This window comes from Candidatus Borrelia fainii, assembly GCF_027925085.1.
In the GTDB taxonomy this organism is placed as follows: domain Bacteria; phylum Spirochaetota; class Spirochaetia; order Borreliales; family Borreliaceae; genus Borrelia; species Borrelia turicatae.
Window position 1 is genome coordinate 1 of record NZ_AP027073.1, and the last position, 42,063, is coordinate 42,063.

Genomic DNA, 42,063 nt, shown 5'->3' on the forward strand with positions numbered 1-42,063 from the left:
TATTTAATTGTTAATAGTATAAAATATAATATTATTACATCCTTCCCCATTTCATACAATACAAACAAGTAAAAACCATTTTTTATTCTTTAATAACATGTTACAATTTTTTACACACACAATGAAAAATTTAATACTTATATCACTACACTTGTTTATAATACATGCCCATGCATGGGGTGAAAAATTTAATACTTATATCACTACACTTGTTTATAATACATGCCCATGCATGGGGTGAAAAATTTAATACTTATATCACTACACTTGTTTATAATACATGCCCATGCATGGGGTGAAAAATTTAATACTTATATCACTACACTTGTTTATAATACATGCCCATGCATGGGGTGAAAAATTTAATACTTATATCACTACACTTGTTTATAATACATGCCCATGCATGGGGTGAAAAATTTAATAATGAAAATATAAAACCACTACAAATAGGCATTATTCAACACAATTATATAAATTTAACTCCTTATAATCAGCATTACAAATATTACGCTTTCATTGGAATAACCATGACTTATAATGAATGGATTGATTTCAATATCATCCCCATTAACTTTTATCCCCAAAATTCAACTTCATTCTCAAATGTCTATTTTACTCTATCTATTTCTTTTTATATATTGAAATATCAAATACATATATATTCTTTCATTATCAATATCTTAGTAGGTACTCAATTACCTATATCTCTTAGGACTTCTATTATTACTGGTGGAAATAATATCTCTGCTTTTCTTTTCCCGTCATTGCCTTTTGTCTCTCTTAAACTTAATATTCCAATTACTAATTTATTCTCTATCCTCTCTATATTTTCTTCTTCTCTACGTGAGTATTTTTTAGTCGATATAGCTATTAGCTTTCCTATCTAATTATAACAATACTTAGTCATTTTTAATAAACATTTCCTTTATACAAAACTTAAGAATATTTACTCTTCTACATTAAGTTTTTTAAACCCTTCTGGAATAAGCACAATATCAATACCTGAATTTAATGATTTCTTAATCGCATGCTCCAAACTAAAATTATTTACAATTGCCCCCATATCATACGCATCTGTCATGATAATACTAAAGATATTCAAATTATGTCTTATAATATCCACAATATCTTTTGACATACTACTTACATCTGCGGAAATCTTAGGAACAAGTACATGTCCAAGCATAATAAATTTTGCTTTCTTTCCAAAAAGAAATGGTATAAAATTATTTACCATTAAAAAATTTTTACTATAAGGTAATAAGGCCAAATCTTTATGGGTATCTACTTTTGTGCCTCCAAGTCCAGGAAAGTGCTTAACTACAGCAAAAACACCTTCCCTTTGTATCCCATCAATAAATGCCTCTACCATAAGACCAATATTATAAGATGAAGACCCAAAAGTTCTGCTACCTAAGGGGTTATTTGTAGCAAATTTAGCATCTGCTACAGGTGCCATATTTACATTGATACCAAGTCGTCTAAGCTGTTTGCCAAGAATTTCACCAATCTTATATGCAAGCTGAAAATCTCCAGTCTTTCCAACAGATTCCATAGCAGGAAAATTATAAACTCCCAATTTTTTATTCTCACTAGCTCTACTAACCAGTCCTCCTTCTTCATCAACAGCAATCAATATATCAGAACCAAGATGTCTCTTTATCTCTTCAATCAACTCTTTAGTTTGTTGTGCATCCTTAAAATTTTCTCTAAATAAAATAATTCCTACTGGATTTATCTCTCTTATTTCATCAAGTTTTTCTTTACTTAGTGCTTGCACAGCACTAGGATTAGCAACATTTCTAATGCCAATAAAAAAATAACGGCCCCTCAAAATGTTCTTAACATTAACTCTTCCTAAAAATTCATCAATATCTACAAGATCAAATTTATCATTTTCAAAATAATCATAATCTATATCGGGGATGGAGCCTAGTAAAACCAAACTAGAGAATAAAAAGCCAAATAACATAAATCTAAACATCCCACTTACCTCTCTTAAATACCAAATCATATTTATTCTTCAATGCATTATTAAGAGCATTATTTAAATATCTAGCAATATCAAAAATATTTCCCCAAAATTTATCATCCATGTAATTACTCATAATAAGTGTATCAACAAATAATTTTGCGGGCAGAAACCTATCTTCTCTATTAACCTCAAAAATTAATGGATTATCTACTATTTTTATAACTTCCCATGTTATTTGCTCAACTGCGGTATATCTACCAAACTCTTTATCCTGTTCAATAATTCTCATAGGCATATTTGATATTATTCTATCCATATTTTTTATCAAATATTCTAAATTAAAAAGACCTGTAGCACAATTAAACAAAATCCTATCACCTCTACATTCAGCCTTTAAGATAGCTTCTTTAGAAATAACACTACCAATATCAACACATGTTAAATGATTATCATCATCCAAGACTAAAACTCCACCTTTTGTATCTAGTGGAGTTTTAACACTAAATTCAAAACCTGAGGAACTATTAGTTATAGCCATTATGGCAAGAGCACGTAAATTAACAGTAAAACCAATATTATCAACATTACCAATATACACAAATCTTTTTCCAGAATTATAGAGTTTAAAATAAATATCTCTTAGAACTTTAAAATTTTGACCATGACCAGCCGGTAAAGCCAAAAAAGTTCTCTTGCCATTAGCACAATAGCTAAAATATTCATATTGACCATCATCTAATTTATTATAACAATAAACCAAAGGCTGAATCGCTGTCAAAATATCTGCACTTTGCAAACCACAAGAATTTAAATCTCTAATCAAACTATCATCAAAAATATTATCTAAAAAATTAGAAATCAGTTTATAAGTCCTAGAACTTGTCATCTGAAAAATCGAAGGCTTAATACTCTTACCATAAAGCTCATAATATCTCTTAGAGAGCACTAAAAGATGTCGTATTTTTAATGCTAAAAATGAAAATCCATAACTACCATCCCTATTAACATAGGCAGGTGTTATTCCCTTTGGCAAGTGCCCAAAAAACCCCCTAGCTTCAAGTATTTTATCTGCATATAAAGAATACAATTCCTCATTAAAATCTTTATTTTTCAGTATATCAAAATAACTAGTCGCACAACCCCCATTTAAAATACCAAATGAGAGATAAGGATAAAGCAATAATCCAAGTTTTTCTAGATCATCATCAGTAAAAACATAAAAATTACTTTCTGATGAAACCAAAAACCTTGTAAAATCATCAATATATTTTTTCAAATTATATTCAACAAGTTCCTTTTTAAACTTTAATTTAACAGAATTATTAGCAAGACTTAAAATACTGCCATGACTCTCATCGGGAAAATTTTTAACAGATATGCTTAAAGTTTTAAGTTTGTGCATATTAAGCATATCAAGTATTTTTTTAGAAAAAATTTCATCGATTACCTCATACATATCAAAACCTCATTTAAAGACAAGGTAAACAACAATTAACATATTATAAAAAGCGCTATTAAATAATGTCTATTGTAATAGAATATGTTACTATAATCATAATACTACAAATAAAGGCAAATATTAAATTAAAATATACTAATGAAAATGATTAATATTTTACATATCTAAATTAAAATTAAATAAATTAAAAACTAAAGCCTTAGATTTTAATCTAAGGCTTACTTCTCCTTAAGGATTAAGAATAGTCGCCTCATTTTTTATCTTATTAAACTCAGCATCGTAATTAACATTTACAATAGCTGCTCTATAAATATCATCAAGAGAAGACTTACTAAACACCTCTTTTATATGCAATGAGTAAGCAGCACTAAGAGTATCAAATCTATTTTGTAACTGTTGTTTTAAATGTTCATCTTTAACAAACTTTATAGCATCCTCAGCGTCTAATTGTGCTTTAACAGAATTTACATGAACTTTTATTATTTCTTTAACCTTAGTCAAACCCAAGCTACCAAATAAGAAAAAAACTCGTCCATGACTCTCATAAGTCTTGTAACCTTCTACCTTACCAATCAAAGGATTTACCAATATATTTAATATATATATCAATACTGTATTTTCATCAAAAGTAATACTTTTAGATGCAAAAACTTTTAAAACCTTTGTAATAGCTTTAACCTCATCTATAATTTCAATAAATTTAGTAATATAATTATCACCTATAACATTAACATACACATCATTAGGAATCAACTTATTAAATAACCCTTTTAAATGCATAGGATAGTTTTTTTTGTAATTATCTAACTTCTCTAGATAATTATCTTTATTTTCAGTAAAACTAATATTCTTGACAGCTACTAAGGCCTCTTCTTGCTTTTTTTGAACCTCTAAATAAACTGTTATCATTTCCTCAACCTTAGCAATACCTAAGTTATTTAACAAACTAAAAAAATCAGAATCAGTATACGTCCTATAATTTTCACTACTACCAATTTTAGGATGAGTGACTATAGTTCGTATACTTTGCACTGCTGCTTGTTCTTTCCTCAATAGTCTAGACGAATTTAAAAACTCATCAAGACTAAACTTTGGTGTTATTCCAGAATTATTACTATGGCTAGTTCCATGAAAATTACCCTGAAGCTTGTTTAAGGGTTTTAAATTACAACTTACAACCATCAATAACATTAATAATAATAATAATAATGATAATAAAACATTATGATATATTCTTTTCACCATTAAATATCTAGCCAATTTATAAATGAATCATTTATAAATCAAAATATCATCATAGAAATATGATGATCATATTAACATATAATTATATATATATGACAAGAAAAACAATTTATATTAACACTAAGTATTATAACTTGATTAAAACTGTCAATATGATATTTACATATGCTTAGCAATTGAATAAGTACTAATAATACTATAAACTTCAATATCATTCCAATTGTTAAACCTTAAAATTTTACATATTTACTAAAAACAGCAATTTATTATCCCAGTCAATAGCAATAAAAACTCTAATCCCATATAACAAAAAATTATTACAGAAGTTGCAGCTATAATAATAAACTATCAAAAGAAAGATGAACTTGACAAACACTCTCCTCTTCCTCTTAATACTAAAAATACTATAAAACCTTAGCATTCTTAAACATAATCAAATTATATTATTTGTTATTTTCAAAAACATCATGTGTATGGGCTTCTCTTAAAGAAGCAGAGCTTATTTTTACAAATTTAGCGTTTGTCTTTAATTCTAATATTGTTCCCACTCCCAAGTAACCCATTCCAGACATCAGACCTCCCTTTAATTGAAATATAATATCTTTTAATTTTCCAACATAAGGAACCATTCCTTCAATGCCTTCAGGAATCAATTTGCCAGGGAATTCTTTATTTTCAAATTGGAAATATCTTGATTTAGAGCCCCTAGCCATAGCAGAAAGAGACCCCATACCAACATAAACTTTAAATTTTTTTCCATCATAAATTATTTCCTCTGAAGGAGATTCATGAGCACCAGCAAAGAGATTGCCTATCATCACACTATCAGCTCCAGCTGCAATTGCTTTAACTATATCTCCTGAAAATCTAATTCCACCATCCGCTATAATACAAGTATTTGTATGTTTACAAGCTTCAAAAACATCATGAATGGCAGTTAACTGCGGTACTCCAACTCCTGCAACTATTCTTGTTGTACATATGCTCCCTGGACCTATTCCAACCTTCAAACAATCCGCTCCTGCATCAAGTAAATCAAGGGCTGCTTCCTTAGTTACTATATTACCTGCAATAACATCCAAATTTGGGTATTTATTTTTAATTTTCTTTACAAGCTCAATTACTCTCGTAGAATGTCCATGTGCAGAATCAATAGCAATTACATCAACATCCGATTTGACTAATTCTTCAACACGCTCTAAAGTATCAACATCAATAGAAACAGCGGCTCCTACTCTTAGCCTATTTTTCACATCTCTGCATGCATTAGGAAAATACTCTTGATGCTCCACATGATCTATGTCTTTACAGGTCATTAATCCTCTTAAATTGTTTGCCTCATCAACAATAAGTAGCTTTTCTATCTTATGTCTAAATAATATTTCTTTAGCTTCTGTTAACGTTATATCTTCTTTTGCTGTAATTAATTTTTTTGTCATTGCATTTATTATAGGAACATTATTATCCGTAATATATTTAATGTCTCTATTAGTTACTAGACCTAATATTTTACCTGTTTTATCTGTAACAGGCAATGCAGAGATCTTATGTTTTTTAATCAATATCTTAGCTTCCTGTACATTTGCATTCTCATCAATAGTGATAGGATTTTTTATAATTCCGGTCCGGTGATAAACCTTTACTATTTCCACTTCTTTCCTTTGAGCTTCAATGGTGAGATTTTTATGTATAATTCCTATTCCACCTTCTTTAGCCATAGCTATTGCCATTCGGCTTTCTGTAACCGTATCCATGGCTGAGCTTAAAAAAGGTATATTTAAAGATATATTCTTTGTTAACTTTGTCTTTAAATCAACATCACTAGGTAATACAGATGATTTTCTAGGAATTAAAGAAACATCATCAAAAGTCAAAGCCTCTTTTATTACTTTCTCTATCAATCACTTCTCCTTATTTTTATTATTCCCACTCTATTGTTGCTGGGGGCTTAGAAGAAATATCATAACAAACTCTATTTATACCTCTGACTTCATTAGTTATTCTTGAAGAAACTTTTCTTAAAAAATCATAAGGTAATTCAACCCAATTAGCAGTCATAAAGTCTAAAGTATTAACACATCGAATAACAGCTGTATATTCATATGTTCTGTTATCCCCCATCACTCCAACAGATTTTACAGGCAATAAAACTACAAATGCTTGCCTTATCTTATAATATAAATTATTTGCCAAAAGCTCTTCTATTAAAATACTATCAGCTCCCTGAAGAATATTAATTTTTTCTTGAGAGATCTTACCAAGTATTCTTATGGCCAATCCTGGACCTGGGAATGGATGTCTATAAAGAACATTTTCTTCAATCCCTAATTGAATTCCCAATTGGATTACTTCATCCTTAAAAAGCTCTCTTAACGGTTCTAAAAGTTTTAATCTAATTTTTTCTGGAAGGCCCCCTACATTATGATGTGATTTGATATGTAATGAAAAAACATTGTTCACCGATTCAGACTCAATTACATCTGAATAAATCGTTCCTTGTGCCAAAAATTCTACATCTTTGTCTTCTAATGCTACCTTTTCAAAAACCTCTACAAATGTTTTTCCTATGATTTTTCTTTTCTCTTCAGGTTCATCTATATTTTCTAAATTCTTCAAAAATATTGAAGAAGAATCAACATATTTTATGTTTAAATTGTACTGTCTACCAAGTTCTAATATATCCCTAACTTCATTTTTGCGCAACAAACCAGTATCTATAAAAACACAGATTAAATTACTTTTTATTGCATTATTTATTAATAATGCACATACTAAAGAATCTGTTCCACCAGATAGTCCCAAAATTACTTTCTTATCACCTACTTGAAGTCTTATTTTTTCCACAAAATCATCTATGCTATTACTTAAATTCCAGTTCACCTGAGCTTGGCAAATTTTAAAAACAAAATTTTTAAGTATTTGCTTACCAACCTCTAAACAAGTTACCTCTGGATGAAATTGTAATCCATAAATTTTTTGCTCCTCATTAAATACAGAAGCAATACAAGTTTCAGTATAAGCTATTTGTTTGAAATTGCTTGGAACCTTTTCAATATTGTCTCCATGACTCATCATTACTTTTAACTTATTGGAAAGACCAAAAAATAAATTAGATTGATTATCTTCGATAAATAGTTCAGTATTACCAAATTCTTGCTTATCGCATTTAGAAATTACGCCCCCAAACAATTTAATGATTAGCTGCATTCCATAACATATCCCTAAAATCGGTACACCTAAGCTAAAAATATTAATGTCCACAGTAGGAGCTCCGTCAAGATAAACAGAAGCAGGTCCTCCGCTTAAAATTATCCCCACAGGATACATATCCTTAATCTCTTCTGCAGAAATAGAATATGCAATGACTATTGTATAAACACCCATCTCTCTAATTTTTCTCGCAATCAGTTGACTATACTGAGAGCCAAAATCTAATACAACCACCGCACCACTATTCACTATAAATTCCTTAAAAAATTAGTTTTACTCATAAACTTAAAAAAGATAATCTTATCAAACTTATCAAGTTTAACAATCAAACCAACTGATTATGCAATGTACATAATAAGACAAGACAAAATTCATACCTATAATCCTTAAATAAGGATAGGCAAAAACTCATTTGCCTTATCAATCTATTACCCAAATAGACAAGTTAACAAATTCATTAACTATTAATTTGTATAAGATATTTTATACTAACATCCTGTTATAAACAACTTTATGTTAACTAACTTAGAAAGTTAAATTATCATTATTCATAACCATCAAATGACCTAATAATTAGAGTAATTTCAAGATCTCCTGTACCATGTTAGCCGCATTCACTGTTGCCAATTTAAGAAATTCGTTGTATTCAACTTCATTGCCCTCATTATTTACAATATCAGATATAGATCTAACAACTATAAAAGGAACATTAAAGACATGTGCAACATGTCCCAATGCCGCACCCTCCATCTCTACAGCTATAACATCCTCAAAGTTTGCCACAATTTTTGTCAAATAAACTGGATCAACAAATTGATCTCCTGTTAATATTAATCCTGAATATCCATTAACACCTTTAAGCTTTGTTTTAATAGCTTTTAAAGCCTTCTCAAGCAAATTTCTATCACTACTAAATTTCTGAGGTAATTCTGGGACCTGTCCAACTTTATGTCCAAATTTAATCAAATCAAAATCATGATAAGCCACCTCTGAAGATACTATTATATCGCCTACCTTAAGATTACTTACCTTAGGGTTAATAACCCCACCAGCAACACCACAATTAATTACATGGCTTATATTATATTTTGACAAAAGATAACTAGTCCATAGGCTTGTATTTACCTTTCCAATACCCACAACAGCAGAAATAACATTGCGATTAGATATCTTGCCTTTAACGATTTTTTTCTTAAGCCCATAATCCTTCAATACTATCTCTTCTTTACGAGACATAAGCTTATTCAACTCATCAGCTTCAGAATCCATAGCAAACACTACTAAGACACTACTATTTTTATTAGAAATAGCATATCCATTGAAACAAACTAATAAAAAAATTAATAACTTAAACACCAAATATTTATGATTACACATAAGTGCAAAATCCTCCATTGCTTCACAAAAATTGCTAATAACTGTAATACTTAACACTATTTCCTAATTTTTCAATCAAAATCTTACCTTTTTTTTAAAAAATATTAATTTTAACATAAAAATTACACTAAATACAATGAAAATCAACAAAAGAACTACACACCTTATATTCTAGAAAGATATAAACTAAATATATTGGTGTTAAAATTTTTTGAATTTAATATATATTAATATAGCAAATATTTCAGTAACATATTATAAAAAAAGAATTATCTTAAAGGACAACTAATGAATTTATTACTAATTAAAGCAAATTACATCGATATTTTGAATAAAGAAATTTACCCTTCTCATATAACAATAAAAAATGGTACCATTTTCAACATAGAAAGAACTAATGAATCTTTAAAAGACTATGTATTACCAGGATTTATTGATTCTCACATACATATAGAAAGTTCCTTGCTTATTCCATCACATTTTGCTCATTTAGTAGTTCAACATGGAACCGTATCTACAATAAGCGATCCCCATGAAATAGCAAATGTCAATGGTATTGATGGTATTAATTTCATGATAAAAAATTCCAATAAAATTGATTTCAAAATTTTTTTTGGTGCACCCTCTTGTGTTCCATCTTTGCCTTTAGAAATTGAAACTTCCGGTCACGTCTTGGATGATCAAGATGTAGATAAGCTACTGGAAATAGATAATATCTATTATCTAGCTGAGATGATGAATTGTCCTGGTGTACTCAATAGAGATCCCAAAGTAATGAACAAAATTCATTCTGCTTTGAAGCGTAAAAAAGTTGTCGACGGACATGCACCCGGTTTATCACAAGAATCAGTTTTAAAGTACGCATCTGCAGGAATTAGTACCGATCATGAATGCTCAACAATAAAAGATGCACGATATAAGTTATCTTTAGGCATGAAAATCTTAATTAGAGAAGGCAGTGCGGCTAAAAATTTTGAAGCTTTACACCCTCTAATTAGTGAATGTTCAGGAAAATACCTAGATCATTTAATGTTTTGTTGTGATGACGCACATCCTGATATCTTGCTTAACGGGCATATAAACTTAATGGTTGCACGTGCTATAGAATATGGTCATGATTTTTTCGACGTTTTGAAAATAGGTTGTATTAACCCTGTTATGCACTATAAAATCCCAGTTGGATTACTACGAGTTGGGGATCCTGCTGATTTTATTATTACTAAAGATCTAAAAACATTTAAAGTAGACAAAACTTACATAAATGGTAAATTAGTATTTAGTGATGGTAAATCATATATCCCGCTACTAAATGAAAATCCTATCAACAATTTCAATTGCAGCAAAAAATCAATTGAAGACTTTAAATTTTCTACACAAAGTAAAACTATACCAACAATTAATTGCATTAATAATCAAATTATCACTAATAAAACCATGACTGACAGTAATCTATTAGCACCAAACTTTGAATCAAACATCAGTAAAGACATTTTAAAAATAGCAGTAATAAATCGATATAACAATCACAACAAAATATCGATAGGTTTTATAAAAAATTTTGGACTCAAAAATGGAGCTATTGGAAGTACAGTTGCTCATGACTCTCACAATATTATAGTTCTTGGTACTAGTGATAAATATTTATGCAAAGCAGCAAATCTCATTATTGAGAATAAAGGGGGTTTATGTGCTTTAAATAACCAAGATACCTTAATATTAAAATTGCCAATTGCGGGTTTAATGAGCATGAACCCACCCAAGGAAGTTGCTTCAAAATACATTCAACTAAATAATTTTTGTAGGAACGTTTTAGGTTCTAATTTAGATTCTCCCTTAATGACATTATCTTTCATGTCATTAACGGTAATTCCTCACTTAAAAATCAATGACAAAGGACTGTTTGATGTTGACTCTTTTTCATTTTTAAATTTTTAAACTAACCAAACAAAAAACAATACTCTAAAACAAAAAGAAGAGTGTTATGAGAGCTAATAATTGCTACTCCTATAATATCAAGTTACCTAAATTGACAATTAGATCACCCATTTATGGTTAAATTATCTCATAAACAATGTTTACAGCATCACTGCAAACATTATTAAATAATAAAGCATCAAAAGTAACAACAAAAAAACAAGTGGGACTTGAAATTTTTACATCAATCTTTGCAAAATAATTTTATAAATTCAACAAAAATCTATTATTTTCAGTCTCAACAAACATTAAGATATCAATTCCAAAATCGCAGCAACCAACATTCCAACTTTTTTCATTTGTTCTAATAAAGACTTAAATCGTTGATTTATGAAATGATTAAACTCTTCTAACATAAACTCTGTTCCTTTAAAATTTCTATTCATAAAATAAATAATTTCATCCACTCCAGCATTCCACGTCTTCTTTAGAGACAAAATCCATTCAAGATTTGATTTAATATAATCTAAATCTCTAATAGACATAGCCAACAACATATCTCTTTTAAAATTTATAATTTCCATTAAATATTCAAGCTCTGATTGATATTCATAAGATACCACACTAAAAACTAAGTTTAAAATATCAACAACTCCACTAAGATTTATTTTAGCAAAACATCTCCCTAAACCCTCAAACTTACGCTCATCATAATCAAGTGATGCATAAAATCTTCTTCTATACAGTTTGCCGCATACTGAATAAGAAGACCCCAAAACAAATTTATCTTTACTACAGATAATGTAACTAAAAGGTAAACCATAAAAATTATGAGGTTCACTCATGATTTTTAATTCAGAATATTTGATCTTGTCAATTTCTTTAGATATCAAATCAATTATTTCTAATCGCAAATTAAAGATTGTCTCATTTGAAGAAGTTTTTTTCTTCACTTTTACCTTAACAGTATTTTTAACAAGATTACTACTTTTGTTTTTTTTAACTCCAATTCCCTTTGAAACATACTTCCCATATCCATTATCTATATCAGACTTACCTATATCATGTCCCTTAACATCACAAGCTATAAGTATAAACCCTACAATTGACAAGACAAACAAATATTCCTTCATAAAAATTCCCCTTGTCATTAAAATGATGATATTATATCAAATATAAATTAATATCAGCTATTAAATTATACAATATGTTAAATTAGATTTAAATACAGAAAAAAAACCTTAAAAATTGTTCTAATAAAAAAGAGCTAATAAAAAAACTCAGGGATATAAACTAAAAACAAAAACTTACAATCGGCTTTAAACAGTGATATTAACTTAATAATATGCAAATCAAAAATTAACAAAATATATTTACATATTTACTTATATACAAGTCAAAAAGGCAATAAGTATTTGGTCTATTAAAAATAATTTAATTTTTATTCTAGTAATTTTCTATGCTCTTACCCAGAAAAAATTAACGTTAAAACATTAATATGAAAAAATATATCTATCAATATAATAATCAAATCGATGAGATTATAAACCAGTAAACTCAAGAGAAAAGCAATAAAACTATAAACCATTGATATATCTATAAAATTATTAAATTCAATTCCATAAATTATGATCTAGGAATAAAAGACAACAAAGAACAACACTAAAAAATATTTGATCTCAGATATAACAATAGAATAAACAATTTAATGAGAAAATACTAACTTTAAAATAAAAACACAAAATAATAAAAGCATGGTGGGAGCGATTTTTACACTTTCTTTGGTAAATAAACTATGCAATACATTTATAATAACATAAAAAATTATCCCAATTCCTATTCCTGAAGCTATACTATAAGTCAAAGGAATCAAAAACAATATCAAAAAGCTTGGAATAGCTTCTCTCATATTTGAAAAATCTATATTCTTTATTTCTTTACACATAAAAAATCCCACATATATTAAAGCAGCTGAAGTTGCACTAGACGGAACAGCAATAAATAAAGGTGCAAAAAATACTGCCAATAAAAACAAAATACCTGTTACAACTGATGTTAAACCTGTTCTTCCACCCTCAGCTATACCTGTAGAACTCTCGACATAAGTAGTTACAGGAGAGACCCCCATAATTGCTCCAAAAGTGGTAGCAATAGCATCAACTAGTAATATTTTACTAGCATTACGTATCTTACCCGTATTATCAGTCAAATCTCCCTTTGAAGCAACACCTACCAAGGTGCCAACAGTATCAAATAGATCATTAAATAACAAAATAAATACTATAAAAACAAAATTCCAAAAATTTTCACCTAAAATATAAGAAAAGTTTAATTTATTAAATATAGGCGCAATTGATTCATATCTTAAAACACCATCTGGCAATCTAATTCCTATACTCACCGCAGCTTCTCTATCAACAAGCGCATAGCACCATGCCATTAAAGTAGTTATACAAATTGATAATAATATACTGCCCCTAACCATTTTAAGTTCAAAAATAAATATGGCAATAATACCTAACAAGGTAAGGAAAACCTTTAAATTTTTAATATTCCCAAGACCAATTAATGTAGCTTCGTTCCTAACAATTATTTCACTATTTACAAAACCAATAAAGGCAATAAATAATCCTATCCCAACAGTAATAGCACATCTTAAATTCACCGGCATAGCATTTACAATGCTCTCACGTGCCCCAGATAAAGATAAAATAATAAAAATAATACCTTCAACAAAAACTGCTCCCAAAGCTACTTCCCAAGGTATATTCATACCTTTAACAACAGAAAATGCAAAAAATGCATTAATTCCCATTCCAGAAGCCAATGCCAAAGGAGTATTAGTAAAAACCCCCATAAAAATAGTAGCAAACCCAGCTGTTAAACATGTCGCTGTTACCAAGGCTCCCAAAGGCATACCTGCACTAGAGAGTATATAAGGATTAACAACTATTATATACGCCATGCTTAAAAATGTTGTAAGCCCAGCTATAATCTCTGTCTTATAATCAAGACTATTATTTTTAATCTGTGACATTAATGTCTCTCTACCTTTACTCAAAAAAATAACTCCTCCTTCCAGACAATTTTTATTGTATAAGAAAACCAAAATTAATACTATGATCACCAATAATTAACACTAATATCATAAAAAACAAACTAAAATAACATCAAAAAAACATGCACAGATTTAAAATTTGTACTAATTAAATGAAATTACATTCCTTTAGAACTCGTATCCTCGTATCATATATATTATGGGCTAACCTTATTATTTTGAAGTGAAATATCTTCACTATCGGGCCGATGTGAAAAAACAATAGTTTTAAGAACTTTACCAAAACTGTTTACAATAAAAAATTTTCCAGTCTTAATAAGCTCCAAGTATACTTTTAAAGAAACATCCTTACCAACACTAAAGAAAGTCTGAATATATTCATCACCAATTCTTTTATAACGCCCAAGTAAAAACGAAGCCACTATGTCATTACCACATTGCAAAAACAGTGGTTCTTTATATCTTAAATTAAATTTGCCAGAAATAGTAAAATAATGCCTTAAAGAAACCTTATTTTCATCAAAAATTAACCTAACATATTTCGAATTTCTACTTAACCCATGAATGTTCTCAAACTCAATAGTTGCACAAGAAAACATTAAGAAAATAAAACAGTAAAAAATAATATACCTATTAGAAAATTTTGTCATAAATTTACTGTAAATTTTTACACAAAAACACAATCTACTATAAAATATTATTTTCAAGGGCATATCTTAAAGTATCTCGGGTACTCTCAAAATCAACATCAATAAATTTAGCGTCATATTCAAAAGTCCCTCTAGTCCACACTTGATAAGAATGATCATCTAAAACAAAAGATAAACTTCTGTATGGCTTAAGAGCCCTTAAGATAAGATCAGCATTACTTTTATCAATATCAACATACAAGAACCTAAAATTCCCAATGCTAACCACCTTAGAAATATTAACATAACCAATATAGTTATCATCTTGAATTAATTTTAAATAACCACTATCAAAATTTAACTTCGAATCCAAAACAACATTCAAAAACACAGAAAAATCATTAGTCAATTTATCCCTCTTTATATAGATTTGACTATTTGGATAAAAATAAAGGAAGTAATTAGCTCTCTCAATTTTGTCAAATTTTTCATCTAAAAAGTCATGTACATTTAAGGTTTTACATGAAAAAAAAAACAAAACAAATAAGAAAAAACTATATCTCATAATTAAATTATATTATACAATACTAGAAGGAGAATGTTTATATTGAATGAAATCCAATAATTTTAGCTCATATATTAAAGCCCCTTATATTTATTCTGATTATATAATCTCAAAATATGCTGTATTACTAATCCCAGTACCAATCATAAAGATTGCAATAGGAGAAGGACTTAAAGTATTTGAAATTTCATTTGAAGACAAATACAAAAATTTTGCCGGATACATCAAACCAAACAAAAAAACTATATATATAAACGAAACAATGAATCTACAAAACAAAAGATTTGCAATAGCACAACAACTCGGCCATTATCTAATGCATAAATATCAAGTTTTTAATCCATCAAAGAGAACAGATACGATTAATACTCAAGATAACCAAATGACAATAGAAGCCAACACATTTGCAACAAACTTATTAATCCCAACTACTACTTTAAAACTAAAAGTATTTCAATACAAATCGATAAAATATCCTCAAAAAGTAATGGCAAAAGAATTTCAAGTATCTGAAAATATAATACACTTTAAGTTAAGCATGCTTAACGAGATTCACAGACTTGAGAAAGAAAACAAGATACAAAAAAAACTAAAAGTTAAGCAAATAGATAGAGCAAGGGCTAAGGAGCTTTTACTGCAAAATGTAGATAATCTAAAAGAATCAATAGCTATAGATTTAGAAAAAAGAGAAAACACAAGAAAAGAAAGCATAAAAAAAATCTTCGAAGAATTAGAATAAATAACTTATTGATTGGAAAAGCTTTTAAGTATGTTTTCCAACTTTCGTTTAGCAAAAATTAAAGCATTCTTATCTTGAATAAACATATCTAAAAAATCTTTTCTAAGTACAATCCAAGATCTATTATCCATATCTATTTTATAATAAGGAAAATTTATTCTTAAAGGAAATTTTTCTTTAATATTATGATCATCTAAATACCTCAAAACCTCGGATTTAAAAGACAAACCTTGAACCACACTATACGCTAAGATAACTTTATATAATCTTTTATTATACAAATAAAGACTCTTAATATATGCAACATTATTATTATAACTAGACTCAGAAATATAAACTGAACCCTTTTGTTCACCTTTCAAAATATCAAAATTACACTTAGAATCATTAAAATTTGTATATTTACTTAGATCAGATTTTGAAATTCTAAGCTCAGGATATATCATCAAAGCTTTTAAAGCTAATAAATCTAAATTATCTTCCTCTCCAGATTCATCCAGTAAAATTGTGGAACAACTTAACAAAAATATAAAAATAAAAAATACACAAGAATTTAAAAATATACGCATACAATCAATCTGATTATACTTTTTCGCAAAAACAAAGTAAATAAAATAGATCTGTTTTGATATAATAATATAAAAATTAACTTAAAGGAACTTAAATGAGTTATTATGCATTAAGCAAAATATTTATGTATCTTGGATATATTATTATAGGTATTACATCCTTTACCATCTTTAACAAAAATTTAAGAGTAAAGATTAAGAGTAAGATAAAAAAGTTTAATTCTCTATATTACCTAACGCTATTTGTCCTTTTTATAACCGCTTCTAACTTGTCTTATTATTTCTCAGAAAAACAATTACTAGAAAATTTCCAAACATTCAAAGAAGATTTCCTTGAAGTACACAAAATTAATGCAACATTTTTACAAATGTATCTCTCAAAATTACAAGAACCAATAAAAATGGAATTAATGTCAAAACTAACACCAATAAACACCATATTTAATGCTAGTTTTGAAAAATATTCAAAAAATATAAACAAACCAGTAGATGATATCGTAAAAAATTATAATGCCTATATTAAAGCAATGAACACAGAAATTAAAGACAGGATTGCAAAATTAGAGGAAAACACTCTACCAATGTATAACAAATACAAACTACCTAACTTAGATAATAAAATATCAGACATAGGCGTTGATAAAGATGGAAATATCATTCCCGTACTTAAAGACTCAAAAGGTCAAATAACAGATTTATTATTTTACGATCAAAACTACAATTTAATTCCATTTAAAGAATATCAAAAACATGAGGTTAAATTTGAGATCATCAAAGATGATAACAATTACTTCAAAGAACTACTAAATGTCTACTATCTTGATTCAAATAATACTCAAGTTAACATTGATTATTATAAAAATAATATTGATACAATTCCCTACTATATAGATTTAAAAGAGAATAAAGATAATTTTCTAAAGAGTATTAAACTTAAAAATGAATATAAAACATACATCGAAAAAAAACGTAAGCTCAAAGCATTAGTAAGCAATGATAATTTAGACGAATTTAAAGTCTTTTTAGAGCAAAATCCAAACGCTTTTTCATTAAACACAATATTCTCCGATGGAAGTCCTCTATTCATTCACGCAGTAAAATCAAAATCCAAGAATATAATAAATTATGCAATGTCAAAAAATTGCAACATCAACTTAACAGATCAGGAAGCCAAAACCGTCCTCCACAATGCCATAATTAGCGGATACAACATAAACTTCATTAAATCTCTTATAGAAAAAGGAGCAAATCCACATATAAGAGACTTAAATAAAAAGTTAGCATCAGATTATGCTTCCAAGAACGGAGAAATCTATAAATATTTAAACACTATTACACAATAAATAACATTGATAACTCTTCAAATATAATAAAAATAATTAATTATTAATTATTATCACTTTAAATATAGTATATATTAATTAATTTAATTAATATATACTATATTTAAAGTGAGCACGAGGAGAATTTATTATGATTACCACTTCAAACAAATTTGCTATTTTGCAAAAAATCGGTAAAGCTTTCATGTTACCAATAGCCCTTCTACCAGCAGCCGGACTTTTGCTAGGAATTGGTGGTGCACTTACCAATGAAACAATGATTCAAGCTTATAGCCTTGAAAATACTTTGGGACAAGGAACCCTTTTAAACATTATTCTATCAGTCATGAGAGATACTGGTGGTGTGGTATTTGAAAATTTACCGCTAATATTCTCATTAGGTATTGCAATTGGTCTTGCAAATGTAGAAAAAGGTTCTGCGGGCATTGCTGGAGGAATTGGATTTTTAATTATGCATAAAGCTATAAACAGTACCCTTTCAATACAAGGAATAACTACCGAAACAGTTAATTCTGCATATTTAATGACAACAGGACTTAATGAAGCACAAGCTGTTGCAAAATCATTTGAATATACAAATGTACTTGGCATGCATACTCTTCAAATAGGAGTACTTGGGGGCATGATCTCAGGGTTCATTGCTGCATATCTTCACAACAAGTACTACGATATTAAGCTACCTCAATTTTTAGCATTCTTTGGGGGAACAAGATTTGTCCCAATAGTTACAACCGTAACAATGTTAATTATTGGTATAATGCTTGTATTTATTTGGCCTCCCATACAAAGCGTAATTGCCATGACAGGTAAAATTGTAGAACAATCTGGTTACTTTGGTTCATTTTTATTTGGCATAATTGAAAGAGCACTAGTTCCAACAGGCCTTCACCACATATTTTATATGCCATTTTGGCAAACACCTTTAGGGGGAACAATGGAAATTAATGGAGAACTAGTCTCAGGTGCACAAAAAATATTTTTTGCACAACTTGCAGATCCAAACTTCTCGGGACACTTTGAAGTTACAAAAGGAACAAGGTTCTGGGTTGGAAAATGGCCAGGACACGCATTTGGACTTCCTGGAGCAGCACTTGCAATGTGGTGGGTAGCAAAACCTGAACGCAAAAAAGAAATGACAGCATTCTTAGGTTCTGTAGCATTCACATCATTCTTAACAGGAATAACAGAACCCATTGAATTTACATTCCTTTTTGCAGCCCCCATTTTATTCTTTGGATTTAACGTCTTTATGTACGGCATGGGGTTTGTATTGATGCATCTTTTAAATGTTGGAGTAGGAGTAACATTTGCGGATGGATTTATTGACTACCTCCTTTACGGAATACTTCAAGGAAATGAAAGAACAAGTTGGATAAACATACTCTACGTTGGAATACCTTATTTCTTTATATATTTTTTTGTCTTTAAATGGGCTATAGTCAAATTTGACTTTAAAACTCCAGGCAGAGAAGACGACGGGGTAACTGCTACAAGGGCAAGCTCAAAAGAAATACTTGATAATTTAAGAGAAATTACAACTAAAACCATCAAAGGCCTTGGGGGAATTGCTAATATCAAATACAACAGTGCCTGCATTACAAAACTTAGAATTGAAGTATATGACATCAATCTTGTTAAAGATAATGCTTACTTTAAATCACTTGGTGCTAAAGGAATTATAAGACAAGATAAAGGATTACAAATTATATTTGGTGTTGTATCAGATAATATCAACACAGAAATAGAAAAAATTATTAAAGAACTACAAACATCTCAACAATGAAAACTTAAAAGGAATGGGTGGGTACCACTCATTCCTTTATAATAATTTTGTCCTTAATTTTATTTACAAGATTGACAAATATTGCTAATATTAATCATATAATATAATTAAAAATGTTAATTATATTAAATTTTAACAACAATTTAAGGGAGGGGATGTTATGTCAATATCACCAGGATCTATATTTACAACACTACAAAAGGTAGGGAAAGCTTTTATGTTACCAATAGCTCTTTTACCAATAGCTGGTCTTTTATTAGGAATTGGTGGAGCACTTACCAACAAAACAATGATTCAAACTTATGGAATTGAAGACATACTTGGAGAGGGAACTTTAACAAGTGCAATACTATCTTTAATGAAATATACAGGTGAAGTAATTTTCGCAAACTTACCTTTAATGTTTGCAGTGGCAATTCCAATTGGATTGGCAAAAGCTGAAAAAGGAACAGCGGCTCTTGCTGGAGTTGTAGGATTCTTAGTTATGCATCAAACTATAAATGGAATTCTATCTCTTCAAGGCATTAATGCTTCAACCGTAAATGTAGAAGCATTAATAGCAATTGGAACACCTGAAGCAGAGGCAATCTCAAAAAGTCAAGAATACACAAATGTACTTGGAATCTTTTCTCTTCAAATGAGCGTAATGGGAGGCATGGTAGCGGGATTTATTGCAGTAATGCTTCATAACAGATTGCATAATATCCAGCTACCAGTATTTTTAGCATTTTTTGGAGGATCAAGATTCATTCCCATCATCACCACGCTCGTAATGTTCACAGTAGGAATAATTTTAACATGCATTTGGCCAGTCATTCAAGGAATGATGATCTCATTTGGAAATATTATAGAACAATCTGGATATTTTGGTTCATTCGCATATGGAGCAATAAAAAGGTCTTTAATACCTTTTGGTCTTCATCACATATTTTATATGCCATTCTGGCAAACATCTTTGGGTGGAACAATGGAAATTAATGGAGAACTAGTCTCAGGTGCACAAAATATTTTCTTCAAACAACTAGCAGCTCCTAATACTGTACATTTTGAAGTTACAAGAGGAACACGATTTTTTAGTGGTGAATTTATAGTAATGATTTTTGGACTACCTGGCGCTGCTCTTGCAATGTATCATACCGCAAAAAATGAGAACAAAAAAAACGCAGCTTCTCTATTATTATCAGCTAGTTTCACATCAATGCTAACAGGAATAACAGAACCTCTTGAATTTGCATTCCTTTTTGCAGCTCCTGCCCTTTACTATCTTGTATATGTTCCTTTATTTGGATTGGCTCACCTATTAGCACATGTTTTCAATATTGGAGTTGGATTAACATTCTCTGGAGGATTTATTGATATGTTCCTATTTGGAATACTGCAAGGTAATAGCAAAACAACTTGGATAATGATTCCTACTATTGGAATATTTTATTTCATTGGATTTTATTACATTTTCAAACTTGTAATTGTAAAATTCAATCTAAAAACACCAGGCCGTGAAGAAGTAGAAGAAGAAGTTACAAAAATAAATCCACAAAAAACAGCAATATCAGAAATTGCCAAAAAAGTACTAGAAGGACTTGGGGGTAGAGACAACATCACATATCTTGACGCATGTGCATCAAGACTAAGAATAAACGTCAATAAAATGGAACTAGTTAAATCCGTCACTTATTTTAAATCCATTGGAGCAAGCGGAATGCTTAAAAAAGGAAATGCTATCCAAATTATATTTGGAGGATTATCTGACAATATAAGAATGGAAATGGATAAAACTTACATCAATTCTTAAGAAAGCTTTAAGAAAATAAACTAACAATAAGAGGGGTTTATTTTAAAAAAGCTCCTCTTATATTTTATAAAAAAGGATAAAAATATGCACAAATACCAATACCTCATTTCTGGTAAAGTACAAGGCGTAGGATTTAGGTTCTTTACAGAACAAATCGCAACTAAAATAGCAGTCAAAGGATTTGTTAAGAACTTAGATGATGGAAAAGTTGAAATAGTAGCTTTTTTCGATAACAAAGAACAAATTAAATTATTTGAAAACAATTTAAAAAAAGGCAACGGTTACTCAAAAATTGAAAACATAGAAAAAAAAATTTTAGACGAAAGATATCCCTTCGATTTTAAGAACTTTTGTTCCTATTACTAACATTTTTATTAATCTTACCCTTAATTACTTTCATTTTACCAATTTTTGCTTTAGTTCCACCCTTATTTGCAAAATTAAGGGACTTTGAATCAGATTGAAAGAAACGTTCAACCCTGAATTTCAAAAAGTCTAATGACTTTTTATCCTTACAAAAAATATTTAGATTGCCATCCGAAAATTTAATGTCAAGACCATAGTTAATTTCTGTCCTTAAAAAATTACAAGAAATAAATTCTCCATTTAATTTACTTCTTTTAAAAAGGAAAAAATATTTCTTACCTCTCTTAGAGTCTCTAAAATCAATTTTTAACCAATCTTGCATCGGTTGAATTGAAACCAAACTATCATAAAGATAGGAAATATAAATCATTCTATTACCATCGACACTTAATGTCTTCTTAAAAAAATAAAGAAATCCTGTATCCATACAATTAACAAATATATTACAAACCAAAATATTTTAAAAAAAACTCTAAATTAGTCAAAATAAATATTAAATATCAAAATAAAATTAACTCTTTTGCCATATAACTAAACATCATATTCAAAAATCAAGGCTAAATACTCACCAAGTTTTGCATAATTATAATTATAACCATATTTTTGCTTGAAAGACTTACGAATTTTAACATTAAGACCCCTTAGCATTTCCAATTTTTCTAAACCATCTTCAATCATCAGCTCTTTAATTATATGCAAAGTTTTGACATAATTTTCATCCATCATACCACACTCTTCTATCAAAGCATTTAATCTTTGCATAGTAACAACAGAATATGTAGTCTTTCTCCTAACATACGTGTATATCCGTCTTTTAATCAATTTAAGCAAATCAATATCAGCACTATCATCTAAGTTTTCCAAGATATAACGATTGTAATGAAAAGCAGTTATTATATCATCATGCTCATGCCCTAAAACCGTGGTTATCCACAAATTGAGCTCCATATTTTTTGGAGCAAATGCAAGGTAAGAAAACCTACTATAAAGCCTTCGACAAAAATAAACTGACTCTTCAGGCTCAAATATATTTTCAAAGATCTTACGAAATAGTCTATTATAACTATAAGCAAGATTTGAAGATATAATTTCTTTTGAAAGTTTTTCTGTCCTCTCCATATATCTTATCTCTTCTATTGAATCAATAATCAATTTAGAATCAGCAAAAGTGGGAAAAACAATTTCATGAATTAAATTATGCTCTTTTTTCTTTGCAATATGCTTCATGAAAATATGTTCACTATCTTCAACATAAAATTTAGATATTTTCATTATTTCAATAGGACGCCGTCCGGTTGCCATTAATACTCCATAAAACTTTAACCTGATATCCCTCTTTTGAGTCAACAAAATATTTATTATCTCAATATAAGTTTTTAAGTTTATCTTAACCGATATCTGCTCTCTTCTATAACTATTAATTTTTGAAATCTTATAATGATGGGAATAATTATTTAACCATTCAGGACTTTTAAACAAACTTAGGAAAGACTCAAAATAAACCTTTTTACCTAAAATATTATTAGAAACCATCAACTCCTCAATTCTACATAAATCTTTTATATCGATATTAGATAGTGCCTTTACTTTTTTAGGAATCCAAAAAAACAAAAGCTTATTTTTTTGTCTTATATCCTCAATCACTGAAAGATTGATATATTCCTTTATTATTTTACGGGTTTTAGAAAAATTCAATATGATTGAAAGATTAGTAAACTTATCCTTCCTTAAGAGAATACTCCTATGTTTCTCAGCAAGAGTACTCAAACTCTTATTTAATTTAGAATATGAAATCTCATATTTCAAATACTTAACATATATTGCTTCCAAGTCTTTTCTAAAAAACTCAAGCTCTTTTTTTATATTAACCTTCAAAGACATACTAAATAAATTATAGCAAGAAAAAATAATAAGAACATCTATTTAAACTACTATCAACTTATAAAACAAAAACAATCTATTCAACATATATTTAAATAAAAGTTATAATAACAAAAAATTACCAATAAAGCTCCTATTATTACATAAATATCTCAATAGCCTTAAAAACATAGTAATAGAGAACAATATATGCCTCTCTTAAAGTAGAATACTTGGAACTTCCCACAAAATACATAAGTTCACTTGTACTTGAATTAATATCATCTTCATGATTTCTAATCTCAAATTCACGGTTAATCTTTTTTATATGCTCTAAACTAAAAGTATAAGTAGAAAATTGGTTATCATCAGCCATATCAAGCCCACTATTCAACACAATTTCTCTCTTAAATATTCTTTTAACTTGAAACTCAAATGAATTGGGAGGAATAGCATTAAAAAAATCAAACTTAAATCCAAAATCAAAAATAAACCCAAATTTATAATCCAATAAACCTGCAACTTTTGAATATAAAATTATCTGCATCTCAATATTTTTCATACCTTTATCCAATATAAAGTAATAAGAGTAACCATTAATATCCTTAACAGAATCAAAATACTCTTTATAATGAACTCGGGTTTTAAATTTATTACCGCCCAAACATTCATAACCTGCAATTTCCAATTTTATTGATTCTTCTAAAGGAAAAAAAAATTTTGATGCAGTATCAAAATTGCAAGAACAAAAGATGAAGATAAAAAGTAAAAAAATTTTATGAATTATTTTCAAAAAACCCTCATGATAAAACCTATCTATTCTTAAAAAAGAATATTTAAATATTTACTTAATAATATATTAAACAATTTACAAACAAAAACAACATTATTTTAATAATATTAAAATAAAACAATATAAAATAAATTTAAGGTATGAATGTATTATCTAAAGACTTTACTTTTCTCCAATATTTAATTAAAATATCACTAGCGTTTTAAATATAAAGATCAAACGATAGGAGTTTAAAATGAGACAAGAAAAGACCAGTAAGATGCCATTTAACAAAGTAGTAGATCGAAGATTAAAGGTGTTTTGGGTAATTCAAAAGTTGCAACATAATTATTTCACAAATAAGAGAAGGTATTCTTTAAGAAATGTTGTAATGATGGTAAATTCAATTTTAGAAAAAAAAGGATTTAAAAAAGTAACAAAAAGGACTATACAAAGCGATATTAAAAACTTTGAAGAAATTGGTCTGTTAAAAATCGACTTTAACCCACTTGGAAAAAACAATGGTAGTTTCACTTACTATATAATCAACAAAACTATTGAAAAAATAGCTAATAAAGCAATAAGCCAAGCTTATTTTACTCAAAATAAAAAAAACACAGATCAAGCAAGAGATAATGCTATTAAAAAAGACAAATTGAAAGAAAAAAATCAACAATTCAAAATTTCACATCAGATATTTTCACATCTTTTAAGTTATATGAAAAGTAAATATAATAAATATAAGAATTCTTCTAATTTGAAAGACATTAAAACTGAAGAGAAAAAGTTAGAGAAAATCATACTAAAAAAGTTTACAGGAATAAAAAATGAAGATCTAAGTGAAATGAAAAACATTGTAAAAACACAAATAAGCTATAAAAACACACTATGGAACCTAAAGGATTTCATGGAAGAACTAAGAGAATACAGTGAAGATGATGCAGTAAGATTCTTTAAAAACATACTCAAGAAAAAGAAAGATAAAATATGGTTTATGTCAAAAAAAAATATAAATACGGATTTTAACACGATTATAGGAGAATTTAAAGACAAAAATAAAACCAAAGCACAAAAATTATGTCAAGATCGAGAAAAAATAAGGAAACCAAAGATGAACTACATAGACAATCCTAATGAAATAGTAAATGCTAGCAAATTGATAACAGAAATTATGAAAACAGGATTACTGGTTTCTAATTAGGGAAATATGAAAAAAGTGGAAAAGGCAACACATGAGTTAAAAGCGAAATTAATGGCGAGAAAGTCAGAACTAGATCAGGAGCATCAGGAGCGTAAAAATTTTTTCAAAAAGATAGAAGAAAAGAACTGTAGGAAAATGTACCACACAAAAATTTTCAGTATGATAAACAATTTCGAAGCAAGACCAAATAAAGGTAAATTTTGGTTATGTTTTAGAAATGTTTTCGATCCTAATAAATATGAAAGTCTTCACTTATTTCATATGAGACAAGGAGACAAATTTATAGGAATTTATTATGGATTTACAAAGCTACCAAAACCATTTATTATAAATTACAAGGAAAATGAAATAAAAAAGACATCCAGAATAATAAAAATTTATTACATTGAATTTAGATTTAAAAAGGGAAGTGTTTTTTGTTATCTGAGAAGTTTACATACACTGTTGAAAGTAAAAAATAAGGAAAGGATGTTTTACAATTCTTTGTTAGATAGAACTTTAAGATTGGAAAGAGAAGTTCACCAATTTTATGGAAAAGAATATCTTGAAGACAAAGGAATATTAAGATGGATAAAAGAAAACCAAAAATAATTACCATAGCTTCAATTAAAGGAGGTGTTGGTAAAAGTACAACTGCTTTGTTTTTTAGTAATATTCTTTCAAGTAAAAAATACAAAACACTATTAATTGATCTAGATCCACAAGCCAGTGGTACGAGTTTTTACATTAATCTTATAAAGAGTCAAAATATAGATATAAAGAAAATTAATATATACAGAGTGTTAAAAAAAGAATTGGATATCGAAAATTCAGTTGTAAAGATTAATGAAAATCTTGATTTTATAGCAAGTCACTTGACCTTAAGTCAGTTTAATGAAGAGAGTATATCTTTGAAGGAAAGTTTACTTAAAATATTTTTAAGTTATATACAACACAGGTATAATTTTATCATTATGGATACAGCTCCGACTTTAGGAAGTTTACTAAATAATAGTTTAATAATAACTGATTATCTTATCATCCCTTTACCAACCGATCAGTGGGCAATTGAGAGTGTAGATTTAATAACTAACAGATTGAGGGATATATTTAGAAGTGAATTACCAACTTTTTATTTAATAACGAACCTGATTGAAAGGCAGACCATAGATAAAGAATTAAAAGAATTTATTGAGAGTGAATATAAGGAAAAATTTTTAGGAAGTGTTCCAAAGCGAGATAATTTAAGAAAAACTATTTTTTACAGAGTTGATTTTAATCCAAATGAAGACTACTACAAAGCTTATAAAGAAATATTAGAAAACTTTTTAAGTAGGATTGATAATTAATAATTGGTTCCAAATGGAACTATTAGTTCCATTTGGAACAGGTTTGATGAGGTATACGATGAATAAGAATAGAAAAATAGAGATAGTTAAAAGAATTGATTTAGAAACGTGTAATTTCAAGTCTTTAAACAAGACAAGAGAAGAGAGATATTTAGAATTAAAAAAGAAGCTTAAGATTTTAATAAAAGAAGAATCCTATAATAAAATAGAAACAGCTAGGGTCTTGAAAGAAATTAATGAAAGTAAGTACTATGCTATTGATGGATATAAAAGTTTCACATCTTTCATCAAGAGCTATAAAATAGCAAAAACTTCCATATATAGATATATTAAGCTAGTTATAGGAATTGATAGTGGTAAAATTGATTATGATTTGATTGTAAATAAAGGTGTAGATTATGCAATTAAAGTTTTGGAAAATAATAATGTCATTAGTGAAAATAATGTCAACCCTTTAAAACCTTTAAGGTTTCAACTAGATGATGAAGAGAGTTTTTATTTTTATAAATCCAACACAAAATTTGCTAGTTTTTTGCTTAAAGAAATATATAAAAATGAGAAAGATTTTTTTAATAAGATGCATGAAAAATATAACAGTCTGAAAGTACAGTAAACCCATTGTGTTTTAATTAGATATTTATGTTGTCTTAGTAAAATATAAAGTTTTTGATAATATTTCTTTAAAATAGCATAAAAACTTTTGAAAAAGACTTTACAAAAAGATAAAATAGTTTATAATTATTCTATAGACTGAGATTTAAAGTCTCACTCTTATTGTTTGATTAGAATAATAGGTTGGCTACAATAGGTAGCCTTTGTCATTTTATCTTAAATACATAGATTTTAAATTGTTTGTATAATTCGTTATTTTGTTTCAGTTTTTATGTAAGATTTTTAATTTTATAATAAACTTATATATCTTGTATGTTAATTGTTTGATTGAAAGAATATTTTTTGGTTTCTTTGTAAGAATGTAAGAATTTGTTCTTAATTTTACATTAATCTTGCTTTGAAGGCCACTTTTTTGTAAGTAAGTTTTATATGAAATTTTACTAATTGATAAGGATAATAAAAGAGCTTTAAAACTAACGTTAGGAGATATATCGTTAATTTTAAAGCTTTGATTATTATTTTTGAGTATTTTATTTGTCAAGATGTCGTTTTTTGGTATACTGCTTTTCAGTTGCGTTTAATTTTAATAAAAAATCCCGAATTTTGGCTTTATTGACTTGCAACGTTTCTAAACCAACTTGGATTTTAATATTTTCTTTGTTATATACATATTCATCTTCATTTAAAACTTTCTCTAGCATAGTCTTGTTTAAGCTGAAAGAGGATGTGTTGACCCATTTTTCAGATGAAGATTTATTATCGTATTCATAGCTTGTTTTACCTTCTATTTTGGTACCATCTGGTAGTGTTAATGGGGTTTGTTTGATTATGCTATGGTTTCTTAATTTAGTATACAAAAATATTTGTGTTGTGTTGTTTTTATGGTCAATTACACCTTTTAATTCTAAGTTTTTATTTAAATATTGATATATTCTTGTTGTCTTGTTAATTTTGTCATATTCTTCGTCCTTCAAGGAAGAACACGCTGTAATTAAAAAAATTAATAAAATTTTTGTTAATTTTAGGTTTTTGAAAGAAGATATCACATTTCCCCCTTTTAATATTATATATGGTATATTGTTTGCTATTTACGGTTTTTGTAAATAGCAATTATTTTTTATATTTTATTGTTTAAATATAATATACTTTAATAAATTTGAAAAACAAGATAATAAATTTTAATTTAAAATTTAATGAAACTTTGATAAGATTGTAACTGTTTTTAACTTATTCCCGGAGGAATCATTTTTTTTGCAATATTATTAAATTTGTCTGTTCATTTATTAATGGTAATATCAATGTTTTGTTTTGAGTTTGATTTGTAAAATCATTTTCTTTGTTTGAAAACATGGTTTTTGTTTTGATGTATTCAGTTTTAATTTAGAGTTTTATGAATGTACTCATTTTTTGATGAACCTATCTGTGTTTTTTTCTTTGGGAAAGGTTTTGAGGAAAAAAAGATAAAATCCTACTTTTTAGTAAGTAATGAAGGGAAAAGTTTCATCGGAAAGTTTTGTATAGATATTTTAATGTTTGGGCTTTGTTTTATTTTAAATCGTAATTTAGTTAGATATTGATAATATTTTTTTTATAAAAAATTGAAAAATCGAATTTTTGAAATAAAATTTTAGGTTAATAAGGAGGCACGTAATAATGAAAAGAATTACTTTAAGTGCGTTATTAATGACTTTATTTTTACTTCTTAGCTGTGGGAGTGGCAGTGCTAATGTTGAGGATCCTAAGAGTAAATTTTTAAATGTGTTTACGTCTTTTGGTGATATGGTAACTAATGCTTTTGGCATTAAGGCAGATACTACGAAAAGTGAGGTAGGGAAGTATTTTGCTGCTATTGAAAAAACTATGATATCAGTAAAAAAGGAGTTGCAAGACGCAGTTGCTAAGAATGAGAATTACTCAAAAGTTAAATCACTTGTTGATACATTGACTGGAAAATTAAAAAAGATCGCAGAAGGGGCTAAGACCGCTGGTGAGGCTATTGGTTCTGATTCTAATGACCCAATTGCTAATGTTGCTGCTCATGATGCTGCTGCAGGTGTTGCTGGTACTGGCGTCAATAACTTAGTAAAGGGCATTAAAGATATTGTAGATGTGGTACTTGATGGAAAGGGAGATGCTGAGGCTGGTGATGATAAAAAGGCTGAAGATGGTTCTACTGCAAGAACAGCTGCTGATGGGGCAGGAAAACTATTTGCTTCTGATAATGCTGGTGCTGCTGATAGTGCAAAGAAGTCCGCAGCTGATGCTGCTAAAGCTGTTGGGGCTGTAACTGGTGCTGATATTTTAAAAGCTATGGTTAAAAATGGCGCTAGTGCAGCTGCTAATGCTGCTAAGGCTAATGCTAAAGATGCTACTATTGCAGGTGCTATTGCTTTAAGAGCTATGGCTAAGGGAGGTAAATTTGCTGGTCCTAGTGCTGCTGATCAAGGAGCTGTTGCTCCTATAGTTAAAGGTGCTGCTGTAAGTGCTGTTACTAAAGCATTAAATACTCTTACCATAGCAATAAGAAATACTATTGATAGTGGTTTAAAGTCAATAAATGATGAACTAGCAAAAGGTACTATTACACCTTAAAGCTCAACTGGTGGACAATAATAGAGAATTATTAATAAAACATACATAACTAAATAAAGTCATTTGAGGGAAACTCTTCTTTTCATAAGAATTGTTTTCCTTTTTTACTATCTGTAGTAATACTTAGGTCTAAATAATATTGGTAACAATCCTTTAACAACAGATTGATGGTACGATTGCATTTGAGTTTTTTGATAAACTAAAAAAAAATAGACTAAATACTTTATTTATACTTAGGGATTCTTTTAAATCACGTTTTACTTACATAACTTCCCTATAACATTTAACATATTATGTTATAATTATATATAAGGGTATTTTTATGGGACTTGCACAACCAGTAATTACTCAACAAATGGTTATAGCTGAACTTAACTAGCGCTGGTATTAATAGAGATATTGCTATTGAGCTTGCTTACATATATTATAAAAATGAGTTGAAATCCGATATTAAAGACCTGGATAATAAAATTGATACTGTTGAGAATAATCTTAATTCCAAAATAGATACTAAATTCAATGAACTTGATAATAAGATTGATGTTAATAAAATGGAACTTAAGACTACATTAAAACTTCATGGTTGGATGTTTGGAACCCTTATTACACTTAATATAGGAATATTTTTAGCATTAATGTCATTATTAGTAAAGTAAATTTATTTAATTAGCCTCTTATTTAATTGACCTTCTGTCAATTATTTCTTTTAGTCATTTTTTTACAAAAATCATTTAAATCATTTAAATTCTTGTTGACAACAATTCATACATACTAGTTGTTTCCATTGTTTTTAGTCTTTGCAAATATTACAGTATCTATGTTCTTAAGCTTTTATTTTGCTTGTCAAAGCTTGTTAACCATCTTGCCCCCTTTAAGTTAATAAGGAGGCACGTAATAATGAAAAGAATTACTTTAAGTGCGTTATTAATGACTTTATTTTTACTTCTTAGCTGTGGGAGTGGCAGTACTAATACTGAGGAGCTTCAGAGTAAATTTTTAAATGTGTTTACGTCTTTTGGTGATATGCTTGGAGGTGTATTAGGGTTTGATACTACTGCTAAGAAGTCTGATGTTGCAGCTTACTTTAAAACCGTTCATGATACTGTACAAGGTACAAAGACATCCCTTGATAAGATTTTATCTGATATGCAATCTGGGAAGTATCCTAATGCTGCTACAGCTGAGAGGGCTGTAAAAGAAGCTATTGAAACTCTTAGTAAGATAATTGATGGTGCTAAGACTGCTAGTGAGGCTATTGGTTCTGAGGGTACTGAGCTACTTGGTAATGTTGCTGCTAATAATGCTGGTGCTGCTGGGACTAACGTCGATAAACTAGTAGAAGGAATTAAAAGTATTGTAGACGTGGTACTTAAAGATAAAGGTAAACATGATGCTGGTACTGAGAAAAAGGCCGATGATCTTGCTGCAAGAACAGCTAATGCTGAGGGTGAAGCAGGTAAGTTATTTGCTTCTGATAATGCTGGTAATAGTGCTGAAAATGCAAAAAAAGCTGCAGCTGATGCTGCTAAAGCTGTTGGGGCTGTAACTGGTGCTGATATTTTACAAGCTATTGTTAAAAATGGCACTAATGCAGCTGATGATGCTGCTAAGGCTAATGCTAAAGATGCTACTATTGCAGGTGCTATTGCTTTAAGAGCTATGGCTAAGGATGGTAAGTTTGCTGGTAAGTCTGATGCTGCTGAGTATGCTCCTGAAGTTAAAGGTGCAGCTGTAAGTGCTGTTACTAAAGTATTAAATACATTAACTATTGCTATAAGAAATACTATTGATAGTGGTTTAAAGAAAATAAATGCTGAACTAGCAGCTGACGCTAGTGGAAAGCAATAAGGATTTATTAATAAAACATACATAACTAAATAAAGTCATTTGAGGGAGACTTTTCTTTTCATAAGAATTGTTTTCCTTTTTACTATCTGTAATAATATTTAGGTCTAAATATTATTGGTAACAATCCTTTAACAACAGATTGATGGTAAGATTGCATTTGAGTTTTTTGATAAACTAAAAAAAATAGACTAAATACTTTATGTTATACTTAGGGATTCTTTTAAATCACGTTTTACTTACATAACTTCCCTATAACACTTAAAATATTATATAATAATTACATAAGGAGTATTTTTATAGGACTTGCACAACCAGTAATTACTCAACAAATGGTTATAACTGATCTTAACTAGAGTTGGTATTAATAGAGTATTGTTATTGAGCTTGCTTACATATATTATAAAAATGAGCTTACTTATAAAGATATTAAATATTTAAAAGACTACTTTTAACCTTAAGCTTGAAAAGGTAGAAGCAACATTAAAGTCCAATATTAAAAGACCTGGATAATAATAATTGAATTTCTGTCAATTATTTTTTTTATAAAAATCACTTTTGTTGATTGTTTAATTACACACATTCTTTGAAATATTACAGTATCTATGTTCTTAAGCTTTTTTATGTTTATCAAAGTTTGTTAGCTATTTTCCCCCTTGAGTTAATAAGGAGGCACGTAATAATGAAAAGAATTACTTTAAGTGCGTTATTAATGACTTTATTTTTACTTATAGGATGTAATAATGGAGGAGCTACAGGAGAGATGGCAACAACTTCTGATGGGTCAGTAATTGATTTAAAAAAAGTAAGTACAGACATAAAAAATGCTGTTGTTTTTGCAGAAAGTGTTAAAGAAATAGAGACCTTAGTTAAGTCCGTAGACGAGCTTGCTAAAGCTATTGGTAAGAAAATTCAAGCAAATGGTCTTGCTGCTGATGCTGATAAAAATGGTTCTTTAATTTCAGGAGCATTTCAGATAATATCAACTGTAAAGACTAAATTGGAAGCATTGGAACAAACAGTTGGGCTTCCTAATGAATTAAAGGCAAAGGTTACTGTTGCTAAAGATGCAAGTAAGAAGTTTTTAGATAAATTGAAAGAAGAAAATGCTACTGATGATAATGCAAAGAAAGCTATAGATAGAAATAATGCTACTAAAGATAAAGGAGCTCAAGAACTTGGTGAGCTTAATACAGCAATTGATGCTTTGTTAATAGCTGCTGATGATGCAGTAAAATCTGCAATGGCAGGTCTTACAACTCCTAAGGCAGAAAAAACTAACTAGAAAATGAATAATTTAATTAATTATTATAAGATTAGTTTTTTTATTAAAAGTAAATAACTGAAAAATAAAGTCAATAAAAAGAAAGCTAGGAGCGGTATGGCTCTTAGCTTTTGATTTTTTATTGTATCTTTGTAAGATTCTTATGTTCTCTTTTAAACAATTACAAATTACACTGATTGTAGTAGTATTTTAAGAGGTTCTTTTTGTGCTTTTATTTTAAGTGTACTACATTTTATGGTAGTTGTTATGAATTAAAAGTTAAGTAGGGTTATAACCTGCTAGGGGGCGATATGAATAAGAGTATTTTGCCATTATTTGTTTTAATATTTTTAAGTTTATTTTCATGTGATATAAATACCCTTAATGAAATGATGCTCAAATCAAGAGAAAAATATTTAAAACAAAGCAACAAGGTAGAAGATTTAAATCCTAAGGATGGAAAGCAAGAAGGTGAATTGGAAGAAGGCGTAAAACATCAAGTGGTTCAGGACTTTCCTTTAGCGCCTGTTAATAATATGAATAAAGAGATTCCAGTTCCTCAAAATTTCCCATACTATCCTTATCAAGAAGAAATAGATATAAAAGAAGAAGATTTAGTTCCAAGTACTAAGGAAGAAAAAGATGCACAAGTAGAAATTGAAAAGGTAAAAAGTGTTCTTAAAGACTATGGATTTGCTAAATTAATTGAAGACGCACGTGAACTTAAAGATAAATATGAGCAGTTAGAATCTAATTTTTATAGTACACTTTCAGCTCTCAAAAATAAAATAGGAAGTTATTCTAAAGAGAATAAGACAGAAAAACGGAAACTAATTCAATTGTTCAATCAGTTAAATGAAGAAAGGTCTCATGTTGATAGGTTGAGGATTCAAGTTGATAATGGTCTTTACGAGAGAATATCTGCAAAATCCTTTTTTGAGAAATCTCAAGACACTTTAAAAGAAGCTATTACCAAGAGATTAAAAAATTCAAAAAATTGGAGACATAGATTATCTTATGTACCAGCGCAATTATCTGGAATTGCACGAAGTGATGCAGAAAATGCTTTAACTCAATTAGAATCTTCTTCTTCTAAGATAGGTGAAGCAATGGGACGAAAGAAAGATATAGAAAATCTTATCCAAGATGCTAAGTCTTATTTAGAGAGTCTTTAATAGTAAAAGATCAGGTAAAGGTACTTTAAGATACCCTTTAATACCTAATGTTTAAAAAGGAGAGTCTTCTTTTAAATGGAGCTTTCTTAAATTTTATTTAGATAAGTTTCTAAAAATAATTATCTTTGGAAGTTGTTACTAATATGGAAAGAGAAGATTTATTAAATAAGGATTATAGAGTTTTTAAATAAGGGCTTTATAAAGATTATTGATTATATGGGTAGTGATGATAGGATCGTTCAGGCTGCAAGAATTTCATATCGCAGTGAAAGCATTAAAAGAGACAATAATGAACTTATTGATTATTTAATACGAAATGAACATACAAGTCCATTTGAACAAGTTGTCTTTACCTTTTATGTTAAGGCTCCCTTATTTATTGCAAGACAATGGATGAGACATAGAACAGCTAGGATTAATGAAGTATCTGGTTCTTATAGTTTAATGAGAGGAGAATTTTATCTTCCAGAAGATATACAAATTCAAGAGCTTGATAGTAATCAATGTGTGAATGAAAAAATGGAATCTCCTCAATTTACTAAAGATATATTACTTGAGTTAGAAAAAAGTCAAAAATATTGTTACAAGCTATATCAAGATATGATTAATTGCAATGTTTTAAAGGAAATATCTAGAATAGTTTTACCTTTAAGGTTATATACTAAATGGTATTGGCAGATTGATTTAAAAAATCTTTTTCATTTTATAAAGTTAAGATTCCTATAACACTTAACATATTATATAATAATTATATAAGGGGATTTTATGGGACTTGCACAACCAGTAATTACTCAACAAATGGTTATAGCTGAACTTACTAGAGCTGGTATTAATAGAGATATTGCTATTGATCTTGCTTACAGATATTATAAAAATGAGCTTACTTATAAAGATATTGAATATTTAGAGACTACTTTTAACCTTAAGCTTGAAAAGGTAGAAGCAACCTTACAATCCGATATTAAAGACCTTGATAATAAAATTGGCAACGTTAAAAATGAGTTAAAATCTGACATTAAAGACCTGGATAATAAGATTGATACTGTTGAGAATAATCTTAATTCCAAAATGGATGCTAAATTCAATGAACTTGATAATAAGATTGATACAGTCAAAAATGAGTTAAAATCTGACATTAAAGATCTGGATAATAAGATTGATACTGTTGAGAATAATCTTAATTCCAAAATTGATACTAAATTCAATGAACTTGATAATAAGATTGATGTTAATAAAATGGAACTTAAAAGTACATTAAGACTTCATGGTTGGATGTTTGGAACCCTTATTACACTTAATATAGGAATTTTTTTAACATTAATGTCCATAGTCTATTCATTGTTGAATAAGTAAATTTGAATTAAGTAAACCTTTTCTTTATTTGACTACATATCAGTTATTTTTTTACCAAAACCAATAAATTATTTTATTAATAATAATTTATCTTTGAGTATTGTTACATTCTCCGAAGTCTTTGTAAATAAAGGTGTATCTATTTTTATTTTCTGTTTTTATGTTTATCAAAGGTTGTTATCCATCTTGCTCCCTTTAAGTTAATAAGGAGGCACGTAATAATGAAAAGAATTACTTTAAGTGCGTTATTAATGACTTTATTTTTACTTCTTAGCTGTGGGAGTGGCAGTGCTAATGTTGAGGATCCTAAGAGTAAATTCTTACAATCCATTATTAGTTTAAGTAATGCTATTGGAGATGCTTTTGGACTTACATCAGTTAAATCTGATGACAATAGAAGTAAAGTTGGTGAATACTTTAAAAACATAGGCTATGGACTTTCAACAACTAATGATAAGTTAAAAAAGCTATCAAATGAAATATCTGAATCAAAAAATTCTAATGAAAGTGCAATTGATGCTGTTAAGGGTGCAATTAAAAGTGCTAGTGATGTCTTTGAAAAACTAATTGCTGCTTTAACTAAACTTGCTGGTGCTACTGGTAATACTGTTATTGGTGATGCTGGTGCTGCTGGTGCTGCTGCTGCTGATAAAGATAGTGTTAATACTGTTATTGGAGAAATTAAAAATATTATTGATGCAGCAGAAAAATCTGGAGTAAATATTGAAAAAGGAAATGCTGGTGCTACAGTAGATAATGGTAATGGACCTAAAGCATTAACAAACAATGCTCAAGCTAGTGAAGGTGATGCTGCTAAGCTAGCAGGTGAAGTTGCTAAAGCAGATCCATGGGCTATGATTGATAAGATTAAAAATTCCGCTGTTGTTGCTGCCCCTGCTGCCCCTGCTGCTGGTGATGATGCTGGAAAATTAGCTACTGGTACTGCTGCTGCTGCAAATGCAGGCACTGCAGCTACTAATGCAGACCTAGCAGCTGCTGTTGCTCTTAAGGCTATGACTAAGGATGGTAAGTTTACTCAACCCCATGCTAATGAGACTGAAGCAGTTAAAGCTGCTGCTGTAACTGCTGTAAATAAGGTATTAGGAGTTCTTGATTTTATAATTAGAAAAACAGTAGCAATCAATCTAGATAAGATAAGAAAAGCTGTTCAGTCTGAAACTACTACTGGAGCAGCTGAAGCTAGTGAAAAGCAATAAGGATTTATAAATAAAACATACATAATTAAATAAAGTCATTTGAGGGAAACTCTTCTTTTCATAAGAATTGTTTTCCTTTTTTATTATCTGTAATAATACTTAGGTCTAAATATTATTGGTAACAATCCTTTAACAACAGATTGATGGTACGATTGCATTTGAGTTTTTTGATAAACTTAAGAAAATAGACTAAATACTTTATGTTATATTAGTTACCTCTTAAATCACATTTTACTTACATAACTTCCCTATAACATTTAACATATTATATTATAATTATATATAAGGGTATTTTTATGGGACTTGCACAACCAGTAATTACTCAACAAATGGTTATAACTGATCTTAACTAAAGCTGGTATTAATAGATATATTGCTATTGAGCTTGCTTACAGATATTATAAAAATTAACTTACTTATTAAGATATTAAATATTTAAAGACTACTTTTAACCTTGAGCTTGAAAAGGTAGAAGCAACATTAAAGTCCAATATTAAAGACCTGGATAATAATAATTGAATTTCTGTCAATTATTTTTTTTACAAAAATCACTTTTGTTGATTGTTTAATTACACACATTCTTTGAAAAATATTACAGTATCTATGTTCTTAAGCTTTTTTATGTTTATCAAAGTTTGTTAACTATCTTGCTCCCTTTAAGTTAATAAGGAGGCACGTAATAATGAAAAGAATTACTTTAAGTGCGTTATTAATGACTTTATTTTTATTTATAGGATGTAATAATGGAGGAGTTAAAAAAGGGGAGGCAACAACTTCTGATGGGTCAGTAATTGATTTAAAAAAAGTAAGTGAAAAGATAAATGATACTGTTGCTTTTGCAGCTGATGTAAAAGAAGTTCATACTTTAGTTGAGTCAATAGATGAGCTTGCTAAAGCTATTGGTAAAAAAATTAAAAATGATGGGACTCTTGAGGATGAGAAAGACAAAAATGGCTCATTGCTTGCAGGTGTACATAGTGTAATATCAGCTGTAAAGACTAAATTGGGACTATTAGAGAATAAAGAAGGGCTTTCTGATGAATTAAAGGCAAAGGTTACTTCTGCTAAATCTTCAAGTAATAAGTTTTTAGAAACAGTGAAAAGCAAACATAATGATCTTGGTAAAAATGAAGTTACTGATGATAATGCAAAGAGTGCTATTGATAGAATTGGACAAAAGAATGGGGATAAAGGAGCTAAAGAACTTGGTGAGCTTCATACAGCAATAAAGACTTTGTTAACAGCTGCTAAGGATGCAGTAACATCTGCAATTACAGCGCTTACACCTGCTAAGGCAGAAAAAACCCAACTAGAAAATAAATAATTTAATTAATTATTATAAGATTAGTTTTTAATTAAAAGTAAATAACTGAAAAATAAAGTCAATAAAAAAAAGCTAGGAGCGGTATGGCTCTTAGCTTTTGATTTTTTATTGTATCTTTGTAAGATTCTTATGTTCTCTTTTGAACAATTACAAATTACACTGATTGTAGTAGTATTTTAAAAGGTTCTTTTTGTTCTTTTATTTTAAGTTTACTACATTTTATGGTAGTTATTATGAATTAAAAGTTAAGTAGGGTTATAACCTGCTAGGGGGCGATATGAATAAGAGTATTTTGCCATTATTTATTTTAATATTTTTAAGTTTATTTTCATGTGATATAAATACCCTTAATGAAATGATGCTCAAATCAAGAGAACAATCTTTAAAACAAAGCAACAAGGTAGAAGATTTAAATCCTAAGGATGGAAAGCAAGAAGGTGAATTGGAAGAAGGCGTAAAACATCAAGTGGTTCAGGACTTTCCTTTAGTGCCTGTTAATAATATGAATACAGAGATTCCAGTATTTAAGAATCACCCATACTATCCTTATCTAGAAGAAATAAATATAAACGAAGAAGATTTACTTCCATTTACTAAGGACGAAAAAGACGCACAAGAAAAAATTGAAAGGGTAGAAAGTCTTCTTAAAGGTTCTGGATTTGCTAAATTAATTGAGAATGCACGTGAGCTTAAAGATGAATATGAACGATTAAGAGTCGATTTGTATAATATACTCTCAAAACTCCAAGAGAAAAGAAGTTTCAAAGGGTTGAGTCTAGGAAGGGATAAATTTAGGAAAAATAGCATGGAGATAGAGAATGTAAATCGTTGGTACAGTTGGGTAAGGGAAGAAGATTCTAATTTTGAGAGGCTTATAAATGAAATTGATATTGCAATACAAGGTATAGGGTCTGCAGAATTTTTTTTTAAGAGAGCACAAGACACTTTAAAGGAATCCATTATCAAAAGATTAAAAAATTCAGCAAATTGGAGACATAGATTATCTTATGTACCAGCGCAATTATCTGAAATTGCACGAAGTGATGCAGAAAATGCTTTACGTCAATTAGAATCTTCTTCTTTGAAGATAGGTGAAGTAATGGGAAGAAAGAAAGATATAGAAAAACTTATTCAAGAAGCAAGATCTGTTCTAGTAGGTTTTAGGAGATAAGAAAATATATATATAAATATATTTTATAATACTAATGTTTGAAAAGGAGAGTCTTCTTTTCAATGGAGCTCTCTTAAATTTTATTTAGATAAGTTTCTAAAAATAATTATCTTTAGAAGTTGTTTTTTTGAATACTAATATGGGAAGAGAAGATTTATTAAATAAGGATTATAGAGTTTTAGATAAAGGCTTTATAAAGCTTATTGATTATATGGGTAGTGATGATAGGATCGTTCAGGCTGCAAGAATTTCATATCGCAGTGAAAGCTTTAAAAGGGACGATAATGAACTTATTGATTATTTAATACGAAATGAACATACAAGTCCATTTGAACAAGTTGTCTTTACCTTTTATGTTAAGGCTCCCATATTTATTGCAAGACAATGGATGAGACATAGAACAGCTAGGATTAATGAAGTATCTGGTTCTTATAGTTTAATGAGAGAAGAATTTTATCTTCCAGAAGATATACAAATTCAAGAGCTTGATAGTAATCAATGTGTGAATGAAAAAATGGAATCTCCTCAATTTACTAAAGATATATTAATTGAGTTAGAAAAAAGTCAAAAATATTGTTACAAGCTATATCAAGATATGATAGATTGCAATGTTTTAAAGGAAATATCTAGAATAGTTTTGCCTCTAAGTTTATATACTGAATGGTATTGGCAGATTGATTTAAAAAATCTTTTTCATTTTATAAAGTTAAGATTGGGATTAAATGAATCGAAAGAAGTTAATGAAAATTCATCAAAAGAAATGCGTGAGTATGCCAATATATTGCTTGATATTATTGAAAAAATTGTGCCAATTGCTGCTAAAAGCTTTAAAAATCATATTTTAAAAGGATGTAGATTTTCTTATGAAGAAATAATGGCAATTTCTGCTGCTTTAGATACCAGTAAGTTAAAATTGGATAGTAAAGCATTAAATAGATTAAAAGATAAGCTTAATATTAAATAGTAAACAAAGTTTCCCCTTTTATTGAATTATTGTAATAATGATATATATTTTATAGAAAATAATTGAATTTTATATGCGGTGACTAAGGATATGAATTTTATGTATAGTAGGTTTGTTTTTATATTTTGTGTGACTTGTTTTATAAGTTGTGATTTATTCAAAAATAATAGTAATCAAGGTCATTTATCGAAAGACCTAGAAAGTATTAATTTAAAATCAGATTGGAAAAGTAATCTTGGACTTAATAAAGAAGAGCTTGATACATTAACTTTTTTTGTCAATGCATTAAAAGATGAATTTACAAAAACATATACTAGCGCAGCTAATTTTAATTTTTATTTAAAAGGAGATGTGTTTAAGATAGAAGAATATATAAAAAGGTTTTTATTAAAACTGAAAGATAAGGGTAAAGTTAAAGAACTGATTAGTTATATTAAATATGGTAGAGACAATTCACCTAATGTAGAGGGTAGAGATGAAAGTCTTAATATAGATGCGGAAGAGCATTATAGACTAGAGAGTAGACTTGCTAGTGTTTTTGATAATTATTTTATGTTCTTAAATTCCCCATCTCCGCTTTTTGGTGGTGATCCTGAAGATAAAGTATTGAATGGTATTAAAGATGTGTGTTATGAGTTTAGAGCTTCACATAAACCTTCCAGATAGGATTTATCTTATATCATGATATAATGTAGGTTCAGCAGTTGATATAATTGATAAGATATTTTGGAAATTATATGTTATTTGCAAATAAACAATCACAAAGATATTATACACATCCTAATGATACTGTTGCGTTTAACAAATTATTAAAATTTTTCCCAAGTCCTTCTTTTGTAAATTTTTAGATGTTTTTTAGCTTTAACTCTGGCAATTTCAAGTGAGTTCAAAGATCGCAATAAACTTTGTAAGAGTAGGAGAAAAGAACTCAGGAATCAGATTAAATAAACTTGAAATAAATAAATGTAATTAACAACATGGTGAAAAGACCAGTCAGTGCTGATCTGTCAGCAGTGTGGATAGAGCAGTCGCTAACTTTTTTGTTGTTTTTTTAAATAACAAATGAAATAGTTAAAATCAAAGTCATTTTGCATTGAAGAAAAAAAAGGCTTCCATTAAGTTTTTAATAACATTATTATCATTTGTATTAATACTTAGTGTATTAAAATTATATGTACTATTGATTAATTGTTTTTTGTGTTATTTTTCTGCTTTCATAGTTTGATTCATCATCGTCTTCTTCTTCATATTCAAACTAAGAGCAAAGCTTTTTTAAATTTTCTATGTATTTATAGAGGTCGAAAAAAAGAAGGTTGTTTAAGTAAAAGAATTATTATTATACAATACAAATATAAACT

The 42,063-nt window shown here is 28.6% G+C and carries 36 protein-coding genes and 2 pseudogenes; 23 read left to right on the forward strand and 15 right to left on the reverse strand.

Features of this window, described 5'->3' with window-relative positions; genetic code table 11:
- The first annotated feature begins 344 nt into the window (after positions 1-344).
- On the forward strand, positions 345-890 hold the full coding sequence (locus QMG63_RS05295; protein ID WP_281862378.1) for a hypothetical protein: 546 nt from the start codon (positions 345-347) through the stop codon (positions 888-890).
- Between the two features lie 59 nt (positions 891-949).
- Here QMG63_RS05295 and QMG63_RS05300 read toward each other — a convergent pair whose 3' ends face one another.
- The 6 genes from QMG63_RS05300 to QMG63_RS05325 all read right to left on the reverse strand — a co-directional run bounded on the left by QMG63_RS05300 (position 950) and on the right by QMG63_RS05325 (position 9,269).
- Positions 950-2,017, reverse strand: a complete 1,068-nt coding sequence (locus tag QMG63_RS05300; RefSeq protein WP_425592820.1) for a glycoside hydrolase family 3 N-terminal domain-containing protein — start codon at positions 2,015-2,017, stop codon at positions 950-952.
- Positions 1,980-3,434, reverse strand: a complete 1,455-nt coding sequence (locus QMG63_RS05305; protein ID WP_281862382.1) for a UTP--glucose-1-phosphate uridylyltransferase — start codon at positions 3,432-3,434, stop codon at positions 1,980-1,982. The genes QMG63_RS05300 and QMG63_RS05305 overlap by 38 nt, the downstream gene beginning before the upstream one ends.
- A gap of 231 nt (positions 3,435-3,665) precedes the next feature.
- Positions 3,666-4,628, reverse strand: coding sequence for a BTA121 domain-containing protein surface lipoprotein (locus tag QMG63_RS05310; protein WP_281862384.1), 963 nt, complete (start codon positions 4,626-4,628; stop codon positions 3,666-3,668).
- A gap of 497 nt (positions 4,629-5,125) precedes the next feature.
- Complete coding sequence (gene guaB, locus QMG63_RS05315) at positions 5,126-6,580, reverse strand: IMP dehydrogenase (protein ID WP_425592821.1); 1,455 nt, start codon at positions 6,578-6,580, stop codon at positions 5,126-5,128.
- Positions 6,581-6,602: 22 nt separating this feature from the next.
- Positions 6,603-8,141: a glutamine-hydrolyzing GMP synthase gene (gene guaA / locus QMG63_RS05320; RefSeq protein ID WP_281862388.1), complete on the reverse strand. Its 1,539-nt coding sequence runs from the start codon at positions 8,139-8,141 to the stop codon at positions 6,603-6,605.
- Between the two features lie 324 nt (positions 8,142-8,465).
- Positions 8,466-9,269 carry a 5'-methylthioadenosine/adenosylhomocysteine nucleosidase gene (locus QMG63_RS05325; protein ID WP_281862422.1) on the reverse strand — a complete coding sequence of 268 codons (804 nt, stop codon included), beginning with the start codon at positions 9,267-9,269 and terminating at the stop codon, positions 8,466-8,468.
- Positions 9,270-9,557: 288 nt separating this feature from the next.
- Between QMG63_RS05325 and ade the strand changes: the two genes are divergently transcribed.
- On the forward strand, positions 9,558-11,204 hold the full coding sequence (gene ade, locus QMG63_RS05330; RefSeq protein WP_281862390.1) for an adenine deaminase: 1,647 nt from the start codon (positions 9,558-9,560) through the stop codon (positions 11,202-11,204).
- 287 nt (positions 11,205-11,491) lie between these two features.
- Here the strand turns inward: ade and QMG63_RS05335 are convergent, their stop codons facing one another.
- From QMG63_RS05335 to QMG63_RS05350, 4 genes are all read right to left on the reverse strand, one after another.
- On the reverse strand, positions 11,492-12,316 hold the full coding sequence (locus QMG63_RS05335; RefSeq protein ID WP_281862392.1) for a complement regulator-acquiring protein: 825 nt from the start codon (positions 12,314-12,316) through the stop codon (positions 11,492-11,494).
- A gap of 572 nt (positions 12,317-12,888) precedes the next feature.
- A complete protein-coding gene (locus QMG63_RS05340; protein ID WP_281862394.1) occupies positions 12,889-14,244 on the reverse strand; it encodes an NCS2 family permease in 1,356 nt (451 codons plus the stop codon).
- A 194-nt stretch (positions 14,245-14,438) separates the two neighbouring features.
- Positions 14,439-14,840, reverse strand: coding sequence for a hypothetical protein (locus tag QMG63_RS05345; protein WP_281862395.1), 402 nt, complete (start codon positions 14,838-14,840; stop codon positions 14,439-14,441).
- Between the two features lie 88 nt (positions 14,841-14,928).
- A complete protein-coding gene (locus tag QMG63_RS05350) occupies positions 14,929-15,435 on the reverse strand; it encodes a hypothetical protein (protein ID WP_281862396.1) in 507 nt (168 codons plus the stop codon).
- Positions 15,436-15,481: 46 nt separating this feature from the next.
- Here QMG63_RS05350 and QMG63_RS05355 point away from each other — a divergent pair, with 46 nt between their 5' ends.
- Entirely contained in the window at positions 15,482-16,174 is a 693-nt protein-coding gene (locus tag QMG63_RS05355) for an ImmA/IrrE family metallo-endopeptidase (protein ID WP_281862397.1), read from the forward strand.
- 5 nt (positions 16,175-16,179) lie between these two features.
- On the opposite strand, the gene QMG63_RS05360 is transcribed toward QMG63_RS05355, so the two are convergent.
- Positions 16,180-16,743, reverse strand: a complete 564-nt coding sequence (locus QMG63_RS05360) for a hypothetical protein (RefSeq protein WP_281862399.1) — start codon at positions 16,741-16,743, stop codon at positions 16,180-16,182.
- Positions 16,744-16,838: 95 nt separating this feature from the next.
- Between QMG63_RS05360 and QMG63_RS05365 the strand changes: the two genes are divergently transcribed.
- From QMG63_RS05365 to QMG63_RS05380, 4 genes are all read left to right on the forward strand, one after another.
- Positions 16,839-18,086: an ankyrin repeat domain-containing protein gene (locus QMG63_RS05365; RefSeq protein WP_281862401.1), complete on the forward strand. Its 1,248-nt coding sequence runs from the start codon at positions 16,839-16,841 to the stop codon at positions 18,084-18,086.
- 130 nt (positions 18,087-18,216) lie between these two features.
- Positions 18,217-19,869: a PTS transporter subunit EIIC gene (locus QMG63_RS05370; protein ID WP_281862402.1), complete on the forward strand. Its 1,653-nt coding sequence runs from the start codon at positions 18,217-18,219 to the stop codon at positions 19,867-19,869.
- A gap of 160 nt (positions 19,870-20,029) precedes the next feature.
- A complete protein-coding gene (locus tag QMG63_RS05375) occupies positions 20,030-21,661 on the forward strand; it encodes a PTS transporter subunit EIIC (protein ID WP_281862404.1) in 1,632 nt (543 codons plus the stop codon).
- A gap of 84 nt (positions 21,662-21,745) precedes the next feature.
- Complete coding sequence (locus QMG63_RS05380; protein ID WP_281862405.1) at positions 21,746-22,027, forward strand: acylphosphatase; 282 nt, start codon at positions 21,746-21,748, stop codon at positions 22,025-22,027.
- Here QMG63_RS05380 and QMG63_RS05385 read toward each other — a convergent pair.
- The 3 genes from QMG63_RS05385 to QMG63_RS05395 form a co-directional block, all read right to left on the reverse strand.
- Positions 22,002-22,454, reverse strand: a complete 453-nt coding sequence (locus QMG63_RS05385) for a hypothetical protein (protein ID WP_281862407.1) — start codon at positions 22,452-22,454, stop codon at positions 22,002-22,004. The genes QMG63_RS05380 and QMG63_RS05385 overlap by 26 nt on opposite strands.
- A 104-nt stretch (positions 22,455-22,558) precedes the next feature.
- Positions 22,559-23,908 carry a protelomerase family protein gene (locus QMG63_RS05390; protein ID WP_281862409.1) on the reverse strand — a complete coding sequence of 450 codons (1,350 nt, stop codon included), beginning with the start codon at positions 23,906-23,908 and terminating at the stop codon, positions 22,559-22,561.
- 139 nt (positions 23,909-24,047) lie between these two features.
- A complete protein-coding gene (locus tag QMG63_RS05395; RefSeq protein WP_281862411.1) occupies positions 24,048-24,680 on the reverse strand; it encodes a hypothetical protein in 633 nt (210 codons plus the stop codon).
- A gap of 235 nt (positions 24,681-24,915) precedes the next feature.
- Between QMG63_RS05395 and QMG63_RS05400 the strand changes: the two genes are divergently transcribed.
- From QMG63_RS05400 to QMG63_RS05415, 4 genes are read left to right on the forward strand one after another with little or no spacing between them, the layout of a single operon-like run.
- On the forward strand, positions 24,916-25,860 hold the full coding sequence (locus QMG63_RS05400; protein ID WP_281862413.1) for a plasmid maintenance protein: 945 nt from the start codon (positions 24,916-24,918) through the stop codon (positions 25,858-25,860).
- A 51-nt stretch (positions 25,861-25,911) separates the two neighbouring features.
- Positions 25,912-26,451, forward strand: coding sequence for a DUF226 domain-containing protein (locus QMG63_RS05405; RefSeq protein ID WP_281862415.1), 540 nt, complete (start codon positions 25,912-25,914; stop codon positions 26,449-26,451).
- The gene (locus QMG63_RS05410; RefSeq protein WP_281862417.1) at positions 26,427-27,188 is read left to right on the forward strand and encodes a ParA family protein; all 762 of its coding nucleotides are present in this window, start codon (positions 26,427-26,429) and stop codon (positions 27,186-27,188) included. Before QMG63_RS05405 ends, QMG63_RS05410 begins: the two co-directional genes overlap by 25 nt.
- Positions 27,189-27,246: 58 nt before the next feature.
- Positions 27,247-27,801 carry a chromosome replication/partitioning protein gene (locus QMG63_RS05415; protein WP_281862424.1) on the forward strand — a complete coding sequence of 185 codons (555 nt, stop codon included), beginning with the start codon at positions 27,247-27,249 and terminating at the stop codon, positions 27,799-27,801.
- Positions 27,802-28,330: 529 nt separating this feature from the next.
- On the opposite strand, the gene QMG63_RS05420 is transcribed toward QMG63_RS05415, so the two are convergent.
- On the reverse strand, positions 28,331-28,846 hold the full coding sequence (locus QMG63_RS05420) for an oligopeptide permease-like protein (RefSeq protein ID WP_281862419.1): 516 nt from the start codon (positions 28,844-28,846) through the stop codon (positions 28,331-28,333).
- A 607-nt stretch (positions 28,847-29,453) separates the two neighbouring features.
- Here QMG63_RS05420 and QMG63_RS05425 point away from each other — a divergent pair.
- From QMG63_RS05425 to QMG63_RS05485, 12 genes and pseudogenes are all read left to right on the forward strand, one after another.
- Positions 29,454-30,392 (forward strand): variable large family protein, encoded by a 939-nt coding sequence (locus QMG63_RS05425; protein WP_281862310.1) that lies wholly within the window; start codon positions 29,454-29,456, stop codon positions 30,390-30,392.
- A gap of 322 nt (positions 30,393-30,714) precedes the next feature.
- Positions 30,715-31,048 (forward strand): annotated as a pseudogene (gene bdr / locus QMG63_RS05430) (Bdr family repetitive protein).
- Between the two features lie 241 nt (positions 31,049-31,289).
- Complete coding sequence (locus QMG63_RS05435; protein WP_425592814.1) at positions 31,290-32,240, forward strand: variable large family protein; 951 nt, start codon at positions 31,290-31,292, stop codon at positions 32,238-32,240.
- Between the two features lie 679 nt (positions 32,241-32,919).
- Complete coding sequence (locus QMG63_RS05440; protein WP_281862308.1) at positions 32,920-33,522, forward strand: Vsp/OspC family lipoprotein; 603 nt, start codon at positions 32,920-32,922, stop codon at positions 33,520-33,522.
- Positions 33,523-33,812: 290 nt separating this feature from the next.
- Complete coding sequence (locus QMG63_RS05445) at positions 33,813-34,676, forward strand: P12 family lipoprotein (protein ID WP_281862306.1); 864 nt, start codon at positions 33,813-33,815, stop codon at positions 34,674-34,676.
- 143 nt (positions 34,677-34,819) lie between these two features.
- Positions 34,820-35,393, forward strand: a pseudogene (thyX, locus tag QMG63_RS05450) (FAD-dependent thymidylate synthase); the annotation flags it as partial.
- 48 nt (positions 35,394-35,441) lie between these two features.
- Positions 35,442-36,029: a Bdr family repetitive protein gene (gene bdr / locus QMG63_RS05455; protein ID WP_281862303.1), complete on the forward strand. Its 588-nt coding sequence runs from the start codon at positions 35,442-35,444 to the stop codon at positions 36,027-36,029.
- 221 nt (positions 36,030-36,250) lie between these two features.
- Positions 36,251-37,246: a variable large family protein gene (locus tag QMG63_RS05460; RefSeq protein ID WP_281862301.1), complete on the forward strand. Its 996-nt coding sequence runs from the start codon at positions 36,251-36,253 to the stop codon at positions 37,244-37,246.
- A gap of 682 nt (positions 37,247-37,928) precedes the next feature.
- Positions 37,929-38,570, forward strand: coding sequence for a Vsp/OspC family lipoprotein (locus QMG63_RS05470; protein ID WP_281862299.1), 642 nt, complete (start codon positions 37,929-37,931; stop codon positions 38,568-38,570).
- Positions 38,571-38,847: 277 nt separating this feature from the next.
- The gene (locus tag QMG63_RS05475) at positions 38,848-39,741 is read left to right on the forward strand and encodes a P12 family lipoprotein (protein ID WP_281862297.1); all 894 of its coding nucleotides are present in this window, start codon (positions 38,848-38,850) and stop codon (positions 39,739-39,741) included.
- Between the two features lie 139 nt (positions 39,742-39,880).
- On the forward strand, positions 39,881-40,705 hold the full coding sequence (gene thyX, locus QMG63_RS05480) for an FAD-dependent thymidylate synthase (RefSeq protein WP_281862296.1): 825 nt from the start codon (positions 39,881-39,883) through the stop codon (positions 40,703-40,705).
- A gap of 99 nt (positions 40,706-40,804) precedes the next feature.
- Positions 40,805-41,371: a hypothetical protein gene (locus tag QMG63_RS05485; RefSeq protein ID WP_425592813.1), complete on the forward strand. Its 567-nt coding sequence runs from the start codon at positions 40,805-40,807 to the stop codon at positions 41,369-41,371.
- Positions 41,372-42,063 lie beyond the last annotated feature (692 nt).

Coding starts and splice junctions, on each gene's coding strand:
- QMG63_RS05355 (WP_281862397.1), top strand. CDS start 15,482: ATGAAATCCAATAATTTTAGCTCATATATTAAAGCCCCTTATATTTAT.
- QMG63_RS05370 (WP_281862402.1), top strand. CDS start 18,217: ATGATTACCACTTCAAACAAATTTGCTATTTTGCAAAAAATCGGTAAA.
- QMG63_RS05485 (WP_425592813.1), top strand. CDS start 40,805: ATGTATAGTAGGTTTGTTTTTATATTTTGTGTGACTTGTTTTATAAGT.
- bdr (WP_281862303.1), top strand. CDS start 35,442: ATGGGACTTGCACAACCAGTAATTACTCAACAAATGGTTATAGCTGAA.
- QMG63_RS05335 (WP_281862392.1), bottom strand. CDS start 12,316: ATGAAGGAATATTTGTTTGTCTTGTCAATTGTAGGGTTTATACTTATA.
- QMG63_RS05415 (WP_281862424.1), top strand. CDS start 27,247: ATGAATAAGAATAGAAAAATAGAGATAGTTAAAAGAATTGATTTAGAA.
- thyX (WP_281862296.1), top strand. CDS start 39,881: ATGGGAAGAGAAGATTTATTAAATAAGGATTATAGAGTTTTAGATAAA.
- QMG63_RS05470 (WP_281862299.1), top strand. CDS start 37,929: ATGAAAAGAATTACTTTAAGTGCGTTATTAATGACTTTATTTTTATTT.
- QMG63_RS05400 (WP_281862413.1), top strand. CDS start 24,916: ATGAGACAAGAAAAGACCAGTAAGATGCCATTTAACAAAGTAGTAGAT.
- QMG63_RS05410 (WP_281862417.1), top strand. CDS start 26,427: ATGGATAAAAGAAAACCAAAAATAATTACCATAGCTTCAATTAAAGGA.
- QMG63_RS05295 (WP_281862378.1), top strand. CDS start 345: ATGCATGGGGTGAAAAATTTAATACTTATATCACTACACTTGTTTATA.
- QMG63_RS05385 (WP_281862407.1), bottom strand. CDS start 22,454: ATGGATACAGGATTTCTTTATTTTTTTAAGAAGACATTAAGTGTCGAT.
- ade (WP_281862390.1), top strand. CDS start 9,558: ATGAATTTATTACTAATTAAAGCAAATTACATCGATATTTTGAATAAA.
- QMG63_RS05305 (WP_281862382.1), bottom strand. CDS start 3,434: ATGTATGAGGTAATCGATGAAATTTTTTCTAAAAAAATACTTGATATG.
- QMG63_RS05360 (WP_281862399.1), bottom strand. CDS start 16,743: ATGCGTATATTTTTAAATTCTTGTGTATTTTTTATTTTTATATTTTTG.
- QMG63_RS05300 (WP_425592820.1), bottom strand. CDS start 2,017: ATGATTTGGTATTTAAGAGAGGTAAGTGGGATGTTTAGATTTATGTTA.
- QMG63_RS05345 (WP_281862395.1), bottom strand. CDS start 14,840: ATGTTTTCTTGTGCAACTATTGAGTTTGAGAACATTCATGGGTTAAGT.
- QMG63_RS05460 (WP_281862301.1), top strand. CDS start 36,251: ATGAAAAGAATTACTTTAAGTGCGTTATTAATGACTTTATTTTTACTT.
- QMG63_RS05380 (WP_281862405.1), top strand. CDS start 21,746: ATGCACAAATACCAATACCTCATTTCTGGTAAAGTACAAGGCGTAGGA.
- QMG63_RS05440 (WP_281862308.1), top strand. CDS start 32,920: ATGAAAAGAATTACTTTAAGTGCGTTATTAATGACTTTATTTTTACTT.
- QMG63_RS05350 (WP_281862396.1), bottom strand. CDS start 15,435: ATGAGATATAGTTTTTTCTTATTTGTTTTGTTTTTTTTTTCATGTAAA.
- QMG63_RS05325 (WP_281862422.1), bottom strand. CDS start 9,269: ATGTGTAATCATAAATATTTGGTGTTTAAGTTATTAATTTTTTTATTA.
- QMG63_RS05390 (WP_281862409.1), bottom strand. CDS start 23,908: ATGTCTTTGAAGGTTAATATAAAAAAAGAGCTTGAGTTTTTTAGAAAA.
- QMG63_RS05435 (WP_425592814.1), top strand. CDS start 31,290: ATGAAAAGAATTACTTTAAGTGCGTTATTAATGACTTTATTTTTACTT.
- QMG63_RS05365 (WP_281862401.1), top strand. CDS start 16,839: ATGAGTTATTATGCATTAAGCAAAATATTTATGTATCTTGGATATATT.
- QMG63_RS05375 (WP_281862404.1), top strand. CDS start 20,030: ATGTCAATATCACCAGGATCTATATTTACAACACTACAAAAGGTAGGG.
- QMG63_RS05405 (WP_281862415.1), top strand. CDS start 25,912: ATGGCGAGAAAGTCAGAACTAGATCAGGAGCATCAGGAGCGTAAAAAT.
- QMG63_RS05475 (WP_281862297.1), top strand. CDS start 38,848: ATGAATAAGAGTATTTTGCCATTATTTATTTTAATATTTTTAAGTTTA.
- QMG63_RS05425 (WP_281862310.1), top strand. CDS start 29,454: ATGAAAAGAATTACTTTAAGTGCGTTATTAATGACTTTATTTTTACTT.
- QMG63_RS05310 (WP_281862384.1), bottom strand. CDS start 4,628: ATGTTATTGATGGTTGTAAGTTGTAATTTAAAACCCTTAAACAAGCTT.
- QMG63_RS05445 (WP_281862306.1), top strand. CDS start 33,813: ATGAATAAGAGTATTTTGCCATTATTTGTTTTAATATTTTTAAGTTTA.